This is a genomic window from Pseudomonas sp. NFACC32-1, from assembly GCF_900101215.1.
Lineage (GTDB): Bacteria > Pseudomonadota > Gammaproteobacteria > Pseudomonadales > Pseudomonadaceae > Aquipseudomonas.
The window spans coordinates 173,015-229,540 of record NZ_FMUL01000009.1; the positions used below are offsets into that span (position 1 = coordinate 173,015).

53 protein-coding genes (2 of these 53 only partly in view) are annotated in these 56,526 nt (G+C 62.9%); 21 read left to right on the top strand and 32 right to left on the bottom strand.

Features of this window, described 5'->3' with window-relative positions:
* The 5 genes in view from BLP99_RS15940 to BLP99_RS15960 are tightly spaced (at most 34 nt apart) and all read left to right on the top strand, a layout consistent with a single transcriptional unit that may run on beyond the window.
* Positions 1–977, top strand: the 3' portion of a protein-coding gene (locus tag BLP99_RS15940) for a DUF2169 family type VI secretion system accessory protein (protein WP_072458905.1). 139 nt of this gene lie to the left of the window's left edge; 977 of the gene's 1,116 nt are visible here — the last part of the coding sequence; its start codon lies off the left edge, out of view; it ends in the stop codon at positions 975–977.
* Complete coding sequence (locus tag BLP99_RS15945) at positions 974–2,011, top strand: beta-ketoacyl synthase N-terminal-like domain-containing protein (protein ID WP_072458904.1); 1,038 nt, start codon at positions 974–976, stop codon at positions 2,009–2,011. Before BLP99_RS15940 ends, BLP99_RS15945 begins: the two co-directional genes overlap by 4 nt.
* Complete coding sequence (locus tag BLP99_RS15950) at positions 2,011–3,093, top strand: PAAR-like domain-containing protein (RefSeq protein ID WP_083526348.1); 1,083 nt, start codon at positions 2,011–2,013, stop codon at positions 3,091–3,093. Before BLP99_RS15945 ends, BLP99_RS15950 begins: the two co-directional genes overlap by 1 nt.
* 10 nt (positions 3,094–3,103) lie before the next feature.
* Entirely contained in the window at positions 3,104–4,012 is a 909-nt protein-coding gene (locus tag BLP99_RS15955; protein ID WP_072431254.1) for a WD40/YVTN/BNR-like repeat-containing protein, read from the top strand.
* Between the two features lie 34 nt (positions 4,013–4,046).
* Positions 4,047–5,330, top strand: coding sequence for a TIGR02270 family protein (locus BLP99_RS15960; protein ID WP_072458903.1), 1,284 nt, complete (start codon positions 4,047–4,049; stop codon positions 5,328–5,330).
* On the opposite strand, the gene BLP99_RS15965 is transcribed toward BLP99_RS15960, so the two are convergent.
* The 3 genes from BLP99_RS15965 to BLP99_RS15975 form a co-directional block, all read right to left on the bottom strand.
* Positions 5,325–6,323, bottom strand: coding sequence for a saccharopine dehydrogenase (locus tag BLP99_RS15965; RefSeq protein ID WP_092180891.1), 999 nt, complete (start codon positions 6,321–6,323; stop codon positions 5,325–5,327). The genes BLP99_RS15960 and BLP99_RS15965 overlap by 6 nt on opposite strands.
* Before the next feature lie 21 nt (positions 6,324–6,344).
* A complete protein-coding gene (locus tag BLP99_RS15970) occupies positions 6,345–6,770 on the bottom strand; it encodes a DUF1810 domain-containing protein (RefSeq protein ID WP_072458901.1) in 426 nt (141 codons plus the stop codon).
* Between the two features lie 94 nt (positions 6,771–6,864).
* Entirely contained in the window at positions 6,865–7,779 is a 915-nt protein-coding gene (locus BLP99_RS15975) for a LysR family transcriptional regulator (RefSeq protein WP_072458900.1), read from the bottom strand.
* A gap of 137 nt (positions 7,780–7,916) precedes the next feature.
* On the opposite strand from BLP99_RS15975, the gene BLP99_RS15980 reads away from it, so the two are divergent.
* Positions 7,917–8,483, top strand: coding sequence for a type 1 glutamine amidotransferase domain-containing protein (locus tag BLP99_RS15980; protein WP_072391804.1), 567 nt, complete (start codon positions 7,917–7,919; stop codon positions 8,481–8,483).
* A gap of 63 nt (positions 8,484–8,546) precedes the next feature.
* The gene (locus BLP99_RS15985) at positions 8,547–9,302 is read left to right on the top strand and encodes an SDR family NAD(P)-dependent oxidoreductase (RefSeq protein ID WP_072458899.1); all 756 of its coding nucleotides are present in this window, start codon (positions 8,547–8,549) and stop codon (positions 9,300–9,302) included.
* A 109-nt stretch (positions 9,303–9,411) separates the two neighbouring features.
* Here BLP99_RS15985 and BLP99_RS15990 read toward each other — a convergent pair whose 3' ends face one another.
* From BLP99_RS15990 to BLP99_RS16005, 4 genes are all read right to left on the bottom strand, one after another.
* On the bottom strand, positions 9,412–10,104 hold the full coding sequence (locus BLP99_RS15990; protein ID WP_072391798.1) for a type 1 glutamine amidotransferase domain-containing protein: 693 nt from the start codon (positions 10,102–10,104) through the stop codon (positions 9,412–9,414).
* A gap of 121 nt (positions 10,105–10,225) precedes the next feature.
* A complete protein-coding gene (locus BLP99_RS15995; protein ID WP_092180897.1) occupies positions 10,226–11,479 on the bottom strand; it encodes an OprD family porin in 1,254 nt (417 codons plus the stop codon).
* 93 nt (positions 11,480–11,572) lie between these two features.
* Positions 11,573–12,877, bottom strand: coding sequence for a CitMHS family transporter (locus BLP99_RS16000; RefSeq protein WP_092180900.1), 1,305 nt, complete (start codon positions 12,875–12,877; stop codon positions 11,573–11,575).
* 212 nt (positions 12,878–13,089) lie between these two features.
* Complete coding sequence (locus BLP99_RS16005) at positions 13,090–14,172, bottom strand: 4-oxalomesaconate tautomerase (RefSeq protein WP_072391790.1); 1,083 nt, start codon at positions 14,170–14,172, stop codon at positions 13,090–13,092.
* 167 nt (positions 14,173–14,339) lie between these two features.
* Between BLP99_RS16005 and BLP99_RS16010 the strand changes: the two genes are divergently transcribed.
* Positions 14,340–15,230, top strand: a complete 891-nt coding sequence (locus BLP99_RS16010) for a LysR family transcriptional regulator (RefSeq protein WP_076407026.1) — start codon at positions 14,340–14,342, stop codon at positions 15,228–15,230.
* Positions 15,231–15,270: 40 nt separating this feature from the next.
* On the opposite strand, the gene BLP99_RS16015 is transcribed toward BLP99_RS16010, so the two are convergent.
* The 9 genes from BLP99_RS16015 to BLP99_RS16055 all read right to left on the bottom strand — a co-directional run bounded on the left by BLP99_RS16015 (position 15,271) and on the right by BLP99_RS16055 (position 25,895).
* Positions 15,271–16,422, bottom strand: a complete 1,152-nt coding sequence (locus tag BLP99_RS16015) for a TIGR03364 family FAD-dependent oxidoreductase (protein WP_092180904.1) — start codon at positions 16,420–16,422, stop codon at positions 15,271–15,273.
* 78 nt (positions 16,423–16,500) lie between these two features.
* The gene (locus BLP99_RS16020; protein ID WP_072391781.1) at positions 16,501–17,520 is read right to left on the bottom strand and encodes a putative 2-aminoethylphosphonate ABC transporter substrate-binding protein; all 1,020 of its coding nucleotides are present in this window, start codon (positions 17,518–17,520) and stop codon (positions 16,501–16,503) included.
* Positions 17,521–17,570: 50 nt separating this feature from the next.
* Complete coding sequence (gene phnX / locus BLP99_RS16025; RefSeq protein ID WP_092180907.1) at positions 17,571–18,398, bottom strand: phosphonoacetaldehyde hydrolase; 828 nt, start codon at positions 18,396–18,398, stop codon at positions 17,571–17,573.
* Between the two features lie 17 nt (positions 18,399–18,415).
* The gene (locus tag BLP99_RS16030) at positions 18,416–20,125 is read right to left on the bottom strand and encodes a putative 2-aminoethylphosphonate ABC transporter permease subunit (RefSeq protein ID WP_083532809.1); all 1,710 of its coding nucleotides are present in this window, start codon (positions 20,123–20,125) and stop codon (positions 18,416–18,418) included.
* The gene (locus tag BLP99_RS16035) at positions 20,125–21,165 is read right to left on the bottom strand and encodes a putative 2-aminoethylphosphonate ABC transporter ATP-binding protein (RefSeq protein ID WP_072391776.1); all 1,041 of its coding nucleotides are present in this window, start codon (positions 21,163–21,165) and stop codon (positions 20,125–20,127) included. Before BLP99_RS16035 ends, BLP99_RS16030 begins: the two co-directional genes overlap by 1 nt.
* 120 nt (positions 21,166–21,285) lie before the next feature.
* Positions 21,286–22,149 (bottom strand): LysR family transcriptional regulator, encoded by an 864-nt coding sequence (locus tag BLP99_RS16040; RefSeq protein WP_092180910.1) that lies wholly within the window; start codon positions 22,147–22,149, stop codon positions 21,286–21,288.
* 147 nt (positions 22,150–22,296) lie between these two features.
* A complete protein-coding gene (locus BLP99_RS16045) occupies positions 22,297–23,739 on the bottom strand; it encodes an aldehyde dehydrogenase family protein (protein WP_092180913.1) in 1,443 nt (480 codons plus the stop codon).
* Positions 23,740–23,745: 6 nt separating this feature from the next.
* Positions 23,746–24,519: a creatininase family protein gene (locus BLP99_RS16050; RefSeq protein WP_072391769.1), complete on the bottom strand. Its 774-nt coding sequence runs from the start codon at positions 24,517–24,519 to the stop codon at positions 23,746–23,748.
* A gap of 50 nt (positions 24,520–24,569) precedes the next feature.
* On the bottom strand, positions 24,570–25,895 hold the full coding sequence (locus tag BLP99_RS16055; RefSeq protein ID WP_072391766.1) for an MFS transporter: 1,326 nt from the start codon (positions 25,893–25,895) through the stop codon (positions 24,570–24,572).
* 128 nt (positions 25,896–26,023) lie between these two features.
* On the opposite strand from BLP99_RS16055, the gene BLP99_RS16060 reads away from it, so the two are divergent.
* Positions 26,024–26,959 (top strand): LysR family transcriptional regulator, encoded by a 936-nt coding sequence (locus tag BLP99_RS16060; protein ID WP_072391763.1) that lies wholly within the window; start codon positions 26,024–26,026, stop codon positions 26,957–26,959.
* A gap of 8 nt (positions 26,960–26,967) precedes the next feature.
* Here BLP99_RS16060 and BLP99_RS16065 read toward each other — a convergent pair whose 3' ends face one another.
* The 4 genes from BLP99_RS16065 to BLP99_RS16080 form a co-directional block, all read right to left on the bottom strand.
* On the bottom strand, positions 26,968–27,642 hold the full coding sequence (locus BLP99_RS16065) for a GntR family transcriptional regulator (RefSeq protein ID WP_072391760.1): 675 nt from the start codon (positions 27,640–27,642) through the stop codon (positions 26,968–26,970).
* A 159-nt stretch (positions 27,643–27,801) separates the two neighbouring features.
* Positions 27,802–29,085 (bottom strand): aspartate aminotransferase family protein, encoded by a 1,284-nt coding sequence (locus BLP99_RS16070; RefSeq protein WP_072391757.1) that lies wholly within the window; start codon positions 29,083–29,085, stop codon positions 27,802–27,804.
* Positions 29,075–30,085, bottom strand: coding sequence for a transketolase family protein (locus tag BLP99_RS16075; protein WP_072391754.1), 1,011 nt, complete (start codon positions 30,083–30,085; stop codon positions 29,075–29,077). The genes BLP99_RS16070 and BLP99_RS16075 overlap by 11 nt, the downstream gene beginning before the upstream one ends.
* Positions 30,082–30,966, bottom strand: coding sequence for a transketolase (locus tag BLP99_RS16080; RefSeq protein WP_072391751.1), 885 nt, complete (start codon positions 30,964–30,966; stop codon positions 30,082–30,084). Before BLP99_RS16080 ends, BLP99_RS16075 begins: the two co-directional genes overlap by 4 nt.
* 187 nt (positions 30,967–31,153) lie before the next feature.
* Between BLP99_RS16080 and BLP99_RS16085 the strand changes: the two genes are divergently transcribed.
* The 6 genes from BLP99_RS16085 to BLP99_RS16110 all read left to right on the top strand — a co-directional run bounded on the left by BLP99_RS16085 (position 31,154) and on the right by BLP99_RS16110 (position 37,809).
* The gene (locus BLP99_RS16085) at positions 31,154–32,545 is read left to right on the top strand and encodes an aminotransferase (RefSeq protein WP_072431265.1); all 1,392 of its coding nucleotides are present in this window, start codon (positions 31,154–31,156) and stop codon (positions 32,543–32,545) included.
* The gene (locus BLP99_RS16090; protein ID WP_072391745.1) at positions 32,545–33,651 is read left to right on the top strand and encodes an ABC transporter ATP-binding protein; all 1,107 of its coding nucleotides are present in this window, start codon (positions 32,545–32,547) and stop codon (positions 33,649–33,651) included. Before BLP99_RS16085 ends, BLP99_RS16090 begins: the two co-directional genes overlap by 1 nt.
* A gap of 150 nt (positions 33,652–33,801) precedes the next feature.
* Entirely contained in the window at positions 33,802–34,851 is a 1,050-nt protein-coding gene (locus BLP99_RS16095; RefSeq protein WP_072391742.1) for an ABC transporter substrate-binding protein, read from the top strand.
* 140 nt (positions 34,852–34,991) lie between these two features.
* Entirely contained in the window at positions 34,992–36,170 is a 1,179-nt protein-coding gene (locus tag BLP99_RS16100) for an ABC transporter permease (protein ID WP_256327868.1), read from the top strand.
* Positions 36,171–36,183: 13 nt separating this feature from the next.
* Entirely contained in the window at positions 36,184–37,002 is an 819-nt protein-coding gene (locus tag BLP99_RS16105) for an ABC transporter permease (protein WP_092180916.1), read from the top strand.
* A 72-nt stretch (positions 37,003–37,074) separates the two neighbouring features.
* Complete coding sequence (locus BLP99_RS16110) at positions 37,075–37,809, top strand: SDR family NAD(P)-dependent oxidoreductase (RefSeq protein ID WP_072391736.1); 735 nt, start codon at positions 37,075–37,077, stop codon at positions 37,807–37,809.
* A gap of 24 nt (positions 37,810–37,833) precedes the next feature.
* On the opposite strand, the gene BLP99_RS16115 is transcribed toward BLP99_RS16110, so the two are convergent.
* Complete coding sequence (locus BLP99_RS16115) at positions 37,834–38,730, bottom strand: LysR substrate-binding domain-containing protein (RefSeq protein ID WP_072391733.1); 897 nt, start codon at positions 38,728–38,730, stop codon at positions 37,834–37,836.
* A 228-nt stretch (positions 38,731–38,958) separates the two neighbouring features.
* Between BLP99_RS16115 and BLP99_RS16120 the strand changes: the two genes are divergently transcribed.
* Positions 38,959–39,585, top strand: a complete 627-nt coding sequence (locus tag BLP99_RS16120) for a hydrolase (protein ID WP_072391730.1) — start codon at positions 38,959–38,961, stop codon at positions 39,583–39,585.
* A gap of 151 nt (positions 39,586–39,736) precedes the next feature.
* Here the strand turns inward: BLP99_RS16120 and BLP99_RS16125 are convergent, their stop codons facing one another.
* The 7 genes from BLP99_RS16125 to BLP99_RS16155 form a co-directional block, all read right to left on the bottom strand.
* Complete coding sequence (locus tag BLP99_RS16125) at positions 39,737–41,347, bottom strand: gamma-glutamyltransferase family protein (protein WP_092180919.1); 1,611 nt, start codon at positions 41,345–41,347, stop codon at positions 39,737–39,739.
* A 78-nt stretch (positions 41,348–41,425) separates the two neighbouring features.
* On the bottom strand, positions 41,426–42,205 hold the full coding sequence (locus tag BLP99_RS16130) for an amino acid ABC transporter ATP-binding protein (protein WP_072391724.1): 780 nt from the start codon (positions 42,203–42,205) through the stop codon (positions 41,426–41,428).
* A gap of 2 nt (positions 42,206–42,207) precedes the next feature.
* On the bottom strand, positions 42,208–42,984 hold the full coding sequence (locus BLP99_RS16135) for an amino acid ABC transporter permease (protein WP_092180922.1): 777 nt from the start codon (positions 42,982–42,984) through the stop codon (positions 42,208–42,210).
* A gap of 11 nt (positions 42,985–42,995) precedes the next feature.
* On the bottom strand, positions 42,996–43,802 hold the full coding sequence (locus BLP99_RS16140) for an ABC transporter substrate-binding protein (protein ID WP_072391717.1): 807 nt from the start codon (positions 43,800–43,802) through the stop codon (positions 42,996–42,998).
* 76 nt (positions 43,803–43,878) lie between these two features.
* The gene (locus BLP99_RS16145; RefSeq protein WP_072391714.1) at positions 43,879–44,547 is read right to left on the bottom strand and encodes a GntR family transcriptional regulator; all 669 of its coding nucleotides are present in this window, start codon (positions 44,545–44,547) and stop codon (positions 43,879–43,881) included.
* A gap of 221 nt (positions 44,548–44,768) precedes the next feature.
* Positions 44,769–45,221 (bottom strand): DNA methylase, encoded by a 453-nt coding sequence (locus tag BLP99_RS16150; protein ID WP_092180951.1) that lies wholly within the window; start codon positions 45,219–45,221, stop codon positions 44,769–44,771.
* A 126-nt stretch (positions 45,222–45,347) separates the two neighbouring features.
* Positions 45,348–46,457 carry an L-dopachrome tautomerase-related protein gene (locus BLP99_RS16155; RefSeq protein ID WP_092180925.1) on the bottom strand — a complete coding sequence of 370 codons (1,110 nt, stop codon included), beginning with the start codon at positions 46,455–46,457 and terminating at the stop codon, positions 45,348–45,350.
* Positions 46,458–46,686: 229 nt separating this feature from the next.
* Between BLP99_RS16155 and BLP99_RS16160 the strand changes: the two genes are divergently transcribed.
* Positions 46,687–47,592, top strand: a complete 906-nt coding sequence (locus BLP99_RS16160) for a LysR family transcriptional regulator (protein WP_076407032.1) — start codon at positions 46,687–46,689, stop codon at positions 47,590–47,592.
* A gap of 14 nt (positions 47,593–47,606) precedes the next feature.
* Here BLP99_RS16160 and BLP99_RS16165 read toward each other — a convergent pair whose 3' ends face one another.
* The gene (locus BLP99_RS16165; protein ID WP_072431272.1) at positions 47,607–48,551 is read right to left on the bottom strand and encodes a GlxA family transcriptional regulator; all 945 of its coding nucleotides are present in this window, start codon (positions 48,549–48,551) and stop codon (positions 47,607–47,609) included.
* A gap of 110 nt (positions 48,552–48,661) precedes the next feature.
* Between BLP99_RS16165 and BLP99_RS16170 the strand changes: the two genes are divergently transcribed.
* Positions 48,662–49,462 carry an SDR family NAD(P)-dependent oxidoreductase gene (locus BLP99_RS16170; RefSeq protein WP_092180928.1) on the top strand — a complete coding sequence of 267 codons (801 nt, stop codon included), beginning with the start codon at positions 48,662–48,664 and terminating at the stop codon, positions 49,460–49,462.
* Between the two features lie 28 nt (positions 49,463–49,490).
* Positions 49,491–50,255 (top strand): SDR family oxidoreductase, encoded by a 765-nt coding sequence (locus BLP99_RS16175; RefSeq protein ID WP_072458884.1) that lies wholly within the window; start codon positions 49,491–49,493, stop codon positions 50,253–50,255.
* A 428-nt stretch (positions 50,256–50,683) separates the two neighbouring features.
* Here BLP99_RS16175 and BLP99_RS16180 read toward each other — a convergent pair whose 3' ends face one another.
* The 3 genes from BLP99_RS16180 to BLP99_RS16190 all read right to left on the bottom strand — a co-directional run bounded on the left by BLP99_RS16180 (position 50,684) and on the right by BLP99_RS16190 (position 52,928).
* Complete coding sequence (locus tag BLP99_RS16180) at positions 50,684–51,214, bottom strand: hypothetical protein (protein ID WP_072391691.1); 531 nt, start codon at positions 51,212–51,214, stop codon at positions 50,684–50,686.
* Positions 51,215–51,431: 217 nt separating this feature from the next.
* Complete coding sequence (locus BLP99_RS16185) at positions 51,432–52,478, bottom strand: class I SAM-dependent methyltransferase (RefSeq protein WP_072391688.1); 1,047 nt, start codon at positions 52,476–52,478, stop codon at positions 51,432–51,434.
* A gap of 288 nt (positions 52,479–52,766) precedes the next feature.
* Positions 52,767–52,928, bottom strand: a complete 162-nt coding sequence (locus tag BLP99_RS16190) for a DUF2986 domain-containing protein (protein WP_072391685.1) — start codon at positions 52,926–52,928, stop codon at positions 52,767–52,769.
* A gap of 87 nt (positions 52,929–53,015) precedes the next feature.
* On the opposite strand from BLP99_RS16190, the gene BLP99_RS16195 reads away from it, so the two are divergent.
* Entirely contained in the window at positions 53,016–53,798 is a 783-nt protein-coding gene (locus BLP99_RS16195; RefSeq protein WP_072391682.1) for an SDR family NAD(P)-dependent oxidoreductase, read from the top strand.
* A gap of 468 nt (positions 53,799–54,266) precedes the next feature.
* Positions 54,267–56,526 carry part of the coding region annotated (locus BLP99_RS16200; protein ID WP_143007955.1) for a non-ribosomal peptide synthetase on the top strand (this coding region is incomplete at its 3' end). Its footprint extends 470 nt past the window's final position, so 2,260 of the 2,730 annotated nt are shown.

Sequence of the window (56,526 nt, forward strand, 5' to 3'; positions counted from 1 at the left end):
CCCAGCAGCCGCTGTTGATGGCCGATACCTTCCTGGGCGAGCCGGGGCTCAGCGCGCCGCTGCAGGAGATGGACTTCGCCCCGGTCAAGCCATGCTGCGATGTGCTGGTGCGCGGCAAGGCCTATGCACCCGCAGGCCGGCCCGTGACACAGTTGACCGCAGGCATTCGCATCGGCCGGGTCAGCAAGGCTTTTTCCGTGCTCGGTCCTCGGCAATGGCAGCAGGGAATAATGGGCGTTGCCCCAGGCGCGCCGCAGCCCTTTGTCGAGCAGGACATCTCCTACGCCCAGGCCTTCGGTGGTGCCCACCCCACGCAGAACGCCCCCGAAATGATGCGTTGCTATCCGCACAACCCGAGCGGTTGCGGTTGGTACCCCAGCGACATCGACAGTACTGGTATCGTCGCAAGACCGATGCCGAACACCGAGGAACTGGGCAAGCCGATCGACAGCCCCTCGGGGGACTTCCGGCCCATGGCCCTCGGCCCCATCGGGCGTAGCTGGCCGCAGCGGGGCCGTTTCGCCGGTACCTATGACGACGCCTGGTTGGCGGACTGCTTTCCGTTCCTGCCAGGGGATTTCGACAATCGCTACTTCCAGGCCGCCCCCGAGGACCAGCAGGCCGACTATCTGCGTGGCGGCGAAGATGTGCTGCTGCTCAATCTCACGCCTCAGGAACGCGCAGGCTTTCGCATTCCCGAGATGGATGTGCCGGTCACCTTCTTCCTGAAAAAAGGCGGCCACGAGACGGTGCGCGGGGTGATCGATACCCTGCTGATCGACACGGACGCTCGCCAGGTACAGTTGACCTGGCGTGTATCCCGGCCCCTGCGGCGCAATCTGTTCGAGATCGCCCAGGTGCTGGTCGGAACGATGCCTGCGGGCTGGTGGCGCGCCCGGGAGCTGGGCAAGGATTATTACCCATCGCTCCGCTCCCTGGTCAAAACCAGGCAGGCTTTCGAGGAGACAGACGGATGAGCGCGCTGTGCATCATCGGTTCGGGCATGGTCAGCGCGGTCGGCCTCAGCGCACCGGCGAGCTGCGCGGCGATCCGTTGCGCCATCGACAACTTCCAGGAGACCCGCTTTATCGACCGTGGTGGCGAGTGGCTGATCGCCGCCGGCGTGATGTTGGAGCAGCCCTGGCGGGGTCGCGCCAAGCTGATCAAGATGGCCGCCCGCGCCATCGCCGAGGCACTGCAGAGCGCTCCCGGCATCGATCCGCAGCAGACGCCCCTGCTACTGGGCCTGGCGGAAGCCGAGCGCCCGGGTCGCCTCGATGGCCTGGACAACAGCTTGCTGCAGGCCATCGAGACCGAGCTGGGCCTGCGCTTTCATCCTGACTCCTGCATCATCGCCCGTGGCCGGGTCAGCGGTGCCGTGGCCCTGCTCGATGCGCGCACGCTGATCTACCAGGGGGGGCATCGCCATGTACTCGTCGCCGGGGTGGATTCTTTTCTCGCCGCACCGACCCTGGACGCCTTCGAAGACCGCCAGCGCCTGCTCACCAGCCAGAACTCCAATGGTTTCATCCCTGGTGAAGGCGCCGCCGCTGTGGTGTTGACACGCCCTGTCGCCAGCACAGAGCCGCAATTGACCTGCATCGGCCTGGGGTTCGGGATGGAAAAGGCCACGGTGGAGGCCGAAGACATGCCCCTGCGCGCCGAAGGCCTGAGTCAAGCCATACGCGCGGCCCTGGGCGAAGCCGGCTGTGGGCTGGAACAGATGGATTATCGGCTCACCGACATTTCCGGAGAACAGTACTACTTCAAGGAGGCCTCTCTTGCCTTGGGCCGTACCCTGCGGGTGCGCAAGGAGCACTTCCATCTCTGGCATCCGGCCGACTGCATCGGCGAAGTCGGCGCCGCCATCGGCCCGGCCATGCTCGCCGTGGCCCTGGCCGCCAGCCGCAAGGGATACGGCGATGGCCCGAATATCTTCTGCCATCTGGGCAACGACGCCGGCGAACGTGCTGTCGCCCTGCTCAGTTACCAGACAACGAGGGCTGCCTGATGGCGAACGAGGTCTACGCCAACAATATGGAAATATCCTGCAAGGCGGCGGACGGCAAGTCGGTGGCCTGCTTCCCGGACGTCTGTTTCACCCCGCCGCAAACCGCCGCCACTCCACTGGGGGTGCCTATCCCCTACCCCAACACCGGCTTGGCCAAGGACACCACCCGGGGCTCGCGAACGGTGAAGATCAGTGGCAAGGAAGTCATGCTCAAGGACAAGAGCTACTTCAAGACCAGTTACGGGGACGAGGCTGGAAATGCGCCGAAGAAAGGCATCATCACCAATAAAATCAAGGGAAAGGTGTATTTCACTGCCTGGTCGATGAATGTGAAGTTCGAGGGCGAGAACGTCGTCCGGAACATGGACCTGACCACCCATAACCACGGCTCGACGGCCAACACCCTGGCGTGGCCGTACCTGGACGCGGTAGCCATGGCGGACCCCGAGAATCCGTGCGTCAAGTCCGGCACCGTGAAGAAAATCAAGGCGGCCTGCCCTCCGCCGGCCAAGTCATTGTCGCGCGGTGCCATCCCCGGCCCAGCCGACAACACAAGCCCGGAATGCTGTGAAGCACGCAAGTGCATGCTGGTGCCAAACTCGCCAAAGACCCGTTGTTCGAAATGTGGCGGGAAGACACCCCACCACCCGGTGCCGGTGGCTGACCTGTCGACTCCCCGCCCGATCAACCCCAAGACCGGCAAACTGAAAGTGCGCGGGGACGCCTTCGTTCCTACCTACGATCACAACAAGGCTCCCTGCGTCTGCGTGGAAGGCGCCGACCACAACTCCCGTGAGGGGCCGACCGAAAAGCTCATGCAACATGGTCGTATCGGTCGCGGCTACGTGGTCAAGCGCGATGCGATGTTGGGCGGGGCCGATGACTTCACCTACGCACAGATCAGCGACCTCGCAGCCCAGGCGGTCGCCGATGAGACTGGCTGCGACAAAGACTGCCTGAAGGCCCAGATCGACAAGGGGCACCAGGATCTGGGCGTAGGCCCGGAATCAGGCATGCGCAGGGGCGAAGTTCGCGCACCAGCCCTGGAGAAGAAGCCGAAGAATCCGGCCCCAATGATATAGAGAGCCCATCATGGATAATGAAGACTCGCTGTTTTTTACCTGCGGCCTGGTCATCAAGGCGGGCACGATCGTCGTGCCTGGGCAGTACAACTCCCTGCCGGACGAGCAAATGTCCAGGGTCGCCTTCTGCTTCGATGGAAACTGGGTCTACAACGACGTGGACGACGACGTCATAGGCGCCATCTGTTTCAGGCACAGTGACAGCAGCCTCTGGATGCTCGGACGCAAGGGCCACCTGCGTCATGTGAAAACCGGCTCGGCGGACTTCACACTCGCCAACGTCCGAGGGAAATTCGAAAACCAGCGGATCGAAACGGGCCGGCTTGGCGAACTGCTGTGCATCCGGGAAATCGCCAATGAGCTGTATATCTGCGGTCAGTCGTCCCAGGTCTACCGTCATTCGAACGGTGGCTGGGTCGGCATCAGCCCGCCGGGGGCGAAGATAGCCTCCCCCACCCTGGAAAGCCTGGATGGCCTGTCGTCCGATGATATTTATGCCGTCGGCGAAAAGGGCCTCATCATGCATTACGACGGGGCACGCTGGAGCACCCTGGACTCTGCGACCAATCGCCCGCTGTCACGGGTCCTGTGCAAGAGCGCAGAGGAGGTTTACGCCTGCGGGAACGATGGCGTGCTGCTGGTGGGCAATCGAAATCAGTGGCAGGTACTCGATACGGAACGAACCATGAATTTCTGGGACATGGCGCTGTACGACGGGCAGTTGTACATCGCCCACGTGCATGGCCTCGTTCGATATGACGGAAAAGACTTCTTCGATGTCGACACCGGCCTCCTCCCCGCGCCCGGCGCCCACAAGCTCGATGTCGGTGACGGGCTGCTTTACTCCTTTGGAGTCGACGACATTCTCAAGTTCGATGGCAGCCGGTGGGAGCGCGTGATATGCCCGCACAACACCTGAGTTCGCCTGCGGCCATCGCGGCGATGCAGTGTTCATGAGCGACTCGCTGTCTCTGGTGATCGAGCAACATGCTGAAGAAGCCAGCTTCCTTGCTGTCCTGCGCGACGATGCCTCGCGCGCGCCGCACTACGATCTGGATCACCTTGGCAAACTCGACAGCCGCCTTGACGCCCACCTCGATGGCTTGCGCATCGCAGGGCCACCAGGGCTGGAAACGCTGCTGATGCAACTCGGCCCAGACACCCTCGGCGAGATGTTCGCCAGTGTGGTGCTGGCCTTCGAGTCGGCCAATGGCAAAGTGTTGTCACGGCTCAGCGAACACCTGCGCAATGCCGCAGAAACGGAGCGCGGTTATCTGATGGCCCTGGGGTGGCTCGATTGGCAGCGGCTCTCACCCTGGATCGACCGCATGCTCGCTGCGCCTGAGCCGCTGTTTCGTCGACTCGGCCTGGCGGCCTGCGGCATGCATCGTCAGGACCCTGGCCCTGCGCTGCTGGGCGGCCTTCGCGACCCTGACCCAAGCGTGATGGCCCGGGCTGCCCGCTCCGCCGGCGAGCTGCGCCGGCGTGACCTGCTGGCCGAGATCCGCGCCCATTGCCGACACCCGGATGCGACCACGGGTTTCTGGGCCAGCTGGGCCGCCGCCCAGATGGGTGATCGGCAGGCCCTGGAGCCGCTGCGCCAGTTCGCCGAGCAACCGAGCTTTTTTCAGTACCGCGCCCTCTGCGTGTTGTTGGCGTGGCAAGAACGCGAGTCCAGCATCGCCGGGATACGCCAGTGGGTGCAGGATCCCCGGCTTCGACGTGTCGGCATCCAGGCCCTTGGGCTGCTGGGCGACCCGGTCTGCATCCCCTGGCTGATGGAACAGATGCGCGATTTGCCGTTCGCCCGTGTCGCCGGCGAAGCCTTCAGCCTGATCACTGGAGCCGACCTGGCATTGCTCGATCTGGAATTGAAGGACCTGCCGGATTTCGATGCCGGTCCGAACGATAATCCACAGGATCCGAACGTCGCCATGGACCCCGATGAAAATCTGCCCTGGCCCGATCCGCCGTCAATCGAACGCTGGTGGCAGACCCACGGCGGACAGTTCCAGTCGGGAACTCGCTACATGCTCGGACTGGTCCACAGCGAAGCCGCCTTCGGGCAGGTGCTGGTCAGGGGCCAACAGCGCCAGCGCATCGCCGCCGCCTGTGGTCTGGCACGCTTTCGGCCGGATGAAGCGCTTTTTCCCACCAGCGCCCCGGCCTGGCGGCAAAAGCGCTTGCTGGGCATGAAGCAGGCATCCGGCCCGCAGGTTTGGCCCGGTCACCTATAGTTTGCGCAACTCGCCGCCCTCCTTCTCCAAACGGGCCAGGTACGCGTCGGCATCCAGCAACTGATAGGGAAAGTAGAGCCCTGGCGGCGTTGGCGGTTGGCCGTCCAAGCCGAGCAGCCGCTCCAGGGTCATTGCGACGCTGAGGCCGGTCAGCGGTGCTGCGCCTGCCGGGTGCACGACGGCATGACGGGTGCGCAGTGGTTTACCCACCAGGTCCTCGCCAGACAGTTCGATGATGATCTCGGTGGACTTCGGCCGGCCCTGGCGTCGAGTCGAGCTCACCCCGGTGCCCATGTTGAACTGCACATTGGGGGCGCCCGTGGCCGCCCCCAGGCCGACGACATCGATGGACGAGAAACCGGAGGCCTGGATTGGCGTGCCATCCACCGCGTGAAAGCTGACCCTGGCGTCCTCGCCTTCGCGCCAGACATAGACGCCATCGCGCCGTGTCAGCGCGGCCGGCAGCATTTTATTCAGGTGCTCGAAGTCGGTGGCGACAGTCGGGCCTCCGGTGTCCTGCTCATCCACCAGCGCGTGGAGGCTGATGTCCTGGACCCGGCTGAAGGCCCGGGCAATGCGCAGCGTCGCCACCGTCGTCGCGCCTGCCATCCATTCGTAGCCGAGGACAATGGGCGAGGCCTGGGGTGTGTGCATGTACGTCGCGATCTCCGGCGCGATCTCGAAGACACCGGAAGAAATGCTGAGGTGCGGCACCCGGCATTTCTGCGCATAACGCAGTCCCGCCAAGGCGTGGTCCATATAGAAGATCACGACGGCGCTGACCTGGCGCTCACCGAGGCCCAGGTCCTGGGCGCGGGAATCGATCACCACTCCCTGCGCCCCGCCAATTTCCTCTGCGGTGCGCTGGGCCTTGGCAAGATCGCGGCCGCCAATCAGCAGCGGCACGTCCGGGTAAGCGGCGCGCAGCGCCCGGGCAGTCTGATGACCAATGGCGCCAGAGCCGCCCATGAACAAGATTGGATCAAGTGACATCGTGTGCTCTCCTTTTCGGGGTCAGTCACCCAATAGCAGAAGCGTCTTGGGGTCGGGTTCGCCGCAATAGAACTGATCGAGGCCTCGCTGGTACACAGGGGAATCGGGCTGGGCATGGACGAACAGTGTGAGGCAGGAGCGAAACTTCAGGTCGTCGGGCGAGCCGAACAGCTGCCCGGCGCTTATATCGCGGTGCTCCAGGACAGTGTTCACACACTGCTCCAGCCGGGGGCCTAGTACATCGTGCTGCAGATATGCGCGTGCTTCGGCAAGGCCGGAGATGGCGAACCGAGCTGCCATCGCGGAACGACCCAGGCCTTGCAGTTGCGGAAAGATGAACCACATCCAGTGACCCGTTTTGCGCCCGGCGCGCAGTTCATCCATGACACGACTGAACACAGGGCGCTGGGCTTCGACGAACCGGGACAGGTCAAAGGTGTCGTGCATGCTCGTTGTGCCTCCATCGGTGAACGCGCCTGATCGGCATCTTGACACCAGGCGCTGTCTGAACGATCTGCGCGGTTGGCCAGGCGGGCAGCGCCTAGCCGTCGGACCGACGCCGACTGCCGCCCGGTCCCGCGTTCTTTATTTGTTCGATATTTTCCAGAAAGGTTTTAAGGATGGGCGATGGATTATCGGTCCGGTACCCCACCGCCAGATCAATGGTCGGTCGGGTGCCCTTGAGCTGTCGGCTCACGATGGTCCAGGGAAGCAGCGGCTCGACGTACGCCGGCAGGATGGCGACGCCCCGGGTGGAGCTGATCAATGAAATGCCGGTGCCATAGTCATCCAGCCAGTAGGAAGAGCTGACCTGCACGTTGCAACTGGCGAAATATTGCGCGATGACGTCGCGCAGTACATGGGGGATCTCGGAACAGCCGATGAACGTCTCCCTGGCCAGCTCGGCAGGGTCGATATCGCCCACACTGGCCAGGCGATGGTCGTTCGGCATGATGACCAGCAGCGGCTCCTTGGCGACCACCTCGTAATGTACATCCGGGCGAGGCTCCACGCGCAGGAAACCCAGATCGACGTCGCCTCGCTGAATGGCGTCGGCCAACGAGGGCGACTGCAGGCTGATGACCTTGAATTCGATGTTGGGCAGTTCGTGGCGAAGCAAGCCGGTCACACTGGGCAACCAGTCCGCCTCCTGCCCCGTCAGGAAACCCACCGAAAACACTTTCTTCGCTGGCCGCGCCGCCCGTCGTGCAGCCGCCACCGCCTCTTGCGCATGGCTGAGGGCGAGCCTGGCCTGATCCAGGAACGCGGCGCCCGCCGGCGTCAGCTCGACCCCCCTGGCCTTGCGGACAAACAGCTCCGCGCCGACCTCCAGCTCCAGATCGCGCAATTGCCGGCTCAGGGACGGCTGCGCGGTGTGAAGGCGCTTGGTTGCCGCGGACGTCAGGTTGCCCTCCTCGGCAACGGCCACGAAATAACGAAGATGACGCAGTTCCATTCAGCGATGCCTCCGGGGCATGGGGGAGGACAGACAAAGTCTTTCTAAAAAACACTGTCGTTCTCTAAAGTCTGGGCAACGGAGCGAGATCCCTCGCCCGTCGAAAAAAACGCCAGTCACGCAAGGGGAAGAAGATCATGACACCCACTCATCCACCCCGGGTCCTGATGATTGCAGCCAAGGGCTTCGAAGATTCGGAGCTTTTCGATGTCCGTACCGCGCTCGCTGACGCCGGCGCGCAAGTCTACCTTGCCTCGATCGATAAAGAGCCGATCAAGGGTGTGGTCTGGGACGCCGCCACCGGTGTGTCCGCGCCCTCTGCTCAATCGATCACGCCTGACAAGACCTTGGAACAGGTCTCGGTGGACGACTATGAAGCGCTGGTGCTTCCAGGTGGCCTGGTCAACCCGGACATTTTGCGGACGATCCCGGCGGCCGTGGAAATCGTGCAGCAATTCATGGGGCGAAACAAGGTCGTTGCGGCCCTCTGCCATGCTCCCTGGCTATTGGTGGAGGCTGACGTCCTGCGGGGCCGGACGTTGACCGGCTGGCGATCCATCCGGCGCGACCTGCTCAACGCTGGCGCAACGGTGGTGGATCAGGAAGTGGTGGTGGACGGCAACCTGATTTCCAGTCGCATGCCGTCCGACATCCCGGCGTTCTCCAATGCCATCAAGCACGCGCTGGGCCTTGTCGCCGCATGACCTGACGGTGACTGGCTCAACGTTCTCTCTACGATTGATTCAACAGCCCAAGAGGATAACTCCATGAACAAGATCGCACTGGTGACCGGCGCCAGCCGTGGCCTGGGGCGCAATGCCGCGCTTGCCATCGCCCGAAAGGGACATGACGTGGTCGTCACCTACCGCACCGGCGAGGCCGAAGCTCGCCAGGTCGTCGCAGAAATCGAACGCCTCGGGCAGGCGGCCATTGCGCTGAAACTCGACGTCGGTGACGTGTCCAGCTTTGCTGCGTTCGCCACCGCGCTGTCCAGTGCACTGCATGAAGTCTGGGGTCGAGCCGATTTCGACTTTCTCATCAATAATGCGGGGCACGGCGCCATGGCGGCGTTTGCAGAAACCACCGAACAACAGTTCGACGATCTCTTCAACGTTCATGTCAAAGGCGTGTTCTTCCTGACCCAGGCGCTCTTGCCGCTGATCAGGGACGGCGGGCGTATCGTCAACTATTCATCGGGCCTGACGCGAGTGTCCTTTCCAGGCTTTTCAGCCTATGCCGCGGCCAAGGGGGCGGTCGAAATCCTCACTGTGTACCTGGCCAGGGAACTGGGCAGCCGAGGGATCACCGTGAATACCGTTGCTCCTGGCGCTATCGCCACCGACTTCCTCGGCGGCGCCGTGCGCGACATGCCCGATCTCAATGCGCAGTTCGCCGGGATGACGGCGCTCGGTCGGGTAGGTGTCCCGGACGACATCGGCCCGATGGTCGCCAGCCTGCTGGCCGAGGATAACCGCTGGGTCACGGGGCAGCGTATCGAGGTGTCCGGCGGGCAGGTCATCTGATTCCAGGCGTGGGCAGCGTGTCCTGCTGGCCATACTGCCCTCACCTACGATCGCTGCCGGCCGCGTGAGTCGCAACCGGCGGTGCCCGTTTTCGTCCGGCAGTCCTGGCTCAGGCCGTCTGTTCCTGCTTCAAGCGCTTGAGCAGCGCCTGGGCCGCGGCTTCGGAGGACGCGGGGTTCTGGCCGGTGATCAGGTGCCCATCCTCGACGATATGGCTGGCCCAATCCGCAGCCTTGATATAGTCCCCTCCCTTGGCCTTGAGCATGTCTTCCACCAGGAACGGCACCACCTGTGTCAGCCCCACCGCCTCCTCTTCGGAGTTGGTGAACCCGGTGACTTTCTTACCCTCCACTACAGGCCGTCCGTCCGGTGCGTTGACGTTCTTGAATACCCCAGGCGCGTGGCAGACCGCCGCGATGGGTTTGTTCGATGCATAGAACGCTTCGAGGAGGGTCTTGGAGTCGCTGTCCTCGGCCAGGTCCCACAGCGGTCCATGGCCTCCTGGATAGAACACCGCGTCGAAGTCGTAAGGGTCCACCTCCCCCAACGGCACCGTGTTGGCCAAGGCCGCCTGGGCCTTGGTATCCGCATCGAAGCGACGGGTGGCATCGGTTTGGGCATCCTCTTCATTGCTCTTGGGGTCCAGCGGCGGCTGCCCGCCCTTGGGAGAAGCAAGCGTGACCGCAGCGTTGGCATCGACGAACACGTAGTACGGAGCGGCGAACTCTTCCAGCCAGAAGCCGGTCTTCTTGCCGGTGTCGCCCAACTGATCGTGAGATGTGAGGACCATCAGAATGTTCATGTGAATCCAGCCTCCGGGTCTGAACGGGCGAACGGTGTCCACCCTGCATTACTCTCAGAGGCTGTGTCGCGGCAGACGTTCAAGCGGATGTAGCGAACGCCCCTTCGCTTGCGTCACCGTCCTACCAGAGCGCGACGTCATAGGTGAAGTAGATGCGGTTGCTGTCCCGCCCCCGTGAAAAATCCGAACGGTAGACATAATTGCGCAGCTTCACGCCCACCCCCTTGAAGGTGCCTTGCTGGACGACATAAGCGATTTCGGCATCCCGTTCCCATTCCCTTACGGCACTGCCGGACTTGCCGTCGCTGCCGCTGAGGTAGCGGCTGGAAAATGTCAGGCCAGGCACGCCAAGACGGGCAAAGTCATAGCCATAGCCGGCCATCCAGGTCTTCTCGTCTTCTTCGATGAACTTGCCAATGCCGACATTGCTGAAGGAATAGACGGTGGCGCCGCTGATATATGGCAAGCCGGCTTCGCCGCTGAGCTTCTGGTAGCCGGCGCTGAACGTATGACCGACCACGGCGTAGGACAGCTGGCCGCTGAACATATCGTTGTCGATCCTGCCGCTGTAGGCCGAACCTGAGTCGACGCTGTTGAAATAGCGCAGGTCGCTGGTCAGCACCCCGGCGCCCAGTGCCAGGTCATGCTGGATACCGGCGTAGTTCTGTCGATAGAAGTTCTCGAGCTCACCGAAGAAATAGCTCAAGCGGATAGCCTTGCCCAGCTTGTAATCGGCGCCGGCATAGCTGAAGTCGCCAGCCTCGTTGCCGCTGTAGCCGTCAGGCACGATCGGCATGCTGTTGGCGGAGTCCCGCAGCTTGAAACGCTCAAGATGGCCGGCAGTGAGCGCAAGATTGTCGATGTCGGTGCTGTTGATCTGCGTGCCCTGGTAAGTCTGGGGCAACAGTCGTGCATCGTTGTAGACCAGTACCGGGGTCTTGGGCAGCAAGGTGCCGTACTTGACCGTGGTCCTGGCAATCCGGGCCTTGGCGGTCATGCCCGCGCTGGCGAACTCATCGGCGGCACGACCATCGTCATGCACCGGCAGCAGGCCGCTGCCACTGCGCCCGCGTCCCGAGTCGAGCCTGACCCCGAGCAGCCCCAGGGCATCGACGCCAAAACCGACGAAACCCGGCGTGAACCCAGACTGGTAATCCAGCAGGAAGCCTTGGGCCCACTCGGTGCGCTCGCTCTTGGCCGTGCGCGCCGCTCGCGGACTCAGGCCCTGCTCGTCGCGAAAATTCTCGTTGAAATAGACGTTGCGCAGCTGCAGCTTGAGCTTGCTGTCGTCGATGAAACCTTCGGCGTTGGCCGCGGCCAGCGGCATCAGGCCGAGCATGGGAAGCAAAGCCCCACGGGTGGCAAAAATGGTCATATCAAGCTTCTCGTTGTTGTTATTGGACGCGCAGCCTGGCGCACACCTCGACGGCGAGGTGTGTCAGGCAGGAAGGCGCAAGGGTCGGGTCGATCAGGAAAACAGCGTCAACGCCCCGGTCAGCAGGGCCAGCGCGGTAATCACCAGGGAAGTCAGCAAGGCCCACTTGACGGTGGCTTTCTGGAAATCCCCCAGGTCGCGATCGACCATGCCCACCAACAACAGGGTCGAAGCCACCAGCGGACTCATCAGGTGCACCGGCTGACCGAGAATGGAGGCCCGTGCGATTTCCACCGGATCGATCCCGTAGGCCGCCGCGGCGTTGGCCAGGATCGGCACCACGCCAAAGTAATAGGCATCGTTGGACAGGACGAAGGTCAGCGGCATGCTGGTGATCGCAACCACCAGCGGGAACAGATGTCCCCAGGATGGCGGGATCCAGTCGACCAGGGTCTGCGCCAGCGCGTCGACCATTTTTGTCCCGGAAAAAATCCCGGCGAAGATGCCTGCGGCAAACACCAGCAGCACCACCGTCATGGCATTGCCCGAGTGGGCAAGAATGCGTTCTTTCTGAATATCCAGTTGCGGATAGTTGATCATCAGCGCCAGGACGAAACCGATCAGGAACAGGATCGCCGAATGCATGAGCCCCATCACCAGGGCGACCATCACCGCGATCACCAGCAGCAGGTTGACGTAGGCCAGTTTCGGACGCTTGTGCGGGGTGTCTTCGATGATCGCCTTGATATAGCAATCCCCACCACCGCTCTGCAACTGGATGTTACCGATGCGCTTGCGCTCGGCGCGGCCCAGCACAAAGGCCGTGAACACCACCCACATGGCCCCGCCGATCATGGTCGGCAACAGCGGTACGAAATAGTCGCCGGCATCCAGGCCCAGGGCCGCGATCGCGCGGGTCGCCGGCCCGCCCCAGGGCGTCATGCCGCTCATGATGCTCAACGAAAGCATCGCCACGGTCGCCAGGATCATGGGGTTCATGCCGATACGCTTGTACAGGGGCAGCATGGCGGCGCAGGTAATCATGTAGGTCGTCGTGCCGTCACCGTCCAGTGCCACCACCAGCGACAGCAGTGCCGTACCCACGGCGATTTTCATCGGATCGCCATTGACGCGCTTGAGGATCTTGCGGATCAACGGATCGAACAGGCCGGCGTCGATCATCAGGCCAAAGAACAGGATCGCGAAAAGCAACAGCGCAGCCGAAGGAGCGACCATCTTCAAGCCGTCCAGCATCATCTTGCCGGTGGTCCCGCCAAAGCCGCCGATGACCGCAAAGACGATTGGCACCACCGTCAAGGCCACGATGGGCGACAGCCGTTTGGTCATTATCAGGAAGGTGAAGACCACCACCATGGCCAAGCCAAGTAAAGCGAGCATATGTCAGATCTCTTGTTGTTATTCAGTAGCCTTACCAACATCCGGGCGCACGGCTCCAACCTGCCAGGCAATAGGCTGAGTGTGCCTGGCAGAGGTCGTTCATGTCGTCCCGCCCTGATATTGAATTTGCCGTGCCCGGCTAGGTGTGTTGCGTGACTTTCATGGCATCACCCATTCTTGCAATTGTGCTGATGCAACGACCCGGCAGCCGGCTAACCCGCCAGCCGGTGCGAAGCCTTGGCGTAGACGAAACCGGAAAAGAGCCGGCGTGCGGTACGCACCACCGAGGCGCGGATGGTCTCACCGTGTTCGCCGACGTAGGACAGAACGACATCGATCGCACCGCTCGGGTGCTCGATGCGAACCCGCTGCAAGCGAGGCTCGCCTGGGCCGCCGGTCAGTCGTGCGGCGACGCTGCCTTCGGTTACACACGCGGTGGCAAGGCCGATGGAGCCTGTGATCGCCAGCGCCCGATGACAGTTGTGTGGCATGAAATAACGCACCTGCAGTGTCCCGCCGGAGCTGGCTGGCGACACCAGGACCGGCTTGGGAATCACCTTGTCGCTGACGTCCCCCAGGCCCATGGCCAGGCCGGCCTTGAGCCGCAGGGATTCAAGGCGCTGCAGGAAGTCGTGGTCGGCATCCAGTTCGGCGGGGCTTTCGTCGCCGCGCTTGCCGAGCTGGCTGGCCTCGACGATCACCATGGGCATCGCCATATCGATGCAGGTCACCAGGATGCCGTCGATCAGGTCCAGCACCTGGCCGGTGGGAAACAGTTTGCCCGTCTTGCTGCCGGCCGCATCCAGGAATGTCAGTTGCACTGGCGCGGCGGTGCCCGGTACGCCATCGATGGCCGTGTCGCCTTCATAGCTGACCTTGCCCCCAGGGGTCTGCACCTCGGAAACGACGAAAGTCCCGGTATTGAGGTTGCGAATGCGCACCCGAGTCAGGTCGCCACCGGCCTTGACCAACCCTTGTTCGATGGCAAAGGGACCCACCGCACAGAGCATGTTGCCGCAGTTGGGCGCGGTGTCGACCCGACGCTGGGAAACCATCACCTGGACGAACAGGTAATCGACGTCCGCCTCGGGGTGCAGCGAGGGGCTGACGATCGCCACCTTGCTGGTTTGCGGGCTGCCCCCCCCGATGCCGTCGATCTCCAGTTCATGGCCGGAACCCATCAGGTCGAGCAGCAGCTCGTCACGCTCGGTGACGGAGGCCGGCAGATCCCAGGCGAGAAAGACCGGTCCTTTGGAGGTACCGCCGCGCATGAGCACACAAGGAATACGTTGCATGAACACTAACTCTTGTTGATCAATCTGGATAATTGATGTTCTGGAGGCAAGAGTGGCAGGGTTTAAAAAGTGTTTCCAATGCAAAGATCGGCTCGTTTATTGCGTTTTACAAATGAATAGCCGTAGGATGATTTGCACGACACGTCGCGAGCTTGAGTGGAACCTGCATGGAATATGAACTTCAGGACATACGATCTTTCGTCAAGATCGCCGAACTTGGCAGCTTTCACGAAGCAGCCGATGCACTGCACCTGTCACAGCCGGCGCTGAGCCGACGGATGAAAAAACTCGAGGAAGGGTTGGGGACGGCTTTGCTGGATCGCACCACCCGCAAGGTCAGCCTGACCAGTGTCGGCCGTGATTTCCTGCCCAAGGCGCGGCGCCTGCTGGACGATTTCGACGATTCGATCCTCAACATCCGCGAGTTGGCGCAGCGGCAGATCGGCCGGGTGACCCTGGCGTGCATCCCAACGGCCGCCTTCTACTTCCTGCCCTCGGTGATCCGCCTGTACAACGAGCGTTATCCGAAGATCCGCATACGCCTGCTGGACCTGAGTGCCAACGAAGGTTTGGAGGCGGTCCTGCGCGGCGAAGCCGACTTCGGCATCAACATGATGAGCGGCCAGCACCCGGACATCGAATTCGTGCCGCTGGTCAACGAACCCTTCGTCCTGGCGTGCCGCCGCGATCATGAACTGGCAGGACGCAGCGCCGTCACCTGGTCGGAACTGAGCGACTACCGACTGATCGGCGTGGGACGACTGAGCGGTAACCGGATGCTGCTCGATCATGCCTTGTCGGGCCTGAGCTGGCGCCCCCAGTGGTTTTACGAAGTACAACACCTGTCCACGTCGCTGGGGTTGGTCGAGGCTGGCCTTGGCGTGTCGGCGATGCCCAGCCTGGCGATGCCGGCCGGAGACCACCCGACACTGGTCAGCGTACCGCTGGTGGAGCCGGTGGTGAACCGCTCACTGGGGCTGGTCTATCGACGCGGCGCGTCACTGTCCCCTGCCGCCGAGAAATTCGTCTCGATTCTGCTCGAGCAGTGGCCACAGTGAGCCTCGTGCGGGGCGCTGATGCGCCCCGCCGGAACCGCATTCAGCTGGATACGGGCCACGCCCCCTCCCCCAGCAACGCCGCAACGGTCCGCTCGCCCAGGCCGAGCCCCACGCTCATGCCCAGGCCGGTGTGCATCAACACGGCGGTTACACCGTCGGCGGCAGGCAACACACTGAACGGGCCTGGGCCGCGAGCACCATAGACGCCCTGCCAGCGCTCCAATACTTGCAGGCGTCCACCCAGGGTGTGCTCCGCCAGGTCGATCAGCAGGTTATCCACGTCCTCTTGGTTGAATGGCGCGGCATCTGTGCCGTAGTCGTGAGAATCGCCGATGATCAACTCGCCATGGGGTGTAGGGCTGATCAACAGATGGATGCCATGCTTTTCCAGTTGCGGGTAATCACGCTGGATTTCCCGGCGGATCGCATCGGCCTCGAGCAGGTCGCTGAAGGCGCCGTAGTGCAGGCAACTCAGTCCCGTGAGCACCGCGTGGCGCAGATCCAGAGGCTGCGCCAGGCGCGCCCGCAACATCTGCAAACGACAGACTGACGGTCGCAACGCAGCCATCTGCTCGGCCAGTAGTGTCTGATAATCGTGACCGGAGCAGACGATGATCTGGCCTGCCGAAAAGCGGCCTGCCGTGGTCAAGGCGCTGCCAGGTCCGACGTCCCGTACCAGCGTCGAGAAGTGGAATTCGACGCCCTGCCCAGCCAGGTAGTCGATGATTTGTGGCAGCGCCTGCCGGGAGAACAACTGCTGATCGTCGAGCCCATGCAGAGCCGCGCGGTGATGGACGAAGCGGCCTTGATAGAGGTTGTCCAGGGCCGGGCCGCGCAGCAGCTCGGTGCGGTAGCCCAGTTCCTCGGCACGGCCAAGGCAGAACGCGTCCAGCATGGCCTCCTCGGCCTCGGTGCGAGCGAACACCAGTGAACCCTGTTGTCTGATCGCCAGCCCGGCCGCCCTGCCCAGCTCGGCCCAGAGCCCGTGGGACTGACGCGCGAGGTCGAGCATGGGCCCGGGAGCCTGGCCCGTGACCAGTGCCTGGCCAAAATTGCGGATGGATGCACCCAGCGGTGTATGGCTGCGTTCGAATACCCGGACCTTGAGGCCGCGACGCATGCCTGCCCAGGCATGGGCGAGGCCCAGGATGCCGGCGCCTACGATCAGCAGGTCACAGTCGTGCTGATGCATGGAAATCTCCTTGATGGGGGAAGTGGCCGCCGGGGCGGCCAGGTGAGTCACGATGGAAGGCGCGGATGAGTGCGCCGCTTACTGGCTGACCGGCTCGGACTTGCCGTCATAGCGCTTGCGCCATTCGGTCAGGATGCGATCGCGGTTCTGGGAGGCCCAGTTGAAGTCGTTCTTGATCAGGCGCTGTTCGTAGTCGGCCGGCAGTTCCTGGAACCGTTCGGCGATACCTGGCTGGGCCAGTACGGCAAAGTTGGCCTTGTACAGGTCCATGGCTTCGCGGCTGGCAGCAAAGTCCGCGAGTTTCCTCGCGGCGTCCAGATGCCGGGTGCCCTTGATGATCGCGCTTGCCTCGATCTCCCAACCCAGGCCTTCCTTGGGCAGTACGATGGCCAGCGGCGCCCCCTTGCGCTTGAGCTGCACCGCCGGATACTCGAAGGAAATACCGATGGGAAACTCCCCCGCCGCGGCCTGCTTGCAAGGCTTGGAACCGGAATGAGTGTATTGGCCGATGTTCTGGTGCAACCGGTCCATGTAGGCCCATCCACCGTCTTCGCCAAAGGTCTGCAGCCAGGCGCTGACGTCCAGGTAGCCGGTACCTGAGGACGCCGGGTTGGGCATGACGATCTTGCCCTTGTAGACCGGGTCGGTCAGGTCTTCCCATCTGGTCGGCTTCGGCAGCCCCTGTTTTTCGGCTTCGATGGTGTTGAAGCAGATGCTCGCGGCCCACACATCCATGCCCACCCAGGACGGTGGATTGTCGCTGTCACGATAATGGGCACCGATCTTGTCCAGGCTGGCCGGTGCGTAGGCTTCGAGCATGCCCTGCTGCTTGAGGATGGCCAGGCTGGAGCCCGCCAGTCCCCAGACGGCATCCGCCTGGGGACGGTCTTTTTCGGCCAGCAGCTTGGCGGTGACGACCCCGGTGGAGTCACGTACCCACTTGATGCGGATATCCGGGTGCTGTTTCTCGAATGCCTGCTGGTAGGGCTTGAGTTGTTCGACTTCCAGCGCGCTGTAGACCGTCAGCTCGGTGGCGGCCTGTGCATGCAGGGCGCCGGCGGCGAGCAGGCCGGCGGCAAGGGCGATGCGCTTGAACATGGTGTGGTTCCTGTGGGTGAAGGATGGGCGAGCGAACAGGGAAAACAGCTTCAGCAGCCTTGCGGACTTTCACCGCGAGCCAAGCGCGCGTTGATGGCGTCGACGACCGGTGGCAGGTCGGCCAGAGTGTCGATCAGGTAATGGGGGCGGCTGCTGGCGAACAAGTCATCGATCCGTTGACGCTCGGCCTCCAGCCGTTCATTGGGCAACGCCTGGTATTGCGCCCAGGTGAGGCCCAGGAAGTTACCCGAGAAACGCAGCGCCACCGTCCACATGCCGGCGCAGCGCCCTTCGAGAATGCCAGGTTCGGTGTCGTCGACCTTGACGCAGGCGGCCACGTCGTCGAGCCCCAGGGCAATCACATTGGCCAGCGCCTGGGCCGGACTAGGGCGGCCCTTGGGCACTTCGTCGGTGGCGACGACGTGGTCCGGTCGATAGCCGGCCGCAGCCGCCAGTTCGACCACCTGCTGCATGACCTCCTTGGGATAGCCAGAACAACTGCCTATCTTCAGGCCGCGTTCACGCAGGCTCGCTACGGTCGCCAGGGCGCCGGGAATCGGCGCGCTGTGCTCGGCGACCCTGGCGATCTGCAGGGGCATGAAGCGCTCGTAGATGGCCGTCACGTCGGCATCGCTCGGCCGGCGCCCGAAACGCTTCTCGAAGCGCTCGGCCACAGCAGGCTGGTCGCACAGGGTGCGGATGTGATCCCACTTGCCCATGCCCATGGGACCACGGGCTTCAGCCAGGCTGACGGCGATGTCGAATTCGGCGAATGCCTCGACGAAAATCCGCGTCGGAGCGAAGGAGCCGAAATCGACCACGGTTCCCGCCCAGTCGAGAATGACGGCCTGGAGACGATCAGGGTGTTGGTAGTGCATGGCAGTACTCCGCGAGATCAGAGGCCCGGCGCCGCGCGCCAGGCCTGGGAGCGGCGCGACAGACCACGCGAAGCCCAGGCCAGCAGGAGCGACACGCTGGCACAGGTGAGAAGAATGAGGGTCGACATGGCGGCGGCACCGCCGACGTTGCCAGCATCGTCCATGTTCAGCACGGCGACGGATGCCACCATGCTGTCCGGGCTATAGAGGAAGATCACCGCCGATACGGTGGTCATCGCCGAAACGAACAGATAGCGGACGATGTCCAGCAGCGCCGGCAGGCAGATGGGCACCGTCACGCGCAGGAAATGTCGCAGCAGCGGTACCTTGAGCGACAGCGCGGCGGACTCGAATTCAGCATCGAGCTGACGCAACGCGGTGGCGGCAGTCATCTGCGCCGTGGTCAGGAAATGCGCCACGGTGCATACCACCAGCAACCCCAGGCTGCCGTAGAGCCCATGCAAGGGATTGGCCGGCAGGTTGAAAAAGAATACATAACCCAGCCCGAGCACCAGGCCGGGTACAGCCATGGGAATGAAGCACAGCAGGCGCAGCACTTGCGTCAACGGGTTCTGCCGGGTCTTTTCCAGGAGGTAGCTGCCGGTGAAAATCGCCACGCTGCCGAACAACGCTGTCGCGGTGGCCAGCACCAGGCTGTTGCGATAGGCCAGCCAACCGCCGGGAAGATCGGAGAACACGTAATTGTCCAGCGATAGCGACAGGTCGTAAGGCCAGAATTTCACCAGCGACGAATACACCGCCATGCCGAACACGCCGAGCAGCAGCGTGCCGACCAGCGCGACCAGCAGCAGAAAGGCGCCATCGCGCCCACTGCGCGGTTGCGGATGATAAACCTGGGCGCGACCACTCATGGCGTCGCGCTGGCGGCGGCGCAGCCAGGAGTCGACGGCGAAGCTGAACAGCGCCGGCAGGAGCAGGAACAACCCAATCAGGGCGCCGCGGCCGAATTGCTGTTGACCCAGTACCGCCTTGTAGGCTTCCAGCGCCAGCACCTGGTAATCGCCACCGACCACCACGGGCACGCCGAAGTCGGTGATGCACAGGGTGAACACCAGGCATCCTGCGGCGAATGCCCCCTGGCGGCTGCCGGGCCAGGTGATGCTGCGAAAGGCCCGCCACGGCGACGCCCCCATGCTGGACGCTGCGTCGAACAGTCGTGCGTCCGCCAGCGCGAGGGCGCTGAGCAACACCATCAGGGCATGGGGGAACGTGTAGATGACCTGCCCCAGCACGATGCCCCAGAAACCGTAGAGACTGCCCGGCATCCAGTCACGGAGCATGCCCTGGTTGCCGAACAGGTAGATCAGCGCGATCCCTGGCAACATCGAAGGCGCCAGGAGTGGAAGCAACGATAGGCCGCGCCACAGTTTCTTGCCCGGCAGGCAGGTACGCAGCAAGCCATAGGCGAAACCATAGGCCAGCGGCAACACGATCATCACCACGGTCAGCGCGCTGGTCAGGCTGTTGCCCAGCAGCCAGCGAAAGTGGGCGCTGCGATACAGTTGCGCCGCAGCCGCAAGGCCACCGCCTTGCGTCGGGTCGCCCGCCAGGCCTCGCCAAAGAATGGCCAGCAGCGGCAGCAATACGGCCAGCACCAGCAGCGCCAGCATCACCCATCGGCCACCCAGCACGAATAGCCGGTCGGCCAGGTCCGTCGAACGCCGCGGGGATTTCACCCCCTGCTCCATCATCGCCACCTGTTCCATCAGGCGAACACCTGCAGGCTGCTCGGCGGCAAGGCCACGCGTATCTGCTGGCCGTGCAAATGCGGCAGCGCTTCAGGAGACATTTCCGCCAGCAAGGCGTGGCCCGGCAGGTCCTCCAGCTCGAAGCTCAGGCGACAGCGATTGCCCAGGAAGGTGAGTTCGCGCATGCGCGCCGGGAACAGGTTGTCCTGCTCGAATCGAGGGTTGACCCGTATCGCCTCGGGCCGGCAGAACAGGCGTCCGTCTCCACCGGGCCCGGTATCCGGCAAACGCATGCTCAGGCCACCGACACGGGCATGCTGGCCGTCACGCTGGAACGGCAACCAGTTGCCCTGGCCGACGAATTCGGCCACGAAAGGCGTCGCGGGCGTGTTGTAGACGGCCTGGGGAGTGGCGTACTGCTCGATCCGCCCCTGGTTCATCACCGCGATGCGGTCGGCCATCAGCATGGCCTCTTCCTGATTGTGGGTGACCATCAGGGTGGTGATGCCAAGCCGGCGTTGCAGGGCACGCAGCTCGCCGCACAGATGCTCGCGCACCTGGGCATCGAGGGCCGACATCGGCTCATCGAGCAGCAGCAGCGAGGGACCCGGCGCCAGTGCGCGGGCCAATGCCACGCGTTGCTGCTGTCCGCCTGAAAGTTGTGCGGGGTATTTGTGCCCACTGCCCCCCAGGCTGACCAACTCGAGCATTTCATCGACCCGGCGGCGCACCTCATCGCGCCCACGGCCAGACAGGCCATAAGCGATGTTCTGAATGACCGTCAGGTTGGGGAACAGCGCGTAGGACTGGAACAGAATGCCGTAGTCACGCGCCTGTGGCGGTAGCGTCGAGACGTCTCGCGCGGCGAAATGCAGGCTGCCCTGCCCCTGGCGCTCCAGGCCGGCGATACAGCGCAGCAGTGTGGTCTTGCCGCAGCCGGACGGCCCGAGCAGACAGACCAGTTCGCCGGCCTTGACCTCCAGCGATACGCCGTCCAGCGCCTTGAAAGTGCCGAAGCCCTTGTGAATGTCGCGCAGTTGCAAGTCGACGGTAGCCATGCCAGGAATCTCGTTTGGAATCGAACGAGGGTCATCTTGGGTCCGGCTTGCGAAGGCTTTATGGCAGTTGGGCAAAAGTTGCCGATAGTGATATCGGCGTTTTTTGTGACGACGCCCTAGTCAGGCCCCGGTCGACTCCCGGGCGATGGCCAGGAAAGCCGCCGGCAGGCGTGCTTGGCGGCGTTCTCGCAGGCAATAGAGATACTCAGGAATGAGAGGCGCGTCATCCAGGGCAATCACCCGCAGCTCCTGATTGTCCGGAACCTCATGGCGGGCGATGACACTGATGCCGATATTGCGCAGCACCGCCTCGCGTATCGACTCGCGGCTGCCGATTTCCAGCAGCGGCCCCTGCGCGACTGCGGCCTTGCGCAGCATCTGCTCGGTGAGCTGGCGGGTGGTCGAGCCCACTTCGCGCATCAACAGGCAGTGCCCGGCCAGGGCCGAGGGCGGCAATCGTGTGTGCTTGGCCAGCGGATGGCTGCGGTGCACGGCCAGCACCAGAGGGTCCTCGCCCAGCAACAGACGGGTGAAGCGCGGGTCTTCCTCCAACTGCGAGGATGCGGCCACGTCAACGCGATACTCTTCCAGCGCCTCGATCACCTGGAGCGAGTTGCCTATGTCCATGGTCACCTGGATCTGCGGCATGCGCTCGCGAAAGCGCCTGACCAGATCAAGCATGTAGTAAGGCGCGGTCGCGGCGATGCGCAAGGTACCCTGCAGCTGGCCGCAGTTATGCAGGTAGAACTCGATATCGGCTTCCTGCTGCAGCAGCGCCTGGACCATGGGCAACAGGCGCGCGCCATCCTCGCTCAGGGTGAACCGTCGGCCGCCGCGGTAGAACAGCTCGACCCCATACTGTGCTTCCAGGTTGCGAATCTGGGTGGTGACGGTGGGCTGGCTGAGGCCGAGCTTTTTCGCTGCATGGGTAATGCTGCCCAGGCGGGCGACCATATGGAAGGACTTGAGCTCGGCAGAAAGCATCCGTTGACAGCTCCTTGGGCCAGGCAGGCATTTGGGTGACTTGAGGCACGAAGGCGAATGGTAGGCTGCCGACGTAGCGAAGGCCACCTGAGTTTTGCCCGCGAGATTGAAGGGTCATCCCGTCGCCATCAACCGAACCGGGCCCGATCACATGGTCGCGCCAGGCCCGGGCTGATCCGATACGATGCTTTTGGCCTCGAGAAACGCCTCCAGGCCAAAGACCCCGAACTCCCGACCTACACCGGACTGCTTGACCCCGCCGAACGGGGCAAGCAATTCCGGTGCGATTCTGTTGATCAACACTGAGCCGGCCTGCAGTCCGGCCGCCACGTGGCGTGCGCGTTCCGGTCGCCGGGAAAACACGTAGGCCTGCAAGCCGTAGAGGCTGGCATTGGCGATTTCCACCGCCTGCTCTTGCGAGTCATAGGCGATGATCGATATCACGGGGCCAAAAATCTCCTGTTGGGCGATATCCATGTCGTTGCTGACCTCGGCAAACACCGTAGGCCTGACGAAATAGCCCCTGTCCAGGCCGACCGGCCTGCCCTCCCCGCCGATGACCAGCTTCGCCCCCTGGGCCAACCCACGGCGGATGAAACCTTGCACGCGGTCATATTGCGTCTGGCTGACCAGGGGGCCGATGAGGGTGGATGGATCCTGCGGATTGCCGACGACCATCGCTTCTACCAGGTTCTTCACCCGGTCGATGATGAGCTTGGCCTGCCTGCGCGGCACCAGTAGCCGCGTGCCGGCGACACACGCCTGGCCGTTGTTCATGAACGCGGCATTCAGTGCCAGGGGAATGGCGATGTCGAGATCGGCATCATCCAGGATGATGGACGCTGACTTCCCCGAGAGCGAGAGGCTGACGCGCTTCATCGTCTCGATGCCGGCGCGAGCGATCAGTTTGCCGGTGGCGGTGGAGCCCGTGAATGAAATTTTTGCGACCTCCGGGTTCGTGCTGATTTCTTCACCGACATCGCTGCCACGTCCCAGCAGAATGTTGAAGACGCCCTCAGGCAAACCCGCACCGTGCAACGCTTGGGCAAGCACATCGGTCTGCAGCGGGCTCAGCTCACTGGGCTTGATGACCGAAGCACAGCCAGCGGCGATGGCCGATGCCAGCTTGCTGCAAATCGTCCCTGCCGTGCTGTTCCAGGGAGCGATCAACGCCGATACGCCCACCGGCTCCATCACGACGGTGGCGTCGCCGACCGTGCGACGCAGCGCATGGTTCTCCAGCACCTGCGCCGCATTGGCGAAAGACTGGGACGCGTAACGGCTGACCCATTGGGCACGGGCAAACGGCGCGCCGTATTCCTCGATGGCCGTGTCGCGAATTTCTTCCGTCTTGGCCAGCACAGCGGCCTGTAGCTGTCTGAGCATGTCGATACGCTCGGCCTTGGAGCTGCCGCGCATCGCGACCTGCGCACGGGAGGCCGCGGCGATGGCCTGCCTGGCATCATCACGATTCGCCAAGGTGACCGTACCGATGACCGCCTCGGTCGCCGGGTTGATGCATTCCACCGTTTCGTTGCCCTGGACGGGAACGAATACTCCATCAATGTAACTGTGATCGATCTCCCACATCGTGGCTTACCTGGCTGATTGCAGTGTTTGCGGGTCCGGCATGGCCTCTCGGCTGAAGGCTTGCACCTCCTGCACCAGGCCTTGGGCGGCCATCATCACCAGTTGCCGACCTTTTTCCGGGGAGGCTTGCGCCGGGTCCGACCCCATGCGGCCATCCGGATGACGGGCACGGAAATCGGCAGCCTCCCGGATCGGGCCCCAGTTGGCGATCTGTGGCGAGTAGTCCGCCGTCTTGATGGCGTGGGGATAGGCCCATTGGGTCACGGCAATTTCCGACGGTGTCGCATGGATACCGTGGCCAGACGGGAACTGCTCCCGCGCCAGGTCATTGACCCCTTCCAGGTCCCACCAGTTGCACAATTTCAAGGCGAAGCCCGCCGGGCGACGGGCGAAACTCGCCTCGGCATAAAGCTCCGAAAACGCCGCTTCGATTGACGCGATATTGCCGCCATGTCCATTGAGGAAGAATATTTTTTCGAACCCGTGGGCAGCCAGGGAGCGTGTCCAGTCGCCGATGGCGGCGATGAACGTAGAAGGCCTGAGCGAGATCGTCCCCGGAAAACCGAGATGATGCTGGGCCATGCCGATGTTGAAGGTCGGAGCCACCAGGATATCGGCTGTCTGTTGTGCCTGATGGGCGATGATTTCCGGGCACATCCAGTCCGTGCCCAACAGCCCGGTGGGACCGTGCTGCTCGTTGGAGCCGATCGGAATGACGACGGTACGGCTGCGCTGGAGGAAATGCTCGATTTCGGCCCAGGTCGATAAATGCAGAAGCATGTGCGTTCTCTCTCTTGAATGGGTTCCTTGCGGAACACGTGGGTTGACGTTCAAAGCGCCTGTTCGATTCGCCCTGTACCCAGGGTCCGGTCGCGGTGCGCCAACGGTTTGCTCGCGATGATGACGAACGCTGTACACAGAAACACGCAACCGACCGCGACGATGCCGGGGGTCATACTGGCCGTCGATGTCTTTGCCCACCCGATCACCGCGGGGCCCCAGAAGCCGCCGCACAGACCGATGGTATTGATCAGTGCGATGCCGCCCGCTGCCGCCTCGCCCTTGATCAGTTCAGAGGGCATTGCCCACAGGACCGTATAGGCCATGAACATCATGGCAACCGCCAGCGTCAGCAGGACCAGGGAGAACAGCAGGCTCCCATCGGCATAGGGGTACAGGAGCAACGACATTGCCCCGATGCCTGCCGGCACCGCGCAGTGATAGCGGCGCTCTGCGAAGCGATCGGAGCGACGCCCGATCCAGTACATGCCCGCTGCTGCGGCTACATAGGGAATGGCGACATACCAACCCAATTGCATCATGCTCTGGATACCCTGGGCCTTGAGAATTGCCGGCAGCCAGAAACTCATGGCGTAGATCGAAAAAATGATGCAGAAATAGGCGCACGCCAGAATGTAGATCCTGCGATCGCGCAACACGGCCCCGAACGAGTGGCCCCCCTCCGGCCCTGCACCCAGCTCACGCTGCAATAGCTGTTTTTCGCCTGTGCTCAGCCAGCGAGCTTCGGCAGGATGGTTGCAAAGGCAGCAATAGGCGACCACACCCAGCAGAACGCAGGGCAAGCCTTCGATCAGGAACATCCATTGCCATCCGACGAGCCCACCCACGCCTTCGAACGTGGTGATCAGCCATGCCGACAGCGGACCGCCGGCAATGCCGCCCACCGGACCGGCAATGAATACGATCGCAATGGCCCGGGCCATCCGCTTGGGGCCGTACCAGCAAGACAGGTAATAGATCATTCCCGGGGCGAAACCGGCTTCGAAGACACCCAGCAGAAATCGCATGGCGTAGAACATCGGCACATTGCGTACGAACAGCATGCAGGCCGAGGTGATGCCCCATAGCACCAGGATGCGACTGAAGGTCTTTCTGGCCCCCACCTTGGGCAACATCAGGTTGCTGGGCACCTCGAACAGCACATAGCCCAGAAAGAACACACCTGCACCGACACCATATGCAGCGTCGGATAACCCAAGGTCGTTCTGCATCTGCAATTTGGCAAAGCCGACGTTGATCCGGTCCAGATACGCGAAGACGTAGCAGACGAACAGGAGCGGCAACAGGCGCCAGTTGAGTTTGCGGTACAGGGTTGCAAGGGCCGCGGCGGAAGCCGGCGTCACGACGGTCGACATGGGGAGTCTCCAGTTTCTTGTTGCTCTGACGTGCCGAGGATGTTGCGCCGACAACGCAGACAGCAGCAAGAGCAACTATGTTCGTGTATTGTTGCCCTATGAGCAACGCACAAACTGAGGGAGAACCCATGCGCGAGATCAACCAGCAACGCTTGCGGTACTTCCATGAAGTGCTGACCCACGGATCGATACGTGGCGCGGCGGACAGCATCAACACCTCGCCGTCGGTGATCACCCGTCAGATCAAACTGCTGGAAGAAGAACTGGGCACCCGACTGTTCGAACGCCAGGCCCGCGGCGTCCAGCCCACCGAGGCTGCCGCGCACCTGCTGGAGTTCTGGCGCGGCTATCGATCACACCAGGAGAAGCTCGAAGACCAGCTCCAGGCCATCAAGGGGCTGCAATTGGGACAGGTGCGGGTCGTCATCAGCGAGGGCTATGTCGATACCCTGGTGGACCATGTGCTCGCGCCGTTCTGCAAGCAGTACCCCAAGCTCGACATCCGGTTGGACATATTGCCGGTGGACGACGTGCTGAACGAGATTGCGGAGAATCGTGCGCATATCGGCCTGGCCTACAACCCTCCTGCGCACCCGCATATCGATTACCGAGCGACGTCCCGGCAGCCCGTCATGCTGCTAGTTCGCCCGGACCATGCGCTGGCGTTGCGCGGAGCAATGGCCACCGTCGCCGACCTGCTCGAATGCCGGTTGGTGCTGACACCGACGACCTTCGGGATCGGCCATGCGTTGAAGATGCTCGAGTATGCCGAGAAGATCCAGATCCGCCCGGCGCTGGTCAGCAATTCGTTGGCCGCCCTCAAGCGCCTTGTCGCCTCCGGTGAGTTTGCCTCGCTGTTGGGCGAAGTGGCGGCCTACCGAGAGATTGCCCAGGGCAACCTCGCGGCCGTGGCCATCGACCATCCCTTGTTCCTGGGCGTGGAGGCGAAACTGTTGGTGAAGGCCGGACGCCCGCTGGCGGCACCGGCCCAGGAACTGCTCGACTGGATGCTGCGGCGTTTGCCGATGTTCGCCAGCGGCGACCCTGGCCAGCCAGGTGCTTGAACTGCAGGCTAAGCCGTCTTGCCCTCGGTTTCGTCGATGAATTTCAGGATGCTGATACCGCCACGCAGGATATCGTCGGCGATGGCCTTGCGAGCCTTTGCCGGTTTCCTGTCTCTCAGAGCGTCGATCAACACCAGGTGTTCGTCGGCGCCGATGTAGGAGTTGTGGCCGAAGGTATAGAACAGATTCAGGATCGGGCCCATGGACACCCAGAGGCTCTCGATTTGCGCGGTAAGCATGTCCATGCCCGACAGCCGGTAGAGGGTGAAGTGGAACTCGCGATTGTGATGCATCGCAGCGAGGCCGTCGTTCTGTCGATCGGCTTGTTCGAAGGCATTGTGCAGTTCCAGCAGCTTCGCCAGGTCGGCATCGGTCACATGGTGCGTCGCCAGTTCCGCAGCCAGCCCTTCCAGGGCAATGCGGATGGTACGGACCTCCAGATAGCGCGCCCGGGTCAATGCAGGCACGGTCGCAAACCGGCCGGATCGAAGCTCCAGGCCGCGCTCGCTCACCAGCCGAAGGCATGCTTCACGCACCGGCGTCACACTGGTTCCCAGTCGCTCTGCCAGATCCTGCATGACCAACCGTTCCCCCGGCTTGAAATTGCCGGCGATCAGTCCTTCGCGAATCGAATAGTACGCCCGGGCCGAAAGGTTGCCTTGTTCCAAGGGTTGAATCTGCACAGTTCACTCCTAATGATGACCGTCCCGTGCCATGACAGGACTTTCCCATACCCATACGCGATAAGCCGCCACTTATAACATATAGGCAGCCGAGTTCCGACAAGCGCCCGCACCGAAGGCAGCGGTCAGGCTGCCTCCGGTGCCTGGCGCCAGGAACGATCAGACCAGGGTCTTCAACACGTCCTCCATCACCCCGAGGGACTCATCCAGGATCTCCCGAGTATGAGCGGTGCAGAGGTATAGCCGCTTGAGCTGCATCGGCTGGAAGATAAGCCGCTTCTCGATCAAACGCTGACGAAAGGCCACATCGAGTGCGTCATCGTTGCGCAGCAGGTCCGTGTACTGGCTGTACGGTCCCTCGAAGAAATACAGCAGCCAGGCCGAGCCATAACCGGCGCTCTGTGCGGGAATCCCGAGGCGCTGGACGATGAGGTCCAGCTGGGCACGCATATAGTCGCCCAACTCGAACAGCTTCTCGTAGGTCCCGGGGCGCGCCAACTCTTCAAGAGTCGCCTGCACGGCCGCCAACGTCGAAGGTGTGCCATTGCAGGTGCCGCCCATGAACACGCCCTTGGGCCCGGTCAAACCGATCAAGTGCATCAGTTCCCGTTTACCGGCGATGAACCCTACGGGATAGCCGGATGAGGCGGCCTTGCCGAAGGTGGCCAGGTCCGGGGTCACCCCGACGATGGACTGATAGCCTCCCAATGCATGCCGGAAGCCAGTGATCACCTCATCGAAGATCAGCACGACGCCATGGGCGCTGGTCAGGCTGCGCAGGTCTTTGAGGAATGCATCCGTAGCAGCCACCGCCCCCATGTTGTGAGCGATGGGTTCGACGATGATCGCAGCCACCTCGCCCGGGTGAGCCTTGAGGTACCGCTCCACCGAGTCGGCATCGTTATAGGGCAGGATGATCGTGTATTCGGCGGCGGCGCGCAGGATTCCGTCGGACATCGGATCGAATTGACCGATGCGCTCCCGGGTCGTCTGCCCGTTCATGGCGACATAATCGTGCCAGCCGTGGTAACCGCCCTGGAACTTGATGATCCGTTTGCGTCCCGTCGCCGCGCGGGCCAGTCGCAAGGCGTGATAGGTGGCCTCCGATCCGCTGTTGCAGAATGCGATCTGCTCGGCGCAGGGAATGTACTGGACCAGTGTCTCCGCCACTTCGACTTCCAGGTCGGTGATGCCGGCCCCCATCAGGTCCATGCGCTGGGCGACTTCGAAAACCCGGTCCCGTATCGCCGGATGCCCATGGCCCAGTACATGGGCACCGAATCCACAGTGGAAGTCAGTGTGGCGTTGCCCGTCCGCGTCGAAGAGATAGGCCCCTTGCGCACGTACGAATGCGTAGGGTTGCCCGAGCCTGCGACTGGGGCTCAGGTGTCCACCGGGCAGTACCTTTTGTGCGCGTGCATACCACGCCTGGTTAGCCGACATGACGCTGCTCCTTGCCGGAGAACCGGGCCAGCGCCTGGCGGGTGACGGCTTCGATACCCGCCGCGTCCAGCCGATAGTGACGGTACAGGTGGGTGGGCGGTGCGATCAGGCTGTACTCGTCATGGATACCATGACGGACCAGGCGCACGCCGATGCCCTCATCCGCCAGCACTTCGGCCACAGCGCCTCCCAGGCCGCCGAGTACGTTGTGCTCCTCCACGGTGATGAGCAGGTTCGTTGCGGCGGCAGCCTTCAGGATGGCTTCGCGGTCGATGGGCTTGAGGGTGTGCATGTCGATGACCCCCACCGCCAGGCCGCTATCGGCAAGGGCGTTGGCCGCCTCCAGGGTCGGGTGCAGCATGCTGCCGGTGGCGATCAGGGTCACGTCGGCACCGACGCGATGGACGATGGCCTTGCCGAACTCGAAAGTGACGTTTTGCGGATAGACGTTGGGCTCCTGGCCACGCCCGATGCGGAAATAGATCGGCTGCGGATGATGAATCGATGCGCGGATGGCAGCCGCCAGCTGTGGGCCATCCGCCGGGGCGACCACCGTGAGGTCGGCGATGCTGCGCATGATCGCGATGTCCTCGGTGGCATGGTGGGAAGTGCCGTAGAACCCCAGGCTGATGCCGGTGTGATGACCGATCAGCCGGACCGGCAGCGCCGAGTACGCCACGTCCATGCGGATCTGCTCGCAGCACAGCAACGCCAGGAACGAAGCGAACGTGGCGACGTAAGGTGTGGTCCCGGTGGTGGCGATGCCCGCGGCGGCACTCACCATGTTCTGCTCGGCGATACCGAACTGGATGAACAGCTCCGGGTGCTTGTCGGCGAAACGGTTGAGGCCGTTGGAGTACTGCAGGTCGGCCGTCCCGACGGCAATCGAGTGGCCGTCGGCAACCAGGTCCAGGAGGCCTTCCGAGAGATAGTCGAGCCCGGGATTGATCGCGTTCAGCTGGCGATACTGCCAGCTGGCCGGCTTGACTGGCGCACTCATTGAACACCTCCATTGACCTTGATTTCCTCGATCGCCAGCGCTTCGTCTTCTGGCGCGAGCCAGCCCAGGTGCCATCCCGGTTCGGTCTCCATGTACCCCACCCCCTTGCCCTTGGCCGTCAGTGCGATCACGCAGACCGGGCGCTCGCGCGCGGGCTGCGCTTTCAACTCACGAAACAGCGTCGCGAGCGCCGCCACGTCATGGCCGTCCACCTCCCTGACATCCCAGCCAAAGGCACGCCATTTATCGGCCAGGGGCTCGATACCCACCACATCGTCGACCTTGCCGTCGAGCTGGTAGCCGTTGCGATCGACGATGGCAATGAGGTTGCCGGTCTTGTGGTGCGCCGCCGCCAGCGCGGCTTCCCAGACCTGCCCCTCCTGCATCTCTCCGTCACCCAGCAATACGTAGACATCGAATGCCTGCCCCCGCAGGCGCGCACCCAGGGCCATGCCCAAACCGCCCGACAAGGCATGACCGATGGACCCCGAGCTGAAATCGATGCCCGGCACCTTGCGCATATCCGGGTGATCGCCCAAGGGGCTGCCCAGTCGGGTGTAATCATCGAGCCAGGCCTTGTCGAAGAAGTCCCAGTCGGCGAGCAACGGGTATAGCCCGACAGCGGCGTGCCCCTTGCCCATCAGGAAGCGGTCGCGCTGCGGCCACTTCGGTTCGCCGCGCTTGAGGCGCATGGCGTCGTAATACAGCGCCGAAAATATTTCGGCGCAGGAAAACACCGAGGTGTAGTGGCCGACCTTGGCGATGGAAATCAGTCGCACCGTTTCGAGACGCACGAACAGCGCGCGTTCTTTCAAACGTGCGACCTGCTCGGGCGTCAACGGCATTACGGGGTCACGAACCGCAGGGTTTGCAGCGGGCATGAGGGCACTCCTGAGTGGGTTGATCGAGGCCTGACGCGGCCTTCTTCTTACAACTTATAAGTTATATTTTGTAGAATCAACCACCGATCGACGGTTTATTTTTTTCTCGTCGAGGGCTTGCGTGACGTTGAATTCAGTGCCAATCATATAAGTTATAAGTGATCAGCAGCCCTCAACGAGGTTTTTCATGATGCAGGAAACGCCCCTTCCCTTAACCGAACTGGCCCGCACAGACGTGCGTTTTCATCTGCATTCGCAGACCAATCTGCGGGCGCATCAACAACATGGCCCGCTGGTCATCGAACGTGGATCGGGGATTCATGTGACGGATGAACATGGTCGCGACTACATCGAGGGGATGTCGGGCCTCTGGTGTGCGGGGCTTGGCTTTTCCAATGCGAGGCTGGTGCAGGCCGCACAGCGCCAGATGTCGGTCTTGCCCTACTACCACACCTTCAACCATCGTGTGCCGAGCGTGGTCGCGCAGTTGGCCGAACGCATTGCCTGCCTGGTGCCGTTCGATAGGCCAAAGGTGTTTTTCGCCTGTTCGGGCTCGGAAGCCAACGACTCGATGATCAAGCTCGCCTGGGCCTATCATCGTGCTCGTGGCCATGGCGACAAGCGCAGGATCATCGCCCACCAGAAAGGTTTCCATGGTTCGACGGTAATGGGCGCCAGCCTGTCGGGGCTGCCCAACATGCACGCGGCGTTCGGCCTGCCCCTGCAAGACAGCGTCCTGCATGTGCAATGTCCGCATTTCTATCGCTACGGTGCCGAAGGAGAAAATGAAGCGCAGTTCACCGAGCGCCTGCTACGGGACCTCGAGCAACGCATCGAGGCCGTGGGCGCGGACTCCATCGCTGCCTTCATCTCCGAACCGGTGATGGGAGCCGGTGGCGTGATCGTGCCGCCGCCAGGTTACTTCGCCGGTGTGCAGGCGATCCTGAAGAAGCACGACATCCTGTTCCTTGCCGACGAGATCATCTGCGGCTTCGGCCGCACCGGCCAATGGTTCGGCCATCAGACCCTGGGTTTTGCGCCTGACATGATGGCCTGTGCCAAGAGCTTGTCATCGGGTTATCAACCGATCTCCTGCGTGGTGGTCGCCGGAGATATCTACACGGCCATCGAAGAGCAAAGCCAGCAACTGGGCGGCTTTGGCCACGGCTTTACTTATTCCGGGCACCCGGTGGCGGCCGCCGTTGCCCTTGAAACCCTGACCATCTACGAAGAAATGCGTTTGCCGCAACTCACGCGAGAACTGGGGAGCTTCCTGCACCAGCAACTCGAACCGCTGCTCGACCATCCGCTGATCGGGGAGATTCGGGGGGTGGGCCTGGTGGCCGGACTGGAACTGGTTGCGGACAAACGAACCCGCGCCTCCTTCCCCGTCGACCGCACCATCGGTGTTCAGGTCGAACGGGCCTGTCGGGCGAACGGCCTGATCGTGCGCAACATGGGGGACTCCATTGCCCTGGCCCCGCCTTTCATCATCACCGCCGAAGAGATCGTCGAGCTGGTAGCCCGCCTGAAGCGCGCGCTCGATACCGTCGCCTTGGCCAACGGGTTGTCACTGTGATGAACGCCAAGGTCTCTATCTCCCAAAGCACCCAGCCCCTGATCGAGTTCAATGGGGTCCAGAAAAGCTATGACGGCAAGACCCTGGTCATCAAGGATCTGAACCTGGGCATCAGTCGTGGCGAATTCCTGACCCTGTTGGGCGCCTCGGGCTCCGGCAAGACCACCACGCTGATGATGCTGGCCGGTTTCGAGACGCCAACCCGGGGCGAAATCCGCATGGGCGGCACGCCGATCCAGAAAAAGCCGGCGCATCAGCGTGGCATGGGCATGGTGTTCCAGAACTACGCCTTGTTTCCCCACATGAGCGTCGAGGAAAACCTCGCCTACCCGTTGAAGATGCGTGGCCTCAAGCGCGCCGATCTGCAAGCCAAGGTCAAGCGCGCCATCGACATGGTGCAATTGCATGGCATGCAACAGCGGCGCATCACCGAGCTTTCCGGTGGGCAGCAGCAACGCGTGGCCCTTGCCAGGGCGATGGTCTTCGAGCCCGAGATCATTCTGATGGACGAGCCTCTGGGAGCCCTGGACAAGAATCTTCGCGAACACATGCAGTACGAGATCAAGCAACTGCACAAGTCCCTCGGCGTCACCGTGGTCTACGTGACTCACGACCAGAGCGAAGCCCTGACGATGTCGGACCGGATCGCGGTCTTCCACCAGGGCGATATCGCCCAGATCGGCTCGCCGGCGGCGCTGTACGAACATCCGGAAAACGCCTACGTCGCCAACTTCATTGGCGAGAACAACGTGCTGGTCGGTACCGCCCGACGGCGCGACGAACAGAGTTGCGAAGTGATCCTGGAAAACGGCCTGCAGCTCACCGGGTCCGCCAAGGCGCTGAAAAACCCTCGACCGGAGCGGGTGGAACTGGTCATCCGCCCGGAGAACATTCGCCTGGGCCCTAGCGAGACCATGCCCTGGCAGGCCACGGTGACCGACACCGTCTACCTCGGCGACCACTTGCGGGTGCACCTGCGCCTGGGCAACGAACAACCCCTGGTGGTGAAAGTGGCCAATAACGCGCTCTTCAAGCAACTGCGGCCCGGTCAGGTGACCGGCTTCGACTGGAGTACCGACGACGCCCATCTATTCGAACTGAACTGATCCACCGTCGCACCCTGAACCATAAGTCTCGACAACAATAATGATCCGAGAGGCAACCATGCACACCCTTTCCGACACCGTCTAGTTCGTTACTGCCCGTTTGTGAACCTTGTATTTCCCTTACATCCTCAAACAGCAGGAGGGACACCCATGTCCTCGATATTGCGCCGCACCGCACTGACTACCATCTGCGCCGTCACCTTGTTCTCCAGCCAGGCGCTCCTGGCGAGGGACCTCACCGTCGTCGGTTTCGGTGGCGCCACCCAGGAAGCCTTCGACAAGGCTTACTTCAAGCCATACGCCGCGCAAAGCGGCAAGCCAGTCGTGCAGGACACCTACGACGGCGGCATCGCCAAGCAAAAGGCCATGGTCCAGGCCGGCAACCCGACCTGGGACGTGGTCCAGATGGATGAGAACGAGATGGCGCTGGCCTGCGAGCAAGGCCTGCTGGAGCCCCTCGACCGCAGCAGGTTGAGCAGTGCCGCGGACATCGCCCCCGACAAGTTCGCGCCTTGCGGCGTAGGCGCCATTGTCTGGTCGGAAGTCATGACCTACGACCACAGGAAATTCCCCAGCGAGGGTCCGCAGACCTGGGCCGACTTCTGGAACGTCAAGAAATGGCCTGGCAAGCGTGGCCTGCGCAAGCAGGCTCGCATGACCCTGGAAATCGCCCTCATGGCCGATGGTGTAAAGCCTGCCGATGTCTACACGGTGCTGGCGACCAAGGCCGGACAGGACCGAGCCTTCGCCAAGCTCGATGAAATCAAGCCGCATATCCAATGGTGGGAAACCGGCGCCCAGCCCCTGGAATGGTTGTCTTCGGGCAGCATCGCCGTCACGGCGGCCTACAACGGACGCATCGCCATCGCCAACCAGCAGGGCGCGCATTTTCCGCTGATCTGGAACCAGCAGCTCTACAGCATGGATTACTGGACCATCATCAAAGGCACGCCGAACCTCAAGGAAAGCTATGCCCTGCTCGACTACATGCTCAGCCCGAAAGCCCAGGGTGCCTTCGTCCAGGCCATCCCTTACGGCATCGTCAACGGCAAGGCCCAGGCGGCACTGGACAAGCAAACCCTGAACAACCTGCCCACCGCGCCGGCGAACCTGGAAAACGCCTTGCTGCTCGATACACCGTTCTGGGTCAACTACGAGGAAGACCTCATGGCTCGCTTCACCAACTGGGCGGCGAAGTAGATCCATCCCTTTGAATGGCGGCTTCGTTATCGAAGCCGCTGACATCCCATTCCGAGGTCATCGATATGTTCGCCCCTGCATTGGATTCACTCGCCAGCGCCCACCAGAGATCCAGCCGGCACAAACGGCTCGTTTCTGTCTTGCTGCTTTTGCCGCTGCTGGCCTACACCGCCGTATTCTTCGTTCTGCCCATCGGCATGATGCTCTATCGTGCCGTCAGCAATCCGGAGCTGGTCCAGGCATTCCCCCGCACCGTCCAGGCATTGGAACAGGAAATACGCCGTGACGCCTCGAGCCTGCCCAGCGACGCGGTGTTCGAAGCGATCGAGCAGGATTTCATCCACGCCGAGAACATGGGCGTCATGGGTGAAGCCGCGCGGCGCATGAACTATGAAAACAGCGGCTACCGTTTCCTCATCACGGCCACTGCCCGCCGCTACCAGTGGCCAGCCAACCAGCAACCCGTCAACGGTGAGACACCCCGGGCGCGCCTGGTGGCCATTGATCCGCGCTGGGCAACCCCCGAGCTTTGGAATGCGTTCGAGCGTGCATCACCGGCGTATACATCCTATTACCTGCTCAGCGCCCTAGACCTGGAGCGTACGGCTGACGGCATCCAGCGCGTGCCCGCGGAGAAACGGGTCTACCTGGACCTCACTTTCAAGACCCTGAAGATCGCCTTCGTTGTCTCGGTGCTGTGCCTGCTGCTGGGCTTTCCCTTCGCCGTCCTGCTGGTCAAGGCGTCGCGGCCGTTCCAGATGCTGCTGATCCTGGCGGTGATGCTGCCCTTCTGGACCTCATTGCTGGCCCGCACCACGGCCTGGATCGTGGTGCTTCAAGAGAAGGGCATCGTCAATACCCTGCTGCTCAAGCTCGGCCTGATCGACCATCCGTTGCCCATGATCTTCGATGCCCTGGGGGTCTACATCGTCATGGTGCACATCCTGCTGCCGTTCACCGTCCTGCCGTTGTACAGCGTGATGAAAGGCATCGAGGCCCATTACATGCGCGCCTCGGGGTCCCTCGGCGCGCACCCGGTTCGCGGTTTCCTGCACGTCTACTTGCCCATGACCCTGACCGGCATCGGTTCCGGCACGCTGCTGACGTTCATCGTCGCGGCAGGCTACTACGTCACCCCAACCCTGGTGGGCAGCGCACGAGAGCAGATGCTTGGCTACTTCATCGCGTTCTACACCAACACCACGGTGAACTGGGGCATGGCTTCGGCACTGGGCCTGGTGCTGATCCTCTGTGTCATGGCGATCTACCTGGTCGCTGCCCGACTGGTGGGCATCCGCCAGATCGCCGGACTCAAGTAATCGGGAAAATCCTATGAATCATTTCACCCTGTGTTTCATCAACCGCAACCTTTTGCGCCTGTTCGGGCTCCTCATGATCGTCTTCATGATCGCGCCCTTGCTGGCGGTGGTGCCCATCTCCTTCAGCAGCGGCACCTTCCTGTCCTATCCGCTGCCGGGATTGTCATTGCGCTGGTACGAGAAAGTGTTCAGCGCCGGCCCCTGGCTGCAGTCGCTGCGCAACAGCCTGCTGGTGGGCTGCGCCTCGACGGCGCTGGCGACATTGCTGGGCACCCTGGCGGCCCTGGCCTTCGCCCGACGCAACCTGCCCGGCGCCACCCATGTGTTGGCCTTGCTGATTTCGCCCATGATCATTCCACCGGTGATTTCGGGGCTGGGCATGTATTTTCTGTTCGGCCAACTGGGGCTCACAGGCACCCTGACCGGAATGATCCTGGCTCATACCGTGCTGGCGACCCCCTTCGTCCTCATCAACGTTGCCGCCAGCCTGCAAGGCCTGGACATGAGCCTGCTGAGGGCCGCGGCAATGGCCGGGGCCTCACCGGTACGGGCGTTCATCGATGTCGCCTTGCCCATCATCGCGCCTGGGGTGATATCGGGGGCGCTGTTTGCCTTCATGACGTCGTTCGACGAGATTGTCGTCGTACTGTTCATCGGCGGCCCCGGCCAGCGCACGCTGCCGCGGCAGATGTTCGACGGTATTCGTGACACCATCGATCCGTCGATTGTCGCCATGTCATCGTTCCTGCTGGTGGTGGGCCTGTTGGGCCTGCTGGCCACGACCTGGCTTTCCCTGCGTTCGAACAGGTCCCTGAACCAACCGGCAGCGTGACCCGCGACTGCCCCCATTCCCTCACCGACGCCGTCCGGTCAAGAGGCGGCAAGACCTTCAGGAGCAACACCCATGTATATCGTGACAGGCGGCACCCAGGGCATCGGCGCCGCAACCGTGGAAAAACTCGCCAGCCTCGGCCATCCGGTGGTGTTCACCGGGCGCGATCCATCTGCAGGTAGCCAATTGGCCGAGCGCTTGCCCGACTGCACCTTTGTGCCGGGCGACGTACTGAACGAAGACGATTGCCGTCACGTCGTGGCGACGGCGCTGCAATTGGGCGACGGCAAGCTGGCGGGCCTGGTGAACAATGCCGGCATGTCAGGACGCAAGACCTTTACCGACACCACGCAGCAGGAATGGGACCTGCTGTTCGCCGTCAATACTCGCTCGGTCTTCTTCTACACCAAGCACGCGCTGCCAGGCCTGATCGCAGGTCGCGGCGCCGTGGTGAACGTTTCGTCCATCGCGGGCAAGACCGGCGAGCAGGGGCTTGCCACCTACTGCGCCAGCAAGGCCGCCCTCCTCGGCCTGACCCAGGCCCTGGCGCTGGAATACGGCGGCCAGGTGCGCTTCAACGCCGTCTGCCCGGGGCAAATCGCCACGCGAATGATGGATGCCATCGTCAACGACGAAAAACGGCTCGCCGCGCTGACAGCCAGGATTCCCGAAGGCCGCCTGGCCAGCGCAGCAGAAGTTGCCCAGGCCATCTGCTGGTTGCTTTCGCCAGAATCCAGCTATGTGAACGGCACCACCCTGACAGTCGATGGCGGTGAAACCGCCGGCCTGCTCACGCCAAGGTCCTAGCGATCGGCACGCCCGTCAGGTCGATCAGACACGGGCAGGCCCGGCAAAGTGCGGCGACTGCCCGAACGATTCGATCAAGAGCTCGGTGAGTATGCGTATCTTGCGCGCGGGATGCTGGCCTGGCGGGCGCACGACATAGGCACCCGCCGGTGGCGGCGGATACCGCGTCATGATCGGTACCAGCGCCCCCGAAACCCTGTCTTCGTGGGTGAGGCAATCAGGCAGGTACGCAACCCCGAGCCCTGCGACGGCGGCCGCCACCAGTGCGGTGCCATTGTCGGCCTTGAAGCGCCCGTGGGGACGTACCGTGACGATCTGGTCGCCATCCATGAATTGCCAGGTCTCGGTGCTTTGCATGAGGGCCTCATGGTGGATGAGCTCGTCCGGCGACTCGGGTGCGCCATGGGCCTGAATGTAGGCCGGGCTGGCCACCAGCTTCGTGTAGATCGGCCCGATGCACCTTGCGATCAGGTTCGAATCCGGAAGGTAGCCAACCCGAATCGCACAATCGAAACCCTCGGCAATGAGGTCGACGAAGCGGTCGCTGTAGCAGGTCTGGATATGGAGCTGGGGATGACGCCGCGCCAGTTCCGCAAGCATCGGCGCAAAGTGGGTCGGGCCAAAGGACAGCGGCGCGGCCACCCGCAGTCGGCCACGCAGGGCGCCGGCGGGCAGGATGGTTTCCTTGGCGATCTCTATTTCGGCGCAGACCCTGGCGGCGTAGTCCCGGAATGTCGCCCCGGCTTCCGTCAGCGCTGCCCCGCGGGTAGTGCGCGCAAGCAACTGGATACCCAGTTCCGCCTCAAGCCTGGCAAGCCTGCGGCTGACGATCGACTTGGACACCCCCAGCCGCACCGCCGCAGCGGACACCCCTGCGGCATCGGCGACTTCCACGAAGGTCTGCAGCTCTTCGATATCCAAATCAGCGTTCCTCGTTCTGCAACACAGCAAGCCTCGGGATGCTACTACTGCAGCGGTCGAGGGAACAGCACAATCCTGCTTCCTGGCGATGTCGCCGCTGGCGCGTTTCCGGGAGAACCAAACCACTCACAACATCAGTAGAGGCGTCGTCACGGCGGTGGTTATCCACCTGGCCGTGTCCCGCTCCTCCTACCTGCGTGTAGTACAACTGAGAAAAGGATCCGCAAAATGACAAGCGAGATTATCCGCAACCCCCATACCGACCAGCTCTTGTCGCCTGAAAACTCGATGTTGATCATCATCGACTACCAGCCGATCCAGGTATCCTCGATCCGCTCGATGCCCCGTGACGAACTGGTCTTCAACATCACGAGCGTCGCCAAGGCGGCCGTCAACTACCACCTTCCCATCGTCCATTCGACCGTCAACGTCGCGACCGGCCGCAACAAGCCACCGATCCAGGAACTGCAGGACGTGCTTGGCCATTTGCCGACCTACGACCGCACCTCGATCAACAGCTGGGAAGACACCGAGTTCAAGCAGGCGGTCAAGGCGATGGGCCGGCGCAAGCTCATCATGACCGCGCTCTGGACCGAAGCCTGTCTCACGTTCCCGGTGCTGGACGCCCTCCAGGAGGGTTACGAGGTCTATGTACCGGTGGATGCGGTCGGCGGTACATCGCCCGCCGCCCATGAGGCGGCTCTGCGCCGCATCGAACAGGCAGGTGCGAAACTCATCAGCCGGGTGCAGATGTACTGCGAGCTCCAGCGCGACTGGGCACGTGAATCAACCCTACCGGGCTTCATGGGGGTATTCGAAAACGCGGATGGCTTCAACGCTGAAAAAGCGCGCTAGGAAACGACGCGAGACGCTCCAGGCTGTTGAAACGTGAACAAGATGGGCCCGCGAATGCGGGCGCCATCCTTGTTGCTTCCTCGGCTGTTTTCGCCTTGCCTGACCTTCGTCTCAAGACTCTTCGTACAGAGCCTAGAGGGCCAGAGGCAATCTACAGGACCGCGATGTGGGAGTCCGCCCTGGGCTCCGTGCCGCCACACAGTACGCCGCTGACCGGATCGCGCAGGATGATCTGGCCGCGCCCGTAGTCGGTCAGGTCGCTGGCGAGCTGCACCTGATGGCCGCGCCGGGCCAGGGCATTGGCCAGGTCGCGGGAGGCGCCGTGTTCGATGCCGACCTTCATGTCCCCTAGCCATTGCCAGCGCGGCGCATCCAGGGCTGCCTGCGGATTGAGGCCGAAGTCCACCAGGTTCATGACCATCTGCACATGCCCCTGGGGCTGCATGTAGCCGCCCATCACCCCGAAGGGACCGAGGGCCTGACCATTATGGCTGAGGAACCCGGGAATGATGGTGTGGAAGGTTTTCTTGCCGGGTACCAGGCTGTTGGCATGGGTTGGATCGAGGCTGAACTCCTGCCCCCGGTTCTGCAGCGCGATGCCACTGTCAGGCAGCACCACCCCGGAACCGAAACCGTGGTAGTTGCTCTGGATGAACGAGACCATGTTGCCTTGCGCATCCGCGGTGGCCAGGTAGACCGTGCCACTGGCATGAGGGTCCCCCGGGGCCGGGGGCTGGGCCCGCTCGCCGATCTGGCTGCGCCGCCGGCTGCTGTAGTCGTCGCTGAGCAGGTCGGCTACGGCCACGCGCATGTGCGCCGGGTCGGTGATGTAGTGCAGGCCGTCGCTGTAGGCCAGCTTCATGGCTTCCAACTGGCGATGCCAGGTCTGCTGGCTGTCGCGATGATCGAAGCTGAACCCTTCGAGGATCTTCAGGGCCATCAACGCCACCAGCCCCTGCCCGCTCGGCGGGATCTCCCAGACATCGACGCCGCGATAATTGATGTGGATCGGCTCCACCCACCGGGCCCGGTAATCCTTCAGGTCCGAGGCCCGCAGATAGCCCCCGGTGGCGCGAGAGTGGGCATCCAGGCGTTGGGCCAGCGCGCCGCGATACAGGCTCTCGCATCGAGTGGCGGCCAGTTCCTCCAGGGTGCGGGCCTGGGCCGGGTTGCGGAATATCTCTCCCGCCCGTGGCGCACGCCCCTCGATCAGAAATGTGTCGAACCAGGCCTGCAGGACCCCGTCGCGATGGGGCGTGAATTCGTCCACCGCGATCTGCCATTGATGGGCGACTACCGGGGACAAGACGAAGCCATCCCGCGCCAGGCTGATCGCCGGTTGCAGCAAGTGGGCGAAGGGCAACTTGCCGAAGCGTTGCGACAGCTCGGCCCAGGCCGATGGGCAACCCGGGACGGTCACGGGCGTCCAGCCGTAGAGCGGCATCCGGTCATGGCCGGCCGATTTGACCGCATCGATGCTCAAGGCCGCCGGGGCATGGCCGTTGCCGTTGAGACCGTGCAACTGGCCGTTGCACCAGACCAGGGCGAAGGCATCACCGCCGAGGCCGCAGCCCGTCGGCTCCACCACCGTCAGCGCCGCTGCCGTGGCGATGGCCGCATCGATGGCATTGCCGCCCTTTTGAATCATCTCGATACCCGCCTGGGCCGCCAGGGGCTGGGACGCGGCGACCATGCCACGGCGGGCGAAAACGCTCTGGCGCTGGGACGGATAAGGGTACTCGTGAGCAGAAAATTTCAACATGGCAGAGGCTCTTCGACACAAGGTTTCAATGGCCGGGTCCGACGCCGATGGCGCCCCAGGACATCAGGCAGCAACAGGTCATAGCACCCGGCTCAGGAAAGCCCGGGTACGCGGATGGACGGGATGGCTGAAGATCTGCTCCGGCGGCCCCTGTTCGATGAGTTCGCCCTGGTCCAGGACCACCACGCGGTCGGCCACTTCTCGCGCGAACCCCATCTCGTGGGTGACCACCACCATGGTCATGCCCTCCTCGGCCAGCTCCTTCATCACCTGCAGCACCTCACCAACGGTTTCCGGATCGAGGGCACTGGTGGGTTCATCGAACAGCATGGCCTGGGGCTTCATGGCCAGGGCCCGGGCAATCGCTACCCGTTGCTGCTGGCCGCCGGAGAGCATCGAGGGGTAATGGTTGGCCTTGTCCGCCAGGCCCACCCGCTCCAGCAGGCCGCGCGCCTGCTCCAGCGCCTCCGCACGCGGCACGCCGAGCACCTGGGTCGGTGCCTCGATGATGTTTTCCAGGGCGGTCATGTGGGGGAACAGGTTGAAACGCTGGAACACCATGCCGATGTCGCGACGCTGGCGAGCGATGTTGCGTTCCGAATCCCGCACCAGGCTACCGTCGGCCCGCTCGCGATACCCCATGGCCCGGCCGTTGACCCGGATGCGTCCACCCTGGATGTCTTCCAGCAGATTGATGCAACGGATGAAGGTGGTCTTGCCGGAACCGGAGGCGCCGATCAGCACCACTACCTCCCCACGTCGAACCTGCAAGCAAATGCCCTTGAGGATCTGCAGGTCGCCGAAGGACTTATGGACATCCAGTGCCTCGATGATCAGCTCTTCGCTTTTGTGCGCCATGCTCAACGCTCCCTCAGCAGTTTGAGTGTGCTACGACCGAACATCCGGGTGGCGGCCGGTGGTGGCGAGGACGGCCGGTCCGATTGGCCGAAGCGCGCTTCCAGCCAGCGCTGGAAAAAGCCCCAGAGGGTGGTCAGCAGCAGGAAATAGATCGCCACCACCAGGTACAGCTCGAATACCCGGAACGTTGCCGACGTGACTATCTGGGTACTGAGCAACAATTCCTGTACGCCGATCACACTGACCAGCGTAGTGTTCTTGAGCATCACGTTGAACTCGTTGCCCAGCGGCGGCACGATGACCCGGAACGCCTGGGGCAGCACGATGCGGCGCATCAGCCTGGCGAACGTCATGCCCAGGGACCGCCCGGCTTCGTACTGGCCCTTGTCCACCGCACCGATACCGGCACGGATGATCTCGGCCATATAGGCGCCTTCGTTGAGCCCCAGGGCGATGATCGCCGCCTGGATATTGCCCGGGATCACCAGGCCGAACAGATCGATGTCTTCGAAACGGAAAATCCCACCGGCCGCCAATGCCGTGTAGAGAAAGACGATCTGCACCAGCAACGGCGTGCCGCGCATCAACCACACATAAAAGCGCACTGGCAGATGCAGCAACGGATTGCTCGACAGCCGCAACAGCGCCGCGGCCAGCCCCAACGCGCAGCCCAGCAACATGGCCAGCACGCTGATCAGGCAGGTCAACCACAGACCGGTGAGATAGACCCCGCTGGGTTGCAGCAGGTACTGCCAGAACACATCCCAATTGAAATTCATCAAGGCTTACCTCAATCGAGCGTGTCACTGGCCACATGCCATTTGCTCAGCAACTGGCTGTAGCTGCCGTCGCTGCGCATGTCGCTGATCACCTGCTGCACCGCCGCCGTCAGCTGCGGATCGTCCTTGCGAATGCCCAGACCGGTGAGAATCCGGCTAAAGGCCGGCACGCCTTCCTCGAACAGATCGGGCGCCATCGCCGCGTAATAGCCGGCGGTTTCCACAGTGGTGCCGTAGGCATCCACCTGGCTGATGCGCAGGGCCTGGAAGGCATCGGTATCCGTGTTGTAGACCACCAGCTTCATCGCCGGCTTGCCGGCCTTGGCCAGGGTTTCGTTCTCGGCGTCGAGCAGGGTCTTGATGGTGGAGCCGTTGAGCACCGCGACCTTGTGACCGGACAGGTCCGCCAGGCTCTTGAGGCCTTTCGGGTTGCCCTTGGGCACGACGACGGCCTGGCTGGAGTACATGTAGTTGACGATGTCGATCACCTCGCGGCGCTCGGGCTTGTCGAACAGCTGGTCGACGATCATGTCGCATTGCTTGGCCAGCAAGGCGGGAAGCAGTCCGGAAAATGGAATGACTCGCCATTCGACCTGCTTGCCGCCCAGCCGCTTGGCCACTTCCAGGCCCAGGTCCACGGTCAGCCCCCTGGGCTTTTGCGTTTCATCGAAGGACACCAGTGGCGGCGAATCCATGCCCGAGCAATAGACGAGCCTGTCGACCTTTTGCAGGCGTTCCGGAACCACGGGCGCAGCCATCGCCCCCTGTGCAAGCAATCCCAATGACAGTACGGCAAACAACAGGCGAGGCGTATGCATGACCAGACACTCCAGTTCAGTGGGTAACGGGCAGTACTCAAAGTCAGAACACGGACAGGCTCGCGGCCTGTTCTCGTTATTTTTTCGCTTGCAGGAACGTGATGAGCTCCACAACGGTGCCCTCGATATGGGCACGCAACACCGCTTCGGCCTTATCGGCGTCGCCAGAGCGAATGGCCTCCAGAATCACCGCATGCTCCTGGCGTGCGCTCAAGGGCTTCTCAACGTGTTGCAGCCATAGGCGCATGGGCGCCTCGACCAGGGCGTAGAGGGCACTGATCTGCTTCAGCAACCGCGGACGGCCACTGAGGCTGCACAGGTATTCATGGAAAGCGCGGTGCCGGCTGACCCACTCGGCGCTTTCGTCGCGGTAGTCGTCCATCTCGTCCAACAGACGTTCCAGCGCAGCCAACTGACGGTCACCGATGCGCCCCACCGCCACTCGGATGGCCAGGCCTTCAAGGGCACTGCGCATCTCGAACACCTCCTGCAGTTCCTCGATGTCCAGGCCACTGACGATGGCGCCGCGATTGGGCCGCAGTGTCACCAGGCCTTGTGCGTCGAGACGGCGGAAAGCCTCGCGCACCGGCATCCGACTCATCCCGATTTCGCCGGCGATGTCTTCGGCGATCAACCGATCACCCTTGCGCAACCTGCCGCCACAGATGGCATCCAGCAGATAGCTGTAGGCCTCTTCCTCGGCAGTCATCGGCGGACGTTCAGCGAATGTAGGAACGAACTGCATGGCGACACCCTTTGAATTTTTGTATCCAATTATCCATGTATTCAAAAAAGCAGAATGCATGCCACTTTTGATGGGCATTGCACAAGCGATTGATTCCTAAGGACAGAGCCGACCCAAGAGGCTTCTTGAGCGGGATGGAACCGCAGGACGGCCGCAGGGAAGTGCTACCAAATGGCACAACCCCTGCTCATTTCCGTGCAGGGGGTAGCCAGGTAACGACCTCAACCCGGGCGTTTCGTGACGAGGGTCTCCAGGACGGGCGCGGCTTCACGCATGAAGATTTCCAATGTCTTGGGCCCGATACCCTCGAAGGTCAATAGCCAGAGTCCGATCCCCTGGAGTCCGTCCCGCCCTTCTTCGAGTGCTTCGAGCCGGGCCGGCATTTCATCATCCAGGCGAGCCCCCAGCAGCCGGAGGCGTCGCGCAGTGGATTCGTCATAGCGGCCATAACCTGCCTGGCCCAGCCACCGGACCAGTTCACGGTGAGGGCATTGCCGGAGCTTGGCGGGTGTATCGAGACCATGGTGGTGGACGAGGATCCGATAGGCCCGCAGGGCCACCGAGGCGCGTATGCGTTTGCCCAGGAGAAAGCTTGCGAGCAGCCAACGGTACAGGCCCGGGCCAGGCGGATGAATCATGTCGATCTCAAGATCCGCCGCACTGACGGGATTCAACTTCATGCACCTCCAGTCCTTGATGAGCGACTCACGCCGCCGGATCAGCATTGTCGGGCGCCAAGCCCCCGACAGTGTCCTGCCCTGGGGCTCTTTCCGGTCAAGGATGTCGCAGGGCCAAGGGAATCAACGGGTCGGCGCCGGTGCCGCATCGATTTTGACACGCAGCAGGCTGTAGGGTTTGACACGCTGGTCGACCCCGTTGCGAAAACCGGCCTGGCGATGGAGCTGGTTGGCCGTGAAATACAGATAGCCGTCCGGACCGATAGAGAGGGTGTCAGGCCACAATACCCGCGGGTCCTGGACAATGGTTTTCCAAGCACCGTCGGCCAGGCGCTTGCGAATCGCGTTGTGTTCATAATCGGTCGCATAGACTGCACCCTCGGCGTCCGCTTCCAGACCATCGGAAGCACCCTTTTCGCCCAGGTCTACCACCGCCGCTTCCAGGCGTTTGTCGCTGATGCCGGCATCACGCAGCAACGCCGTTGGCACCGAATACAGATGGCGACTCGATAACGGGCTGAAATACAACGTCTTGCCATCCGCCGAGAGAGCGATGCCGTCGCTAGCCACCCCCAAAGGCTTGGGTTTGCCATCGGCCCCTCGGGACATGACCGGCTGTCCTTCCACCATCGGAATGAACGACGGATCCACGGAAGTGGACCTTGCTCCACTCAAGCGCCGCATCGCCTTGCCGCTTTCGATGTCCATGACAATGATTGCCCCCGGGCCGCTGACCGACGAGTCAGTGACGTACACGGTCCCCTGATTGCCGTGGCGAAAATCGAAGCGCATGTCGTTCACATAGGTACTGGGCAATATGACGTGCGGCGGGAACACCAGCGTCTTCACCACCTGGTTGCTCGCCAGGTCCACCGCCACCAGTTTTGCGCCTCCGGCCCTGGGCGCAGCGAAACCGGGAGCCGCCGTATCCAGCAGCCAGACACGCCCCTGCCCGTCGGCCACCACGCTCTGCACGCTGATCAGGCCCTTGGCCGGGTCGACGCTGTCCTCATGGTTGATCCGGTCATTGGGGTAAGGCCGCAATTTTCCGTCGCTGATCTCAGCCACCGTGAACGGTACATCATCCCCCCAGCGCGGGAAATTGACGAAGATCCGCCCCGTCTCGCTCACCGTGACGCCGGTCGGCATGGCGTCCTGGAAAGCGAACACCTGCTGCAAGGGGCCGATGGACCGATCAGCCGGCGCATCACTGGGAAAGTCCGTGGCCGCCATGGTCGATGTCGCTTGGACAGCCGACGCAAGAGCGAGGGCAATGGCAGATGTTGCGAATCTGTTTGTCTTGATCATGTTCATGCTCCGGGAGGCCGACGGCTGTAGGCCTGGCTGTCTGCCAAGGGTTGGAAGGAAGTCCGCAAGGACAACCGGTGGGGGCCATACTCGCCTTCTCTCCCGGGAAGAAAAATACGTAGAATGCGCCAACACTTTCACAGCTGGAGTGAAAATGATCCGCATCGACGACCTTGCGCTGTTCGTACGGACCGCAGCCCTCGGCAGTTTTTCCAACGCCGCTCGGGAAGTCGACCTGCTGCCTGGGCAGGTGGCCGCCGCTATCAAGCGCCTGGAGCGTGAGCTGGATGTTCGTCTCTTCGCCCGCTCGACACGCAGCCTGCGCTTGACCGCCGAAGGCGAACAGTACCTGCCCAATGCGCAGACCGTGCTCGATACGCTTAGAGAAGGCCGGGAAAAGATCAGGCGCGAAAGCGCCGAACTGCGTGGCGTGCTTCAGGTAGCGGCACCCTCGGATCTGGGACGCAATGTCCTGCTGCCATGGCTATCGGAATTCCGGCACCGCCATCCGCAATTGTCGTTGCGCTATTTCCTGTCCGATCAAGTGGCGGACATGTTCCGCGATCCAGTCGACGTCGCCATCCGCTACGGCCAGCTGGACGATGCCAATTACATCGCCCTGCCCCTGGCCCCCTGGAACCGCCGTGTACTGGTGGCATCCCCGGACTATCTGCACAAACACGGGCGCCCGCGCACGCCGGATGACTTGCTGCACCACGATTGTCTGCTCTACACCCTCCACGGTCGGGTCTACGACAAATGGCGGCTGGGGGCCAAGGTCGTCTCGGTGTCCGGTCCGCTGTTTTCCGACGACGCCGATGTGGTGCGGCGCTGGGCCCTCGCTGGCGAGGGGATCACCTATAGATCCTGGCTGGACCTGAACGACGATATCGGTGCGGGTCGACTGGAGGTACTGCTGCCGGATCACCCAGGCGAACCCCTGCCATTGAGCTTCGTTTGCCCACACCGCAAGCAGTTTTCGGCGGCGGTGCAACAATTGCATTCGTTGTTGCGCAGCCGGTTTGCCGAACTGGAGGAGCGATCGCCCAAGCTGGTTTGAGCCTGCCGTGGCCATCAACTCCCACGAGCATCCCGTCGCACCGCCAAGGGGGTGACACCGAAGCCCCGCAGGAACACCTCGCGCAGATGGCGGCGATCACGAAAGCCGGTTTCCCGGGCGACGGTCTCCAGGCTGTGGCGGCTCTGTTCGATCATCAGCCGTGCCGCTTCCAGGCGCAGGTTTTCGATGGCCTTGGCCGGTGACTGGCCGGTCTCCGCAGTGAACACCCGGGTGAACTGGCGCGGGCTCAGGTGCACGTGCTCGGCCAATGCCTCGACGCTCAACGGGCCGGCCAGGTTGAGCCGCGCATAATCCAGCGCGCTCTGGATCCGGTCCGATTTCGGCGCCAGGGCCAGCAGCTCGGAATGCTGGGACTGACCTCCTGTACGTCGTTGGTGCATCACCAGCTTGCGCGCCACCGAGCGGGCGACTTCGGCTCCCAGGTCCTTTTCCAGCATGCCCATCGCCAGGTCGAGGCCGGCGGTCATGCCGGCCGAGGTCCAGATCGGGCCGTCGATGATATAGATACGATCGTCTTCCACCTGCACGTCCGGGAACCGCCGCTGCAACTCGCTGGCGTAGGCCCAGTGGGTGGTCGCTCGGCGATCGGCCAGCAAGCCGGCCTCGGCCAGGACGAAACCACCGGTGCAGATGCCTGCCGTACGCCGGGCCTGTCCCCCGGCCAGGCGGGCGAATGCCAGCAGTTCGGCCGAAGGTGCAACAGTGAGCGGGTCGTTCACGCCGGTGAAGATCCAGGTCTGTGCATGCCCGGGCGCGCCCAACGGCGCGGTTTCAATGAGCATGCCCAGGGAAGAACGGACAAGACCGCCGGTCACGGAGTAATTCTCTATGGCATAGAACGGCTCGCCGGCGACGACATTCGCGTACTCGAACACCGTCTGAGAGGCCAACGACATCACCTGGAAGCCGTCCGCGACAACATAGCCGATACGGTGCATGCCGAGTTTCCTTCTTGAATGTCCTGAAAAACGACCATAAACGTCATTTAAGACATCGTCAAATCCCCGCACTATTTCTCCAACGCAACCCACCGCTCTGGAGAATGAAAATGACTCACGCACATCCGGGTACTGCCTTGATCACCGGCGCCTCATCCGGCATCGGTGCCGTCTATGCCGACCGCCTCGCCCGCCGTGGCTACAACCTGATCCTGGTGGCACGCAACCGCGACCGCCTCAACGCACTGGCCAGGCGCATCGCCGATGAGACCGGGCGCATTGTCGAGGTGCTCGACGCAGACCTCAACGAGCGCACTTCCCTGGCCAGGGTCGAAGCCAAGCTCAGGGAAGACGCCAGCATCACCCTGTTGGTCAACAACGCCGGGATCGGCACCCACACCGCCTTGCTCGACAGCGACGTGGAACAGATGACGCGGATGATCGAACTGAACGTCACCGCCCCGACCCGGCTGACGTATGCCGCCGCGCCCGGCTTCGTCGCCAGGGGCACAGGCGCAATCATCAACATTTCCTCCATCGTCAGCGTCGCTCCGGAAATCCTCAACGGCGTCTATGGCGGCAGCAAAGCCTTCGTCACGGCACTGAGCCAATCGCTGCACCGTGAACTGGCCGACAAAGGCGTGCGCATCCAGGCCGTCCTGCCAGGCGCCACGGCCACCGACTTCTGGGCCATTGGCGGGCTGCCCGTGGAAAACCTGGACCCGGGCATCGTGATGTCCGCCAGCGCCCTGGTCGACTCGGCACTGTTGGATTTCGATCGAGGTGAGCTGATTTCCATCCCTTCGCTGCACGCCCTTGAAGCCTGGCAGGCCTACGAAGCGGCGCGCCAGCACCTCTCGACCCAGCTGTCGAGCAACGTCCCGGCGCCCCGTTACAAAGCCGCCCATTGATCACCGAATTCATCCAGGAGAATGTCCCATGAAGCTGACCCAGAACACCGTATTCATCACCGGCGGCACCTCCGGCATCGGTCGAGCCCTGGCCGAAGCCTTCCACCAACGTGGCAACCAGGTGATTATCGCTGGCCGGCGTAAAGCCCTGCTGGATGAGATCACCCAAGCCAACCCCGGCATGGACAGCGTCGAGCTCGATATTGGCAACCCGGCCCAGATCAAGGCCGTCGCCGAGCAGGTGATCGCCCGTTATCCAGCCCTCAACGTGGTCATCAACAACGCCGGGATCATGCCGTTCGACAACGCAGGATCGGGTGAACACGACGACGCCGCGGCGGTGCAGTTGATCGATACCAACCTGCTCGGACCTGTTCGGGTCAGTGCGGCGTTCGTCGAACATCTCAAGACACAGCCCGAGGCGTACATCATCAACAACAGCTCGGTGCTCGCCTTCATTCCGCTGGCCGTCACGGCGCTGTATTCGGCCACCAAGGCCGCCATCCACTCCTACACTCTGTCGCAGCGCTTCATGCTGCGCGAGACCTCGGTGAAGGTGCTGGAGATCTCGCCGCCCTGGGTCGATACCGACCTGATTCACCGCAGTGGCGACGAACGCGCCATGCCTCTCGACGAGTTCATCGCCGAAACCATGGACAAGCTCGAAGGCTCCCGCCATGAAATCATCGTCGACCGCATCGCGGCACTGCGCTCGAACCCCGGGCCGGACGAATACGCCCTGATCGAGCAGTTCAACCTGTCGATGGTGGAGAACCCCATCCCGGTCGCATGACCCAAACGGCCCGACGTCATCCGACGCCGGGCCGTTTCCCATCGGGCTTGGATAAAAAGGGTGGAGCCGGAGCGTTGAATGCCCGACCTGGCTTTCAGACGGAGCCTAGTTTTCGAATGACATCCGGATGTCATCCAGGGCACTCCACGGGCTCATGCCCGGGCGCATCGCCGTGCATTGCGGGTGGTGAACGAAGTCCCTGTCCTTGTCCTGCTCCGGTTGCTCTGCACCGCAGCCCTTGCATTTAACGGTCTGTTTGGAAAGAGCCCAGTTCGAATGCCATAAAAGAAGCTTTTCTTGAGGAGTCATGCCAGCAGTCCCATACGCAACGCCAAAACCTGTACAAATAATAGTTTCTGTATAGAAAACTGTCACCTAGCGAAACCAATCCCACCGCTTGCGTCGCACCTTCCCCTTTCGGACATACGTCACTTGCACCCCAGCCTGCTGGCAATTTCCCGCCGATAGGGTGTATCGATCTGTCGGGGCACCTGCCTGATGTAGTCCCGGGCATGGGCCAGCGTTTCCCCCGTCAGGCCAGACAGATAAGCCAGCACATCGTCCAGGGAAGGTACCCGGCCCTCGTTGTCCTCGAACCTGGGCTCAAGCGCCGTCCAGACCACCGCATCGAGCTGACGCTGCGCAGCCCATCGCGCCATCGTGCCCACCGGCGAACGGCCGGCCTTGAACAGGCCGATACCGCCTTGTCGATCCGCCGGAATCTGTTCGCGTTGGCGCAGCGCTTCACAGGCCTGCTCCAGCGATTCGACGGCCAACACCGACCACAGAACCTTGACGGGCGGCGCGTCCGGGCAGATCGCCGTGGCGAGTTCACCGCCGTCACCGACCCGTGAAAACTCTATCGGCAACAGCGGGCCGTCCAGGAACCACTCGCTGGCCAATGGCAAGGATTCAGGTTTCCAGATCAACGAACCCCATCCCAGGCAGGCAATCATCATCGTTCACATCCTTGACCGTTGGCCTTGGTTCCCTGCCGCCCTTCGGGCCGCCTTCGCGCAGCGCTTCGCGGCGGGCGGTGGGTTTGCGCTGCGCCACGCTTCAAGACGTAGACCATGGGCTGTCGAGGGCTGTTCAATCTTTACGCCGCCGGCGTTGCATCGCCAGCGGATTGAGCCGTGCACGGATTCCTTGCGCACACGGCGTACCCACCATCGGTTACTTGCGAGCCTCGAGGATCAGGTTGAAAGGCGTCTGGGCCGCGCGGCGCAGTTGTCTGAAGCCGGCCGCCTCGAATATCTCCCGCAACCGGGTCTCCCCGGCCTGGGCGCCCAGGCCCAGGCCCACTTCCTGGGAGAGTGAGTTGGGTGTGCAGATAAAGGTGGAAGCGGCGTAGAACAGCCGTCCGACAGGGGTGATGTTCTCGTCCAGCGTGTCGTTGGCAAACGGTTCGACCAGCAGGACCGTACCGTCATCCTTCAGCGACCGATAGGCATGTTGCGCCGCGCCGACCGGGTCGCCCATGTCATGCAGGCAATCGAAATAGCAGATCAGGTCGTAAGCCTCCCCGGGATAGTCCTTGGCAGTGCTTTGGGCGAAACTGACGCGGTCCTCGACGCCGGCCTCCCTGGCGCGCTGTGTCGCAGTGGCGATGGAGGGGGCGTGATAGTCGAACCCCATGAAGCGGGACGCCGCGAAGGCCTGTGCCATGACAATGGTGGAGGCGCCGTGGCCACAGCCGATATCGGCGACACGCGCGCCGGCGGTGAGTTTTTCCACCACACCTTCCAATGCCGGCAACCATTGCGACACCAGATACGTCTTGTACCCCGGTCGGAAAAAGCGCTCGGTACCGCTGAACATGCAGGGATGGTGATCGCCCCAGGCGAGCCCGCCATCACCGCGCATGGCGGCCACCAGTTTGTCCTTGTCGTGGAACATGGAAGCGACCACCATGACCCCGCCCGCCACATACACCGGCGAATCCTCGATGGCCAGGGCCAGGGCCTGCTCTTCGGGCAATACGAACTGCCCTTCGTGATGCTCCATGTACCCGGACGCCACGTGGGCGCTGAGCCATTCCCGGATCAACCGTGGGTTGCAGCCGGTCCTGGAGGCAAGCGCCTCGCAGGTCACCGGCCGGCTATCGGCCATTGCCTTGTACAGCCCGAGTTCGTCCCCCAGTATCACGTTGGCGAGCATGGCCGAGGCGCCCATATCGGACACCAGCTTACCCATGAACTCGTTCAGTTTTGCCTCGTCCATTACGTACCCTCCTGCAAGAAGGCCACCGTCGACACGGGCGCAAGAAACCTGAAGACTGTTTGCGGTGGTCGGATGGATAAACGCGCGGGCACGTGTCGCCGTTCGTCCGGCACGCAATCACCCGGCAAACCGGACGCCAGCCCGGCTACCCGCGGCCCTGATTCACCGCAGGGATACCCAGTCTATGCCTTGCAAGGCAACGGCGTGGCATGACGCGACGCCCGGCGAAGCGGCGATCGAAGGTGGCCCGAACGAGGCAGGATGGATCAGGACAGGGACGGCCCTGGGTCAGCTTTCAGTGGCGTCGCTCGATGCCTGGTCGGCTTCGGCCGCCAGTTTCAATCGGTCGGCTTTACTGATGTACTTGGGCTTGTTGCGCGGCGCCAGCTTGGCGCTGGCCTTCTTGGCATTGGCCTGAAGTAGCTGCTTGATCTTTTTGCGACGATTCATGTGGCTCTGCCCGGCGTGTACGTGCGGGCATGATGCCAGATAAAAATAATGAGCCAACCATAATCACTACCCTTGCGGAGTAAGACGATGATGACGGATTGGAAAGGACAGGTGGCGTTGATCAGCGGCGCCGGCAGCGGGCAAGGCATCGGGATCGCCATCGCCCGGCGCCTGGGGGCCGCCGGGGCCAGGCTGGTGATCACCGCCAGCAGCGCCCGCATCGACGAGCGCGTCGCCGAACTGCGTGCCGAAGGTTTCGACGTCGAAGGGCGCGCCGCAGACCTGACCGACGAAGCCCAGGTCCGACCGTTCACGGCCTGGGCCGAGTCGCTATGGGGTCGCATCGATATCTTGGTGAACAACGCCGGAATGGCTGTCCAGGGCGCGCCCGAAGCGGCCACCGAAGTGGCCGGCATGAGCCTGGAGACCTGGAACGGCTCGATCGCGCGCAACCTGACCAGCGCGTTCCTGCTCACCCGCGGCGTACTGCCAGGCATGCAGGCGCGCCGTTATGGCCGCATCGTCCAGATCAGCTCCACCACCGGCACCCGTGCCAGCTACCCCAGCGGCGCAGCCTACAGCGCCGCGAAAGCCGGGATGGTCGGCATGAACATGAGCCTGGCACTGGAAGTCGCCTCCTACGGCATCACGGTGAACTCGGTCGCGCCGGGCTGGATCGCCACCGGTTCAAGCTTGCCTGAGGAAGTGCACGCCGCCCGCCATACCCCGCTCGGACGTGCCGGCCGCCCGGAAGAAGTGGCGGCCGCCGTCGCATTTCTCGCCTCTCCCGAAGCCAGCTATATCACCGGGGAACTGCTGGTGGTGGACGGTGGGAACTGCCTGGTTGAAAACAAGGCGCCGGGCCTTTGAATCCATTGCCAGCGCCTCCGTGGCCTGGCTTGGCAAAGCGCGGCTGTAGCGACCGACACAACATGCCGATGTCGATGGAGTCGCGACCGATCTGGCCTTCTGCTGCATTCGGTCACCCTCGCGATGCCTGCTGGCTTGTGACGGCTTCTTCGCTGCCGATGCCGCGATGAACCAAGTCCACCCGCACCTCCAGGACGAATAATCGTTTCGTCAGAAACAAAATAAAAAAAACTTTCCATTTGCCAAACCACTGCTATGTTTATCCGCTTGGACGGATCTGGCAGGCGCCGCAGGGAGTTTTCCGTGGTCGCTGGCAAACGTTTGGCCCCTCGATAAACCCTGAATCAGGCCCCAGCCAGGCTTTGCCGATCCCGTCGCCCGTGTCTAAACAGGATATGCCCGTCCGGGCGTGCCGATCCCACCCCTTGGGGTCGCCGCCAGGTCGGCGCCAGCACATATGGACGTGTCATGATCGAACCGCGATGCTTTTCGTTGAGCTCCACGCAACAATCCGTCTGGTTCGACCAATTGCTCTCGCCCGATACACCCTCCTACAACATCGGCGTCACGGTGCAGATCGACGGCGCCGTGGACCCGGCGATCTTCGCGGCCGCGCTCAAGTGGGTCATCACCCAGTACGATGCGTTGCGACTGATCTTCAGCGAAAGCGAAGGACAGGCCCAACAACAGGTCGTCGCCGCGCTGGAGGCGCCGTTCACCTTCCATGATTTGCGCGCTGCGCCCGATGCGCCCGCCCAGGCACTGGCCACCCTCACGCAACTGAACCGCACTCCGTTTGTACTTTATGGCCGTCCGCTGTGGAGCATGGAATGGTTCCAGCTCTCCGATACCCAGGCACTGTGGAACGCCCGTTATCACCACCTGATTTGCGATGGCACGTCCGTGGGGCTGATCGGCCAGGCCGTCAGCGCGACGTACAACCAGATGCTGCGCGGTGAGCAGCCGGTGATCGACCCGGAACTGGCGCAGGGTTACCAGGCTTTCGTGGCAAAGGATCGGGCGTACCTGGGGTCGGCCCGCTACGCCAAGGCCCGCGATTATTGGCTGGAGCAGTTTTCGACGCTGCCGGCGCCGTTGTTCCAATCCCCGGTGTCGCCGGCCACCCAGGGCCAGGCGCAACCCAACCTCACCGCTCCGGTGCCCAGCGCCCAGGCGGTCTGGACCCTGGGGGCAAGCCGCCTGGAGCGCTTGAGCCAGTGGGCAAAGACCCAGGGGGCGACTCTCAGCCACTGCTTGAGCGCGTTACTGGCCGGCTATTTCAGCCGCATGACCGATGGCCGTGAACAGCTGGTGATCGGCTTGCCGGTGCACAACCGCGGCGATGCCCTGCAGAAACGGACCGTGGGGATGTTTTCGTCGGTGCTGCCACTGGCGGTCCGGGTCGACGGACAAGCCAGCTTCGCCGAGGCGGTGCAGCGAGTCGCCCATCAGACTCGGCGCAGCTATCGGCACCAGCGCTATCCATTGCAGGACCTGCACCGTGAGCTGCGGGCACGCGCCGGCCATCCCGGCCAGTTGTTCGAGTTGATGCTTTCGGTGGAACAGTACCCCGGCGATGTGAACCTGGGCCGAGCGCGCTGCACGTTGCGCACCTGGCACAATGGCTACGAACGCTACCCGCTGGCGATCTACCTGCGCGACTACGAAGTGCAGACCGAACCGTTCCTGGAATTCAACTACGACCCGCGCCTCTTCAGCACCGAGCAGATGAGCGCGCACCTGAAGCGCCTCGAACACCTCACCGAACAGGTGCTCGCCGACCCGAGCCGGGCGCTGATGGACTACACCTTGCTCGATGCAACCGAGCAGCACCGGGTCATCCAAGACTTCAACGCCACCGCCCGGGAATATCCCGCCGAAACGTCGCTGTGCGCGCTCTTCGAGGCGCAGCTCCGACTTCGTCCCCAAGCCACGGCGCTGCAGGACGACAGGCAGTCGCTGAGCTATCGCCAGCTCGACCAGCGCGCCGAGTGGCTGGCCGGACACCTGGCGGCACAGGGGGTCAAGGCCGGTGCCAAGGTCGCGTTATACCTGGGCCGAGGCGCGGGGCTGATCGTGTCGATACTGGCGATCCTGAAACGCGGCGCGGCCTATGTGCCGGTGGATCGCGACGCTCCCGCCGCGCATCTGGCAAGGGTACTGGCCGACAGCGGCAGCGCCTGGCTGCTGTGCGAACACGGGCCCGCATTGTCGGTGGCAGGCGTCCTGACCCTCGACCTCGACGAACTGCCCAGCGAAGCCCCCCCTGCTCCACCGCAGGCAAGCGGTGCGAACGATGTGGCCTACGTCATGTACACCTCCGGCTCGACCGGCGTGCCCAAGGGTGTGCAGGTGCCCCACCGCGCCATCACCCGCCTGGTGCGCAACAACGGTTTCGCCGATTTCAACGCCCAGGATCGCATCGCCCTGGCCGCCAACCCGGCCTTCGACGCCAGCACCCTGGAAATCTGGGGCGCATTGCTCAACGGCGGCTGCCTGGTGGTCTGTCCTCGCGACACCCTGCTGGATGCGGCCCGGCTCAATGAACATCTGCTGCGCCATGAAGTCAGCGTCCTCTGGCTCACCGCCGGGCTGTTCCATCAGTTCGCCGAACCTCTGGCCCCGGCCTTCGCGGCCCTGCGCTACCTGATGGTGGGCGGCGATGTGCTCGATCCCCGGCGCATCGCCCAGGTGTTGCGCCACTCGCCGCCCCGGCATCTGCTCAACG

Excerpts from the sequence above, each read along its gene's own strand:
- BLP99_RS15945 (WP_072458904.1), top strand. The coding sequence starts at position 974 with ATGAGCGCGCTGTGCATCATCGGTTCGGGCATGGTCAGCGCGGTCGGC.
- BLP99_RS15950 (WP_083526348.1), top strand. The coding sequence starts at position 2,011 with ATGGCGAACGAGGTCTACGCCAACAATATGGAAATATCCTGCAAGGCG.
- BLP99_RS15955 (WP_072431254.1), top strand. The coding sequence starts at position 3,104 with ATGGATAATGAAGACTCGCTGTTTTTTACCTGCGGCCTGGTCATCAAG.
- BLP99_RS15960 (WP_072458903.1), top strand. The coding sequence starts at position 4,047 with ATGAGCGACTCGCTGTCTCTGGTGATCGAGCAACATGCTGAAGAAGCC.
- BLP99_RS15965 (WP_092180891.1), bottom strand. The coding sequence starts at position 6,323 with ATGTCACTTGATCCAATCTTGTTCATGGGCGGCTCTGGCGCCATTGGT.
- BLP99_RS15970 (WP_072458901.1), bottom strand. The coding sequence starts at position 6,770 with ATGCACGACACCTTTGACCTGTCCCGGTTCGTCGAAGCCCAGCGCCCT.
- BLP99_RS15975 (WP_072458900.1), bottom strand. The coding sequence starts at position 7,779 with ATGGAACTGCGTCATCTTCGTTATTTCGTGGCCGTTGCCGAGGAGGGC.
- BLP99_RS15980 (WP_072391804.1), top strand. The coding sequence starts at position 7,917 with ATGACACCCACTCATCCACCCCGGGTCCTGATGATTGCAGCCAAGGGC.
- BLP99_RS15985 (WP_072458899.1), top strand. The coding sequence starts at position 8,547 with ATGAACAAGATCGCACTGGTGACCGGCGCCAGCCGTGGCCTGGGGCGC.
- BLP99_RS15990 (WP_072391798.1), bottom strand. The coding sequence starts at position 10,104 with ATGAACATTCTGATGGTCCTCACATCTCACGATCAGTTGGGCGACACC.
- BLP99_RS15995 (WP_092180897.1), bottom strand. The coding sequence starts at position 11,479 with ATGACCATTTTTGCCACCCGTGGGGCTTTGCTTCCCATGCTCGGCCTG.
- BLP99_RS16000 (WP_092180900.1), bottom strand. The coding sequence starts at position 12,877 with ATGCTCGCTTTACTTGGCTTGGCCATGGTGGTGGTCTTCACCTTCCTG.
- BLP99_RS16005 (WP_072391790.1), bottom strand. The coding sequence starts at position 14,172 with ATGCAACGTATTCCTTGTGTGCTCATGCGCGGCGGTACCTCCAAAGGA.
- BLP99_RS16010 (WP_076407026.1), top strand. The coding sequence starts at position 14,340 with ATGGAATATGAACTTCAGGACATACGATCTTTCGTCAAGATCGCCGAA.
- BLP99_RS16015 (WP_092180904.1), bottom strand. The coding sequence starts at position 16,422 with ATGCATCAGCACGACTGTGACCTGCTGATCGTAGGCGCCGGCATCCTG.
- BLP99_RS16020 (WP_072391781.1), bottom strand. The coding sequence starts at position 17,520 with ATGTTCAAGCGCATCGCCCTTGCCGCCGGCCTGCTCGCCGCCGGCGCC.
- phnX (WP_092180907.1), bottom strand. The coding sequence starts at position 18,398 with ATGCACTACCAACACCCTGATCGTCTCCAGGCCGTCATTCTCGACTGG.
- BLP99_RS16030 (WP_083532809.1), bottom strand. The coding sequence starts at position 20,125 with ATGGAACAGGTGGCGATGATGGAGCAGGGGGTGAAATCCCCGCGGCGT.
- BLP99_RS16035 (WP_072391776.1), bottom strand. The coding sequence starts at position 21,165 with ATGGCTACCGTCGACTTGCAACTGCGCGACATTCACAAGGGCTTCGGC.
- BLP99_RS16040 (WP_092180910.1), bottom strand. The coding sequence starts at position 22,149 with ATGCTTTCTGCCGAGCTCAAGTCCTTCCATATGGTCGCCCGCCTGGGC.
- BLP99_RS16045 (WP_092180913.1), bottom strand. The coding sequence starts at position 23,739 with ATGTGGGAGATCGATCACAGTTACATTGATGGAGTATTCGTTCCCGTC.
- BLP99_RS16050 (WP_072391769.1), bottom strand. The coding sequence starts at position 24,519 with ATGCTTCTGCATTTATCGACCTGGGCCGAAATCGAGCATTTCCTCCAG.
- BLP99_RS16055 (WP_072391766.1), bottom strand. The coding sequence starts at position 25,895 with ATGTCGACCGTCGTGACGCCGGCTTCCGCCGCGGCCCTTGCAACCCTG.
- BLP99_RS16060 (WP_072391763.1), top strand. The coding sequence starts at position 26,024 with ATGCGCGAGATCAACCAGCAACGCTTGCGGTACTTCCATGAAGTGCTG.
- BLP99_RS16070 (WP_072391757.1), bottom strand. The coding sequence starts at position 29,085 with ATGTCGGCTAACCAGGCGTGGTATGCACGCGCACAAAAGGTACTGCCC.
- BLP99_RS16075 (WP_072391754.1), bottom strand. The coding sequence starts at position 30,085 with ATGAGTGCGCCAGTCAAGCCGGCCAGCTGGCAGTATCGCCAGCTGAAC.
- BLP99_RS16080 (WP_072391751.1), bottom strand. The coding sequence starts at position 30,966 with ATGCCCGCTGCAAACCCTGCGGTTCGTGACCCCGTAATGCCGTTGACG.
- BLP99_RS16085 (WP_072431265.1), top strand. The coding sequence starts at position 31,154 with ATGATGCAGGAAACGCCCCTTCCCTTAACCGAACTGGCCCGCACAGAC.
- BLP99_RS16090 (WP_072391745.1), top strand. The coding sequence starts at position 32,545 with ATGAACGCCAAGGTCTCTATCTCCCAAAGCACCCAGCCCCTGATCGAG.
- BLP99_RS16095 (WP_072391742.1), top strand. The coding sequence starts at position 33,802 with ATGTCCTCGATATTGCGCCGCACCGCACTGACTACCATCTGCGCCGTC.
- BLP99_RS16105 (WP_092180916.1), top strand. The coding sequence starts at position 36,184 with ATGAATCATTTCACCCTGTGTTTCATCAACCGCAACCTTTTGCGCCTG.
- BLP99_RS16110 (WP_072391736.1), top strand. The coding sequence starts at position 37,075 with ATGTATATCGTGACAGGCGGCACCCAGGGCATCGGCGCCGCAACCGTG.
- BLP99_RS16120 (WP_072391730.1), top strand. The coding sequence starts at position 38,959 with ATGACAAGCGAGATTATCCGCAACCCCCATACCGACCAGCTCTTGTCG.
- BLP99_RS16125 (WP_092180919.1), bottom strand. The coding sequence starts at position 41,347 with ATGTTGAAATTTTCTGCTCACGAGTACCCTTATCCGTCCCAGCGCCAG.
- BLP99_RS16130 (WP_072391724.1), bottom strand. The coding sequence starts at position 42,205 with ATGGCGCACAAAAGCGAAGAGCTGATCATCGAGGCACTGGATGTCCAT.
- BLP99_RS16135 (WP_092180922.1), bottom strand. The coding sequence starts at position 42,984 with ATGAATTTCAATTGGGATGTGTTCTGGCAGTACCTGCTGCAACCCAGC.
- BLP99_RS16140 (WP_072391717.1), bottom strand. The coding sequence starts at position 43,802 with ATGCATACGCCTCGCCTGTTGTTTGCCGTACTGTCATTGGGATTGCTT.
- BLP99_RS16145 (WP_072391714.1), bottom strand. The coding sequence starts at position 44,547 with ATGCAGTTCGTTCCTACATTCGCTGAACGTCCGCCGATGACTGCCGAG.
- BLP99_RS16155 (WP_092180925.1), bottom strand. The coding sequence starts at position 46,457 with ATGGCGGCCACGGACTTTCCCAGTGATGCGCCGGCTGATCGGTCCATC.
- BLP99_RS16160 (WP_076407032.1), top strand. The coding sequence starts at position 46,687 with ATGATCCGCATCGACGACCTTGCGCTGTTCGTACGGACCGCAGCCCTC.
- BLP99_RS16165 (WP_072431272.1), bottom strand. The coding sequence starts at position 48,551 with ATGCACCGTATCGGCTATGTTGTCGCGGACGGCTTCCAGGTGATGTCG.
- BLP99_RS16170 (WP_092180928.1), top strand. The coding sequence starts at position 48,662 with ATGACTCACGCACATCCGGGTACTGCCTTGATCACCGGCGCCTCATCC.
- BLP99_RS16175 (WP_072458884.1), top strand. The coding sequence starts at position 49,491 with ATGAAGCTGACCCAGAACACCGTATTCATCACCGGCGGCACCTCCGGC.
- BLP99_RS16180 (WP_072391691.1), bottom strand. The coding sequence starts at position 51,214 with ATGATGATTGCCTGCCTGGGATGGGGTTCGTTGATCTGGAAACCTGAA.
- BLP99_RS16185 (WP_072391688.1), bottom strand. The coding sequence starts at position 52,478 with ATGGACGAGGCAAAACTGAACGAGTTCATGGGTAAGCTGGTGTCCGAT.
- BLP99_RS16190 (WP_072391685.1), bottom strand. The coding sequence starts at position 52,928 with ATGAATCGTCGCAAAAAGATCAAGCAGCTACTTCAGGCCAATGCCAAG.
- BLP99_RS16195 (WP_072391682.1), top strand. The coding sequence starts at position 53,016 with ATGATGACGGATTGGAAAGGACAGGTGGCGTTGATCAGCGGCGCCGGC.